Origin of the sequence: Paenarthrobacter sp. 4246 (assembly GCF_040546855.1) — a bacterium.
Taxonomy (GTDB): domain Bacteria; phylum Actinomycetota; class Actinomycetes; order Actinomycetales; family Micrococcaceae; genus Arthrobacter.
This window is the reverse complement of record NZ_JBEPOP010000013.1, coordinates 55,784-113,454: the sequence shown is the minus strand read 5'-3', so window position 1 is coordinate 113,454 and position 57,671 is coordinate 55,784. Positions and strand designations below refer to the sequence as shown.

The following is a 57,671-nucleotide window of genomic DNA, read 5'->3' as shown; positions in this document are numbered from 1 at the left end:
CTTGGCGGCAAGAACTACCAGCCAAAACCGGCTTTCACCTGCGATGGCAAGGGCGGAGACCAGCCGCCTTGGCAGTACCCGGGCCAGAAGATGGTTGTGAAGTGTTACATCGTCCAGCAGGATGTGGACAACCTCACCTTTACGTGGTGGCGGCTTGAGGATGGGTCCGCACGGAATGTGGGCCGCTACATCATCGCAGGTCACACAACGATGGGTGAGCCTGGTGCGGTTGGAGCACCAGCGTGTTGAACATGACGAAACCGCGAGGCGGGGCAGATCTCCCCATCGCGCACTCAGTGGTTAAGGCCGTAGTCTGTCAAAGCCAATGGATAGCCCGGTCTCGGGTGTCCTCGATTGGTCGTGGGGTGCGTGGGATAGTCTTAGGGACTGAAAATTCCGCCGCCGTATGGGGGTACTGCGGAATGCACGGCTGCCGGCATGTGTCGGTTGGCCCGGAAGTCGTTGGGGGGCGGCTGAACATCAAAGGAATTTTGGGGCTGTGAGAAATTTCTTCGGCAAGCTGGGGCTGACAAGGCGTCAAAACAAGAAGTTCATAGCGGGAACTGCTGCCACCGCGGCGGGCGCGTTGTTGATCACCGGGGCTGTACTTTACCCGGGCTTCAAGACCACCGAGGTGGACTTGAACGACGGCGGCGTCTGGGTTGTGAGCAAAACCAAGAACGCTGTGGGGCGGTTGAACTACCCATCGCGCGTTCTTGATGGGGCCGTGACTCCGGCGACCACCACTTTCGACGTCCTGCAGCACGACGGCAACGTCTTTGTCGACGACGAATCCGGTTCCACCATCAACCAGGTCTCTGCCGCGAACCTGAAGCTCGGCGGCGACAAGCAACTGCCGTCGTCGTCGCAAGTCAGCTATGGTTCCACTGTCCTATCGGTGACCGATCCCGCCCGTGGCAAGGTGTGGGCGCTGTCCCCCTCCACGGTCAACGGCTTCGATGAAGAAGGTACTGAGCCTGTCCTGACCGGGGACCAAGGCTTGGTCTCCGCAGTAGGTGCCGACAACCGCATCTACACAGCGGATCCGGGCAAAGGCGAGATTACCGTTACCACGGTGGACGCCAATGGCGAGCGGATAGATTCCCAGGTCACCAAGGTGGATGATCTCAAAGGCTCCGGCGACCTTCAGATTGCCGTCGTGGGGGACGATCCTGTAGTCCTTGACGCCGGTTCCGGAAACCTGTTCCTGCCCGGCGGACGCAAGCTCCAGCTGCAGGACGCACGTGAAGCCAAGCTGCAGCAGAGTGGCGAGGACAGCAGCTTTGTTGCCATCGCCACCCGTAAAGCCCTACTGAAGCAGCCCTTGGACGGTTCCACCGCGGCAACGGTCAATGCCGACGGCGAAGGCGTCCCCGCAGCACCTGTGCAGGTGAGCAAATGCGTTCACGCCGCTTGGTCCGGTGCCAACAAGTACGTCCGCGACTGCGAGAACGACGCGGACGACAAGAAGAATGACGTCCCCAAAGCCAGTGCCTCGCCCAGTTATGTCTTCCGTGTCAACCGCGACCTCGTAGTCCTCAACGACGTGAACTCGGGAAGTGTGTGGCTGGTCAACCAGAACATGCAGCTCGTCAACAACTGGGACGATGTTGTCCCGCCCAAGAACCAGTCCGATGACCAGGACCAGGAGTCCGCGGACAACAACACCATCAACGTCCTCCCGGACCGCACCAAGCCCAACCGTGCGCCTGAAACCAAACCGGACGAGTTCGGTGTCCGGCCGGGCCGGACCTCCATCCTCAGCGTCCTGGACAATGATTCAGACCCCGACGGCGATGTCCTTACCGCTGCGGTAGGCGCCAACGGGCCAAAATCCGGGGCGCTGGAGAACATCTACGGTGGCTCAGCGTTCCAGATCAAGGTCCCCGCTGACGCCAAGCCGGGAACGGAAACCTTCGACTACAACGCCTCGGACGGACGCGGCTTGTCCGCCGGTGGACAGGTCACGCTGCGCGTCGTGGCTCCGGAGGAAAACAAGCCTCCCTTCTTCAAACGCGGCGAGCCCACCACCATGCTGGTGGAGCAGGGCAAGTCCGTCAGCCAGAACATCCTGACCGACTGGATGGATCCCGACGGCGACGACCTCGTCCTCCTGGACGCCAAGACGGACAACGACCAGGACCAGGTCAAGGTCCGTCGCGACGGCCTGCTCACGTACCAGGACTCTGGTGCAGCACCGGGCAAGAAGAACGTCACCATCACCGTGTGGGACGGCCGGGCCACCACCACGGGCCGGATCGTTGTCAACGTGCAGCCCCCGGGCGCCCTGGCGCCGGTGGTCAACGCCGATCATGTCACGGCCGTGGTTGGCCAGGACCTGGTCATTGCGCCCCTCAAGAACGACGTCGACCCCAATGGCGGTGCCCTGCGGGTAGCGCACGTCGAGGCTGCTGGACCGGCAGAGCTGGGTCCAGTGACTGACGGCGGTACGTTCACCTTCCGGAGCACCACGCCGGGCCCCATTTACTTGACGTACATCGCCAGCAACGGGCCCCAAAGCAGCCAAGGCCTCATCCGGGTTGACGTGGAATCCGGCAAGGACGCTGGAGCGCCCGTTGCGGTCCACGACGTCGCACTGCTCCCTGTGGGCGGCAGCGTGCTGGTGGATCCATTGGCCAACGACTCCGATCCTTCCGGCGGCGTGCTGGTCCTCCAGTCCGTCACCGTCCCCGACGGCTCGTCCGCTTCGGTCAGCGTGATCGACCATAGCGTCCTGCGCGTTACGGACGTGCTGGGCGCTAAAGAGCCGTTCGTGTTCAGCTACACCATGTCCAACGGCCGCGGCTCGGCCACAGGCACCGTTGGCGTCGTCCCGGTGCCGGCCCCCGCCGTCGTCGAGGCCCCCCAGCCGAAACCCGACGAAGTCAACGTCCGCGTCAACGACGTCGTGACCATTCCGGTCCTGGACAACGACACACACCCGCAGGGTGAAGAACTGTCTGTTGATCCTGTGTTGGCGCAGACCATCCCTGAAGAAGACGGCAAGGCCTTCATCTCCGAGAAGACCCTGCGCTTCATCGCGGGCCCCACGCCTAAGACCGTGCGTGCCATCTACAACGCCGTGGACCCGCAGGGCCAGAAGAGCGCCGCGGCCGTCACCATCCACATCCTGCCGCTGGAAGGTGCGCAGAACTCACGTCCGCAGCCGCAGAACCTGACCGCGCGCGTGGTGGCAGGCGGCAGCGTCCGGATCCCAGTGCCCCTGGACGGCATCGACCCTGACGGCGACTCGGTCCAGTTGACCGGCATCGACAGCACGCCCACCATGGGAACCGCGACGGCGGGCAGCAGCTTTATCGATTTCGTCGCCGCTGGTGATGGCGCGGGAACCGACACGTTCCGCTACAAGGTGATTGACCGCCAAGGTGCGGTCAACACCGGAACGGTGACTGTCGGCGTCGCGCCCCGTGGTGAAGACAACCAGAAGCCTGCCCCGGTGGACGACGAAGTGCAGGTCCGTCCTGGACGTCAGATCGCGGTGGATGCCACCGCCAACGACACCGATCCTGACGGCGACATCATCCGCATCCTGACGGACAGCATCGAAGCCGACGCAGGCCTCGAAGCCCAGGTCAGCAAGACCAGCGGCCGCGTTTTGGTCACCGCTCCGGCCGCCGAGGGTACGGTCAACGTCCGTTACTCCGTGGCTGACGACAGGGACGCCGTAGGCCAGGCCAGCATCAGGGTGAACGTCAAGAACGACATTCCGCTGCAAGCTCCCATCGCCCGCGATGACCGCGTCACGTCAGCCCAAACGCTGGGCAAAACCGCCGTGGACGTTCCGGTCCTCAAGAACGACGAGGATCCGGACGGCGTTGGGGAGAACCTCAAGGTCACCACAGGCTTGGAGACGGCCCGTCCGGGTTCGGAAGGCAACGTGGTGGTAGACCTCACCGAGCAGCCGCAGCTGGTGCCTTACACCGTTGAGGATGTGGACGGCCAGAAGTCCACGGCCATCATCTGGGTTCCGGGCATCGGGCAGCAGGTTCCGACCCTCGCCAAGGATGACGTGGTGGAACTGGTTTCCGGCCAGTCCGTCACTGTGAACCTGGCCGAATGGGTCAAGGTCCGCGAGGGGAAGTCGCCGCGGCTGACCCAGGCGGACCGCATCAAACTCATCGGTGCCGACGGCAGCGACCCCGTAGCGGGCAATGGAACGGCCTTGAAGTACACGGCCGGCGCTGAATACGTTGGTCCCGGCTCCATCAGCTTTGAAGTCACTGACGGAAGCGGTCCCGACGATCCCAACGGCTTGAAATCGACCCTGAGCATCCGCACCAAGGTGCTGCCGGATCCGAACAAGAACAACCCGCCGGTGCTGCTGGGCAGCGACGTGGACGTGCCCAAGGGTGACTCGGCAAGCCTGGACCTGGAGAAGCTCGCCTCCGATCCCGATTCCGACGACGTCCAGAACATGAAGTATGAGTTGGCCGGTGCAGCACCGGGTGGATTCAAGGTAAGCATTGATGGCAAGACCCTGAAGGTCTCCGCCGAAGACTCGGTGCAAATCGGTCAAGGCGGCACGGTCCAGGTGAAAGCGAAGGATCCGCGAGGCCTTGAAGCGGTTGCGACGTACAAACTGTCATTGACGGCTTCCAACCGACCCAAACCGGTGGCTAACGACGACCTTGAACCGGATGCGGAATCGGGGAAGTCCGTCACGGTCAATGCGTTGGCGAACGACTCCAACCCGTTCCCGGATACGCCGCTGAAGATCATCTCTGCGGTCACTGAGACGGGCGAAGGCACGGCAGAGGCCAGCGGCGGAAACGTGACCGTCACGCCGTCGTCGGGTTTCACCGGGACCATGGTTGTTGCCTACGTGGTGGGCGACAAGACGGGTGAATCTTCCCGTTATGCCACGGCCCGCATCCGCCTCACCGTCAAGGACAAGCCGGCCGCGCCCACCACGCCTCTGGCTCAAAGCGTGGGTGACCAGACAGCGTTGCTGACATGGAACGCGCCGGCTGATCGTGGCTCACCCATCACCAAGTACACGGTGTACGGGGAGAACGGCTTCAAGCAGGACTGTCCCGCGAATACGTGTACGTTGACCGGGCTGACCAACAACGTGAAGTACCACTTTGCCGTCACCGCCACTAATGCGATCAATGAATCCGAGCGCTCTCCGGTCTCCGCCGAGGTCCGGCCGGATGTCAAGCCTGATACCCCGGTTGCTCCCACACTGAAGTTTGGTGACAAGCAACTGTCCGTCGCCTGGGTTGCCCCGGCCAGCAAGGGCTCGCCCATCAAGTCCTACGATCTTGAGATCTCGCCGGCTCCGGCCGGGCAGAATCCCCAGATCCAGAACCTGACGGGGAACAGCCACGTATGGTCCGGACTGACGAACGGCGTGGCCTACAAGGTCCGCGTCCTGGCCCGGAACGACGCCAAGGAACCGTCCGAGTGGAGCCCCTACTCTGCTGCGGAAACTCCCGCTGGCGTGCCGGCTACGCCTGCCGCGCCTTCGGTGTCCGGCGCTGGATCGGTTGGTGACCAGAGCCAGTTGCAGGTCAGCTGGGCCGCACCGAACAATAACGGCGACGCCGTGTCCGCTTACACGTTGACCACGTACCGGGGCGGGGCCGTAGTGACCACGCAGTCAGTGGGGGCAACCTCGCAAAACGTCACGGTTGCCAACAGTGAAGCTGATTACACCTTCACCGTTTCAGCAACCAACAAGGCCGGCGTCAGCGGGGTCAGCCAGCAGTCAGCAGCAATCCGTGCTGCGGGCAAGCCCGGCATGGTCGCTGCGCCTACGGCAGCACTGGTGGAAACCAACGCGGCCGGTGGGAAAATCCGCGTGGCCTTCAACCCGCTGTCACAGAAAGAGCGCAACGGGGCCAACGCCAACGAGATCAGCTACCGGTATGCACTGACTTCCGGCGCCAGCAGCGGAGCGATCCCCGCCGGCGGTGGCGTCATAGCGGCACCGAACGGCCAAGACACGGCTGTGGTGGTGTGGGCAGTTTCCTCGCGGAACCCCACGCCTGGCGACAGGAGTCCCGCATCAAACACCGTGAACCCCTATGGGCTTGCGGCTGCGCCGACTGTTACCGGCAGCAAGAGCAGCGGCGTCGGCGACAAGACGGTGTCCTGGACGTGGAACCAGCCCAGCGGCAACGGCAGGCCGGTTACCGGCTACCAGTACAGCTTTGAAGGCGGACCGTGGACTGACACCGGGCAGCGGAGTTTCTCCACGACCGTGGGCTTCAGCGAGACGAAAACGTTGAGAGTCCGCGCCATCAGCGGTGGCCAAGCCGGCAACATCGGAAGCGACACGTCCCGCAGCGGATCTGCGCCCCCGCCGCCGGAGCCGACGTCGCAGATACAGGTGGATGCCAGCAGCGTGCGGACCTGCCCGGGCAAGCCAGGCCAGACGGACAGCTACACACCCGGCAGCCCTGCGAAGTGTGGTGTGGGCTGGGTGGAACGCTCGTGGGGCAAGATCACCGTCAACTGCACCAAGGACATCTATGGTAACGGCACCCCGTGGTACCGGCTCCAAGGGTCGCCCAAGGACGGCTGGTTCGTGAAGTCCACCACAGTGGACCTCTACGGGCCGCGCCCCGGCGGCTGCTAGGCCCATGGCAAGAACAACGTCAAACCACTATTCATACATAAGGAACAGGATCAACCGATGACCATGACAAACGAGCAGGCCGCGTGGTTTGCAGAAACGTTCGAGAAGCTCGTGGCCAATGTGGGCAAGGCTGTCCTCGGCAAGGAACACGTCATCCGGCTGACCTTCACGGCGATGCTGGCCGAGGGCCATATCCTGTTTGAAGATGCACCGGGCACGGGTAAGACCTCGTTGGCCCGCGCCCTGGCTGCAACAGTCCAGGGTTCGCACAACCGCATCCAGTTCACGCCTGACCTTCTGCCGTCCGACGTGACAGGTGTGACCATCTACGACCAGAAGACCCAGAAGTTCGAATTCCACAAGGGCCCGGTGTTCAACAACATCGTCCTTGCTGATGAAATCAACCGTGCGTCGCCGAAGACCCAGTCCGCGCTGCTGGAAGTCATGGAAGAATCCCGGGTGACCGTGGATGGAACCACCTATGAGGCAGGCCGGCCGTTCATGGTGTTGGCAACCCAGAACCCGATCGAGCAGGCGGGAACGTACCGGCTGCCGGAAGCACAGCTGGACCGCTTCCTGATCAAGACGTCCATCGGCTACCCGGACCACGCCTCCACGGTGCGGTTGCTGGGCGGGGCCAACCTGAAGGACCGTTCCAAGGAGCTCACCCCGCTCATCACCACCCAGGCCGTGGCCGACATGGCAGACCTCGCGGCCACCACCCACGTGGACACGGCTGTGCTGGAGTACATTTCCCGCCTGTGCGAGGAGACCCGCAACGCCTCCGAGACCCGCCTTGGTGTTTCTGTGCGTGGTGCACTTGCCATGGTTCGTGCCGCCAAGGTGTGGGCCGCGGGTCAGGGCCGCAACTTCGTGCTTCCGGATGACATCAAGGAACTGGCACCCGTGGTGTGGACCCACCGTTTGGTCATGGATCCTGAGGCGGAATTCTCCGGTGCAACGCCGGACGTTGTCCTCACCCGCGTTCTGGCCGACGTCGCCGCCCCGCAGCAACGCGCCACCGCTTAGTCCGCGCAACCGCTTAGTCCGCGGCACCGCACGAGCCAGTTCGGTTCATCGCACCCCCACCTGCACCCCAGCTCAAACAAAGGCCTCCACATGTCCTCCAGCACACCCCTGACCAGGGCTGCTGACTCGTTCAAGCGCGCAACGGCCGCCGTGAGCGGCAAGATTCGCGGCGTCCGTTCATCCCGCAACCAACCGGGCAGCCGCCCTGGCCGGAACGGGAAACCGGGCAAGCCCAGTTCCCTGCACCCGGCCGCCGTGTGGGCCGAAGCCGCGGGAACAGCCGGCGAGTTCCTCTCACCTGCTTGGCGCAACGTCCGGGCAGTGTGGCTGAAGTTCGTGTGGCCGGTCCTCGCCGTGGTGAGCCTGCTGGGCTGGGTGGTCCTGACTGCTGCAATCGGGCTCTGGTGGGCGGGACAGGCTTGGGGCTGGCAGGAAGCGAAGTCCGCGGCAATGGTGGCTTTCCTGCTGTTTGTCCTGGCCATTGCGTTCATTGTGGGCCGCTCGGCGTACGGCGTGGTCCTGGATCTCGCCCGCACGCGCGTCGCTGTGGGCGACGACGCCGTGGGCAGCATCGCCGTGTCCAACGTTTCCACCAGGCCGTTGTTGCCCGCAGCGCTGGAGCTTCCGGTGGGATCCAACACCGCCGTGTTCCACCTGCCGCGCATGAAGCCGGCACAGGTGCACGAGGACCTGTTCACCATCCCCACAGCCCGGCGCGCCGTGATCGTGGTTGGTCCGGTTCGCTCGGTCCGTGCCGACCCCCTCCACCTTCTCCGCCGCCGCGTGATGTGGACGGAACCTGTGGACCTGTTTGTCCATCCCCGCACAGTGTCCTTGGGCAGCTCGGCTGCGGGCTTCATCCGCGACCTTGAAGGCATGCCCACCACTGAGCTGTCCAGCGCCGATGTCTCTTTCCATGCCCTGCGGGACTATGTCCCCGGTGATGATCGGCGCCACATCCATTGGAAGACCACAGCGCGGACCAACAAGCTCATGGTCCGCCAGTTCGAAGAAACCCGCCGTGCACACCTCGCCATTGCGCTCTCCATCAACACTGACGAATACGATTCCGAACCGGAGTTCGAAATGGCCATCTCGGTGGCGGCATCCATAGGCCGCCAGGCCATCAGCGAACAGCGCGATTTGGACGTCCTGACCCAAAAGGGACCGCTCCGCTGCGAAACCGGCCGCAACCTGCTGGACGACGCCACCCGGATTGTCGGGGCGCCGATGCGGAAGACCGCCGTCGACCTCGCCCGGAACCTGTCCGACGCTGTCCCGAACGCCTCCGTCGTGTTCTTCGTCGTGGGCAGTCACGTCACTGCAACCCAGCTCCGTACTTGTGCCGCATCGGTGCCTCCTGGGGTCCGCAGCCTGGCGGTGCGGGTCCAACCCGGTGCGGCACCGACGAGGGCCAACATCGCTGACCTGACCGTCCTCACTGTCGGCGACCTGGACGATCTGGCCATTGTTCTTCGAAAGGCGGCAGCATGAGCACCGCACCGAATCTTCGCGTGCGTCCCCGAGCAGCCAAAGGATCCAGGTCAACAGGCCGTGCCAACCGCGCCGGCGGAGGGTCGATCTTTGCCGACGGCCGCCCGCTGTGGCACTTCGCCGTGGACTGCGGCGCCTTGGTGGTGTTGTTATTCCTGGGGGTCCTCGGATTCAGCCTGAGTTTCGGGGGAGACCCCCACTATCTGATCGCCGGCCTGGGCGGTGTGCTGCTTGGACTTGGCATCGCCGTCCTGAACGCCCATCTTCGCCTGGGCCTGCTGATTACCGCCGCCGTGACCTTCGGCGCCTACATGCTGTTTGGCTCTGCCCTGGCCGTCCCTGATTCAGCGGTCTTCGGCGTCCTCCCCAGCCTCGACTCGTTGCGAACGCTGCTGCTGGGCGTGGTGTTTTCCTGGAAGGACATGCTGACGGTCGGCGTTCCTGTGGGCACGGCGAACGGCATGCTCATTGTGCCGTTCCTCAGTTCGCTGCTCACCGCCTTGGCCGCTGGCCTGCTGACCTGGCGGCTGAAGAGCCCGTACTGGCCTTTGCTGCCTGTGTTGGCGTTGTTCGTCACGGGTATCGCCTTCAGCACCAGCGCCGGATTCCTCAACGTGGAGCGCGGTGTTTCCCTCACCATTGTCTCGATCGTGTGGGCGACGTTCCGCCGCGATGTCCTTCGGCAGCGGAGCACCAGGACTGTCTCGGCCAACAGGCCGGATTCCGACGCCGGTGCAGCGCGCCGCGGACAGCTCCGCCGGTTGGGGACTGCTGCAGCCGTGATCGCCGTCGCCGTCGGCGTCACCGCCATCGCGTCGCCGATTGTCACAGCCAGCGACGACCGGAAGGTGCTGCGCAACACGATCGTCCCGCCGTTCGATCCCCGCGACTACATCACTCCGTTGGCGAGCTTCCGGAACTTCGTCAAGGACGAGAAGGACAGCACGCTGTTCACGGTTAAGGGCTTGCCCAAGGACGCTCGTGTGCGCCTGGCCGCGCTGGATGCCTTCAACGGCCTGAACTACACCATGGATCCCAACAGCTCGGGCAACTTCAGCAAGGTGGGAGACGCCCGCTCGCTCAATACGCTGGCTGACACGGGGAGCCCAGTGAAAGGTACCAACTACACGTTGGACATCACTGTTGAGGATTACCAGGGCTATTTCGTTCCGGGGGGCCGGCACACCACCGGCATGAGTTTCGCGGATACGTCCGGCGCGGCGTCGGGTCTTTACTTCAACGCCGGCACAGACACAGCGGTGACCACCAAGGGCCTGGCCAAGGGCGAGAACTACACAGTCCAGGTCTCCGACCCCGGCACCCTGGAGCACGGCCAGCTGACGCAGTACGACTTCGCGAAGCTGACGCTGCCGGAGGCGCAGGAAGTGCCGCCGATCGTTGCCTCGCAGGCCAATGAACTGTCCGCCGACGCGCCGACGGCCATTGACCGTGTGCGGCAGATTGAGGCGCATTTCCAGAAAAGCGGTGCGTTCAGCAACGGCCTGGTGACCGAGGGACAGCTTCCCAGCCTCCCCGGCCACAGCGCCGCACGTGTACGCAACATGCTCTCCGCGAAGCAGATGCTGGGCGATGACGAACAGTACGCCGTCTCCATGTCCCTCATGCTCCGGCACCTCGGCATCCCGTCGCGGGTGGTGATGGGCTTCTACCCGGATCCCAAGAGCCCCGAAAACGGTGCCGGCGATATCAAGATCACCGGCAAGGACGTCCATGCCTGGGTCGAGGTGGCCTTTGACCGCGTCGGTTGGGTTGCATTCGACCCCACCCCGCCCAAGGACAATGTGCCCATCCCGCCGGACCCGGAGAACAAGTCCAAGCCCAAGCCGCAGGTGCTGCAGCCGCCGCCCCCGCCGCAGGAACCCGCGGACCTGCCGCCGGACTCCACGCCGGATGCCCTGGACGCGGACGAGAAGAAAAACAACCCCTGGCTCTTCTGGGGACCGCTGTTGGCAGCAATCGGTGTTGCGCTGATCCCGTTAGGGATACTCGCCTTGCCGCTGCTGCTCATTCTTCTGCTGAAAGCACGACGCCGGAAGGCGCGGTTCCGTGATGGCCATCCTGCCCAGCGGGTCGGCGGTGGGTGGAACGAAGTGATAAGCCTTGCCACCGACATGGGCGCCTCGATCGATACCAAGTCCACGCGGCGTGAATCCGCCACCGTTATCGCGGAGGCGTTCCCGAACGCCGGCGGCACTACCACAATGCTTGCCCACCGCGCAGACGCCGCAGTCTTTGGCGCCGGCCAGCCGAGCGAGGACGAGGTCAAGCACTATTGGGAGATCGTCGATTCGTCCTTGACCGACATCACGGGAAGCGTCGGTTTCTGGAAGCGGCAGCAGGCCCGGTTCTCGCCGCGGTCCTTGCTGTCCGATGGGCGGGCTGCCCTCCGGCGCCGGGATCAGGCGACCACCGATCCCTCGACGCGCCGCCGCTTCACCTTGCCGTTCAAGAAGGACACTACGAATGAATAATGAGGCCGAACTTTGCCCGGCCTGCAGGCATGCGGTCCTTCCAGGGGCCACGTTCTGCACGCAATGCGGATCGCCGTTGAGCAACCGTGGAGCCCGCAAGGAAGGGAACATCAACCACGCCCAAAAGGCGGCTTTGGAGTTCGCGACCCGGCAGGGCCTGCCCGATCCCGGTAGTATCTCGGTAGTGTCGGCGCCGGTGTCGCCGACGCACCCGGCGCCTCCGGGAACCACCAGGGCGCCGGACCGTATCACTGGGCCAGGGGGAGGGACCACCATGACCACCAAGCTCCACTTGGTGCCCGCATCTGCAGGCAAGAGGCTTGGGGCTGCCGTGCTGGACTGGCTTGGTCCCGTTGCGGTCCTGGCCACCACCTTCGCCATCGGCATCGCGGGCATCACGCAAACCCGCAGGAACGGCTTCATTGTCTATGACACTGGCCTGCTGGTCCTCCTGGGCAGCATCGGCCTGGGTGTGACGGTGGTCTACATTTTTGTGCTGCTTGCACTCGAAGCCAAGTCCGGCAACACCATCGGCAACCAGCTCATGGGAATCCGCAGCTCCGATGCCGAGGGCTACGCCCCCGGTGCCGGTGCAGTCTTTGTGCGGGGCATCATCACCGGCGGCGTCCTGCTCCTCGGCGGGATCGCCTCGGTGGTTCTTTCTGCCCTTGGCCTGATCACCCTGGTGCTGTGGATCGGACTTCCCTTGATGCTCCTCGGTGTTGTGTGGGCCGTCCTCGTGGTGGTTTCCAATGCCTGGGATAAGGACGGAAAGCTGCGCGGCTGGCAGGACAAGGCCGCGAAGTCTTTGGTGTTCGACGTTCATGCAGGACGCAACCCCGTGGCCACTGGGGGCATCCAAGGTCCCTACAGTTTCGCGCCGATGGATCTTCCGCCTGTGCAGCCGGTTGCTTCTCCGGTGCCCTCCGGCGCAGCGACTGGTGCCAAGGGACCCGGTGTCACTCCGTCTGCTGCCGCTTCCCCTGCTGTCACTCCGGCCAACTTTGGGCAGTCCGCGCCCGCGCAGGTGACCCCTGTGGTGCCCGCAGCCCAGCAGCCTTCACATGACCCCAACCAGTGGCGTCCGCCGTCGGCACCGCGGCCTACGACGGCCGCACAGCAACTGCCTCCCGTAGCACCCCAGCCCCAGGTCATCCAGCAACCGGCCGCGCCGGTTACCGGCTTTGCCGGCCACCCCGACGACGACGTGGAGCGCACCCAGATGCGCCCCGGCACTGCGCGGGCACAGGCGGTCCTGCGAATCCGGATTGATGACGGCCAGGACGTCCAACTCGGCGGTTCGGTCCTGCTTGGGAGGAACCCGGCTGCACAGCCAGGGGAAGCGGTAGAGCAACTTTTGCCGGTTGCCGATCCCGGCCGGTCCATCTCCAAAACCCACCTGCATCTGAAAGTGGATGGCGACGGCGTCTGGGTCACCGACCGAAACTCCACCAACGGCAGCGCCGTCACCACGCCCGACGGTCTCCAGACACGGCTCCATCCCGGCCAGGCAGTCTTGGTCCGTCCCGGTTCCACCGTTCACTTCGGGGACCGCTCCTTCCACCTAGGACAAGCATGAATTCACAGCCGGCCACCCCTGCCAACGCCGAAGCCGACGCTCCTTCAGGCGGGTCTTCCTTTGGCCTGAGTTACGGGTACGGGACGGACCGCGGACTGCGCCGTGAACTGAACGAGGATTCGTTCATCGCTGCAGACCCCGTCTTTGCTGTAGCAGACGGCATGGGCGGACATGAGGCCGGTGAAATTGCCAGCGGCATGTGTGTCCGGGCCTTGGGTAGTGCCCCCGAACTTGCTGCTGGTGTGCGAACCGCATCTGCAGCGGACTTGCAGGCCTGCCTGTTGAGGGCTGACGCAGCCATCCGCGACGCCACGGGAGCCCGCGCGGGAACCACGCTGTCCGGCGTCGTGGTGGTGGAACAGATGGGCTTGCCCTATTGGCTGGTAATGAACATCGGCGATTCCAGGACGTACCGCCTCAGTCAAGGGGAGTTCACGCAGGTGAGCGTGGACCACTCCGAGGTCCAGGAACTGGTGGATTCCGGGGACATCACCGCGGAGCAGGCAACGGTTCATCCCCGCCGCCACGTAGTGACCCGTGCCCTGGGCACCGGCGACGAGACCGAGGCCGATTTCTGGTTGCTTCCCATCCAGGAAGGTGACCGGATCATGGTTTGCTCCGACGGCCTCAATGGTGAACTGGGCGACGACCACATGTTCCGCATCCTCAGCACCGTCGCCCATCCGCAGGATGCCGTGGACGCTCTGATCCAGGCTGCCCTGCGAAGCGGTGGCAGGGACAACGTCACCGTCATCGTGGTGGACGCCAAGAACGTCATGAACGACGCCGGTATCGCCACCACTGCGCCCCGCCCCGAGGTTGTTTCCGAGGTTGAAGAAGACACTCTTCCACGGGCCTGGGTGAACGGCGCGGACGATGTATCCGCGCCTGACCAGGAGGAAGGCGTCGATGGCAAGCAGTGACCTTTCGCTGACCCGCTACCAGCAAGGCGACTGGTTTGGCGTTGTGCGGAACGGGACCGTGGTTCTCCTTGGCCCGGATACACCGCACGCGTTGATCGACGCCGTCTGGGAATTGCTGGCATCTGCTCCCGAGGCCCACGAGGTCCTTCACGAGGTGACGGATGCCTTTGGTGTTTCGCTGAGCCGCATCCCTCCGTTCGGGATCATCGACGCCAAGGACGCGCTGCGCGTGTTCCTCCGTGGTGATCTCGAATTGCTGGTCGAGTTGGAATCGGGCGCCGAACAGCTCACCGGCCGTGACGTCACCACCTGGACGGAGCGCAGGCTCGCGGGCGCAACTTCCTACAGCCTCCGGATCGGGGGCGGTTCCGCCTCCGGCATGCCGTTGAACAGCCTGCCCCTGACGGAGGGCGTGGTGCTGTTGTCAGTACTCGAAGCTGCCCCAGGCCAACCCGGCCCCGAGGTAGGGCCCGCAATCCCTGCAGCAGCCGTTCCGTTGGCGGAGCCAGCCAACGATGGAAAGAGCAAGCACACCGTCCCGGACAAGGTTTCCGACGAAACCATGATCGGCTACACCGAGGCGGACCTTGGCCTGACCATCGCACCAGGCCACTTGGGGCTGGGGCCGGAGTCAGCTCCTGGCGATGAACCTGTCAGTGAACCTGCGGCTGTCGGGCCTGCCGGAGAACCTGCTTCCAGACACGCCTCAGCCAGCGAAACCGCCACCATCGAGCCCGCCATCGCCGAGCCCGCCGCTGGCCTGTCTTTGGAGGATGGAGCTGCTTCACCGGCAGGTGCTTCGGCGGGGGAGCCCGCTCCGGAACCAACCGCGCAGGATTCAGCCGCGGAGGATTCAAGCGAGCAGAATCCAGTGGCGACGGACGTCCTCGAAGAGGCCGGTGAGCCCGTGCACACCAGCACCACCGATCCTTTGGTCCCCACGTTGGAAAACACCACCAACTACGATCACCTATGGGATAAGACGGTGATGCGCACCATCGAAGATGCTGCCGTCCGGGTGGATGACGACTCCGACGACCACGATGCCCCGGTGTCCAAAACGCCGGGTGCTCCGGTAGCCCCTGCGCCCATCCCGGAGGCACCTGCGGCAGAACCGCAGGATCCGCCATCGTCAGTCCCGGCACAACCGAGCCCAGTACCAGCAGAGCAGCATTCAGCGGGGCAACTCCCGGCCGCCCAGGGAACGGGTCTGATCGATTCCGTACCCTGGCTGCGGACCAGCCCTGCCGCGTCGGATGCTGGCAGTGCCGCACCGGCGTTTTCGAGCATGCCCGCTGCTCCACCCATCGGGTCAGCGCCTTCGCCAGGCATGGCCCCGTCACAGCCCAATGCGGAACCTGCCCCGCAGCTTCCGGGCGGCTGGCCATCTGCACCGCCCGCAAGCGTCGTCGACGAAGATTCAGACCATGACGGCCAGACCATCATGAAGAGCAGCCTTGCTGCCGGGAACGACGACGCAGCCAGACCGGCATCGGCTGCTCCGGAAGCTGCGGTTGCCAATGGACCAAGCGTATTGGCACGGGTGTGCTCCCAAGGGCACGCGAATCCACCGACGTATCCGCAGTGTTCTGTCTGCGGCACGGCGCTGTCCGGCGATGCGGAGCAGGTCCCACGTCCCCGTCTTGGCCGCATGCGCCTTTCCACGGGAGAGCTAATCGATCTTGACCAGTCGCTGATCATTGGACGGCAACCTTCCGTCTCCCGTGTCCAAGGCGGCACCATGCCCAAGTTGGTGCAGGTGGAGAGTCCCGGAGGGGACATTTCCCGCTCCCACGTCGAGGTGAGGCTGGAGGGTTGGCACGTCATGTTGTGCGACCTGAAGGCAACCAACGGAACAGTGTTGATCAGGGAAGGACAGGCCCCCCGCCGCCTTGCCCAAAACGAAATGGCCATTCTGCTGGACGGCGATATCGCCGAGTTGGGTGACGACATTTCATTGCGTTTCGAGGAGATTCTTTGAGTTCCAAGAGGCCCCCCGCGCCGCCTCCACCCATTCCAGGATTCCAGTATGTGAGCCTGCTGGGCTCCGGTGGTTTCTCGGATGTCTACCTGTATGAGCAAGACCGGCCCCGCCGAAAAGTAGCCGTTAAAGTGCTGCTGTCAGATTTGAAGACCGAGGGCGCGCGCCGACGCTTCGAGTCCGAGGCGAACCTGATGGCGCAGTTGTCGTCGCACCCGTACATTGTGACGATCTTCGAAGCCGAGATCACGGAGAGCGGCCACTCCTACCTCGCCATGGAGTACTGCTCCAGGCCAAGCCTTGATGTCCGGTACCGCCGTCAGCGCTTCAGCGTGGACGAGGTCCTGGCCGTCGGCATCCAGGTGGCGTCCGCCGTCGAGACCGCGCACCGTGCCGGCATTGTCCACCGGGACATCAAACCGGCCAACATCCTGGTCACCGACTACAACCGGCCCGCACTGACGGACTTTGGTATCTCCGGCACCATTGGCGCCGACACCGAGGACGACGCCGGCATGTCCATTCCGTGGTCGCCGCCTGAGCAGTTCCGGGGTGGCGCGGTGGACGGGGTTCCCGTTGACATCTGGGCGTTGGGTGCCACCCTCTACACCCTTCTGGCAGGCCGTTCGCCTTTCGTCATGCCCGGGCAGGACAATTCGCAGCGCGAGCTGATTTCGCGCATCACCAACGCGCCCCTTCCCAGGCTTGGCCGGGCGGATGTTCCGGAGTCCCTGGAACTGGTCCTGGCCACGGCCATGGCGAAGTCGCCGGGGTCCCGATACTCGTCAGCGCATGCTTTTGCCTTGGCGCTCCAGCGGGTCCAAACAGAGCTGAACCTGTCCCAGACACCGTTTGAGGTGCTTGAAGAACCCGGGCACGGCGACGACAATCATCCGGACGACAACTTCGAGGAAACCCGGGTCCGGAGCATTGCTTCGATTGATCCGGACGCTTCCGGGACGGCCACCACGGGATCGGCGCCCACGTTCCCCGCCCGGACCTTTCCGTCCACGGTTCCCGGCGCCACCCAAGCTCCTGCACATCTTTCCCCGCCCCAAACGCACCCGGGCGGCGCCCAGCAAACCCCACCGCAATTCCACGCGCCCGTCCGGGACCGGAGCGTGGTGGAGGAACCCGACGTCGCCGAATCCACGGTCCTGCGGGGCTGGCAAGCTTCGCCGGCTGTAGCTGATGTTGATGCAACCGTCAGCCGGTCTGCTGCCTCCGCCGGGGCGGCGGCAATGGAAGACGATGTCCCGGCAGTTGACCACAGCAAGCGCAACCTATGGCTCGCCGCCACGGGCGCAGCGGTGCTGGTGGTCGCCGTCGTGGTTGGAATGGTCCTGGGTTCGTCGGCACAACCGAAAGTGGCCCCGACGGAAACTGCGAGCAAGGCCCCGGCCGATCCCTTGGACAGTGGCAGCGTCCCCGACGTCGAGGCACTGGCCGCGGCGCGGGATACCAAAGATCCGAACATCATCGTTTTTTCCTGGAAGAACCCGCAGCCCAAAGAGGGCGATACCTACAAGTGGCGCACCAAATCGGCTAAAGCTGACGGCGCCTATGAGACAACGCAGACGGAGAAGGCATTCGTTTCAGGCTTTGGCGAACCGCCCATTTGCGTGCAGGTCATCATTGTCAGGTCGGACGGCAGCGCATCGCCTGAGGGGCCGGGCTCCATCGCTTGCCTGGACGGGTAGCCGGCATATGACACTTACTTACCGCCGACTGAGGAGGCACAGATCATGGGGGATCTAGCAATAGATTTCTGTGGGGAATGGTACGAACCATCCGACGAAGACGTCTTTGACATTGGTCGCGAAGGTGACCTGGAGGTCGACGACAACCCGTATCTGCACCGACGCTTCCTGCAGATCGCCCGCTACGACGGCATGTGGTGGCTCAGCAACGTGGGCAGCATGTTGTCTGCCACCATCGCGGATGGTTCCGGCGGCATGCAGGCCTGGCTTGCGCCGGGTGCCAGGATCCCGTTGGTCTTCAGCCACACCAACGTGATCTTCACGGCCGGGCCCACAACGTATGAATTCGCCGTCCACTTGAAGACGCCTTCGTTCCGGCATGAGGCCCGCGAAGAGGACCAAGCGGGGGACACCACCATTGGCCCCGTGGTCTTCACGGACTCTCAGAAGGCCCTGATCGTTGCCTTGGCTGAGCCTATGCTGCGCCGCGAAGGCACTGGCTTCAGCGCCATTCCCTCCTCAGCGGAGGCTGCGAAGCGGCTGGGTTGGGCCCTGACACGGTTCAACCGCAAGCTGGACAACGTGTGCGACAAACTCGACCGCGTTGGCGTGGTTGGTTTGCGCGGTGGTGCAGGGAAACTTGCCACCAACCGCCGCGCCCGCCTGGTGGAGCACGCAGTAACCTCGCATCTGGTGACGCCGGCAGATTTGCACCTCCTTGAAAAAATGACTGGAGTCGACGAAGGATGAAGTTTCGCCTGACCTTGCGGCGCGATCCTGCGGAAGCAAAGGACCTCGCCGTGACGGTGGATGGTCGCGCCACCGTTGCTGACATTGCTACGGAACTCTGGGCTGCCGACCCCGTACGCAAGGGGACCGAACCGCCGTCGAACCTGTCCATCAGCGTGGACGAAGCGTTTGTTGGCGGTGGCCTGTCCGGACACGTGCTCCGCCCCACCGACAACTTGCTGGAGTCCGGGTTGCGCCCCGGTTCCAAGGTGTCGCTCGCGCAGGTCAGCGAACAGTTTGCCTCGAACGGCCACTCCAACGGCACCAACAGGGGACCGGCAGCAGCGACGTTGCGCGTCATGTCAGGGCCCGACGTCGGGCGCGAATTTTCGCTGCCTTTCGGCACCAGCTACATCGGCCGGGACAGGGACGCCGACATCAGGCTCTCCGACCCTCTGACGTCCAAGCGCCACGCCCGCGTCACAGTAGGCGAAACCGTGGAGATCGTGGATACGAACTCTGCCAACGGACTGCTCATGGACGGGTTGCCCGTCACGCGGGCAACACTGCAATCCTCGGACACGGTCACTTTGGGCGATACCACTGTAGGAGTGGTGGCATTGTCCAGGAACCACAGTGGTGGCCCGTCGTCGCCGTTGGTGGACTTCAACCGGTCACCGCGGGTCCTGCCGAGGTTCGAGTCACCCAAACGCGTGCCGCCGGCGGGTCCCAAGCGCCCCGAGCACCAGCCGTTCCCCTACATCATGCTGGTGGCGCCGCTGCTGATGGGCGGCGTGCTTTTTGCCGTCACCCAGAACCTGCTCTCCGTTCTCTTCATGGCCATGATGCCGCTGTTCATCGTGGGGCACTACGTAGACCACAAGATGCAGAGCAAGCGCCAGGCCAAGGAAGGCCACAAGCAGTTCAAGTCCGCCATGCTGGCTTTCCGCGAGGACATCGACCGGCAGCAGAACATTGAGCGCGCCGTCAGGCTCCAGGAAGCGCCGTCCGTCAGCGATACCGTGGACGCGATCTACAAACTTGGCCCCTTGCTGTGGACCAACCGTCCCGAGCACCAGCACTTCCTGGGCGTCCGTTTCGGGCTGGGCTCCGCGCCGTCGCGCATCCCCTTTGACGAGCCAAGCGCCAACGAAACCGAACCGCAGTACATGCGGGAAATTCAGGAATGCCTTCAGCAGGTCCGGGTGATCGAGGGCGTCCCCATTGTTTCCCAACTGCGGACCTCCGGATCGTTCGGCGTGGCGGGGGACCGCACCGTGGTGGACGATGTTGCCCGCGGGATGGTGCTCCAACTGGTAGGACTCCACTCGCCTGCAGAAGTGGTCCTGACCTCGCTGACCTCGGCCCGCTCCCGTGAACGTTGGGACTGGCTGCAATGGCTTCCGCATGTCGGTTCAGGCCACAGCCCGCTGTCCGGTGACCACCTCGCCGCAGGCCCTGGCGCCGGTGCTGCCTTGCTGTCCCGCTTGGAAAGCCTCGTGGAAGAGCGCGAGTCCATGGCCAAGGAACCAGGACCGCAGCATCGCCCTGGGCTCAAGAACGAGCACGAAGAAATCCCCGCCCCCGTTGTGCCCGCTGTCCTGGTGATCGTGGAAGACGATGCTCCCGTGGACCGCGGACGCCTCACGCGCCTGGTGGAGCGCGGCCCTGACCACGGCGTGCACATCATGTGGGTAGCGGCCAACGTGCAGTCCCTCCCTGCAGCGTGCCGCGACTTCCTCTCCGTCGACGGCGATCACGGCACCACCACAGGCCAGGTCCGCCTGGGCCGGCACACCTATCCCGTGAGCTGCGAAAGCCTCGACGCGGACCTTGCCACGCAACTGGCCCGCATGATGTCGCCGCTGGTGGACGTCGGAAACCCGCTCGACGACGACTCCGACCTCCCGCGCGCCGTTTCCTACGCCACGTTGATCGGCAAGGAACTGATGGACAACCCGCAGGCCGTGGCTGAACGCTGGCAGGAGAACAACTCTGTCCACGCCACGGCTGTGCCCAACCGCAAGGACAACGGCAGCCTCCGGGCTTTGGTTGGCTCCAAGGGCGTGGAACCGTTCTACCTCGACCTGAAGAACGAAGGTCCCCACGCACTGGTAGGCGGAACCACCGGTGCCGGCAAGTCCGAATTCCTCCAGTCCTGGGTGATGGGCATGGCCGCGGCCTACAGCCCGGACCGTGTCAGCTTCCTGTTCGTGGACTACAAGGGCGGCGCAGCATTCGCGGACTGCCTCCACCTGCCCCACACGGTGGGCCTGGTGACGGACTTGTCCCCGCACCTGGTCCGCCGTGCACTGACCTCCCTGCGCGCCGAACTGCACTACCGTGAACGGCTCCTGAACCGCAAGAAAGCCAAGGACCTGCTGGCGTTGCAACGCGAAGCCGATCCCGAGGCCCCACCGTACCTGATCATCATCGTGGACGAATTTGCGGCACTGGCTACGGAAGTTCCCGAGTTCGTGGACGGCGTGGTGGACGTTGCTGCCCGTGGCCGTTCCCTGGGGCTGCACCTGATCCTTGCCACCCAACGGCCCGCCGGCGTCATCAAGGACAACCTGCGTGCCAACACCAACCTCCGCGTGGCATTGCGCATGGCCGATGAAGTGGATGCCGTGGACATTCTTGGTGTTCCCACTGCCGCCTATTTCGATCCCTCCATTCCGGGCCGTGGCGCCGCGAAGACCGGCCCCGGGCGGATCCAGGGCTTCCAGACCGGGTATGCCGGTGGCTGGACAACCGAGAAACCACAGCGTCCGCGGATCGACATCGTGGAGATGGCCTTCGGATCCGGGCCCACCTGGGAACCGCCGTTGGTGGCCCAGGTAGAGGAAGAACCCGCGGGGCCGAACGACATCGCCCGGATGACGGAAAACATCATCCGCGCCGCGGACGTCCTCTCGATCGAGCCTCCCCGGAAACCGTGGCTCAACGAGCTTGCCACCACCTACGACTTCTCCAAGCTCCCGAATCCGCGGACGGATGAGCGGCTCCTGTTGGGCGTCGCGGACGATCCCGCCCACCAGGACCAGCCCACCGTGTTCTACGAACCGGACAAGGACGGCAACATGGCCGTCTACGGCACAGGCGGATCCGGAAAGTCGGCCGCGTTGCGCAGCATCGCCATCGCTGCCGCCGTCACACCCCGGGGTGGCCCGGTGCATGTTTACGGCATCGACTGCGGTTCTTCCGGCCTGAAGATGCTGGACGGACTCCCGCACGTTGGCGAAATCATCAATGGGGACGATGTCGAACGCGTTGGCCGCCTGCTCCGCTGGCTCAAGGAAGTAGCCGACGACCGCGCCGCCCGGTTTGCCGAAGTCAGGGCCTCCACGATCGTGGAATACCGGCAGTTGGCCAACAGGCCGGACGAGAAGCGCATTTTCATCCTGGTCGATGGCATGTCCTCCTTCCGGGAAGGATACGAGTACAGCAAGCTGTCCGCGCTCTGGGACATCTTCCTGACGCTGGCCACCGACGGACGTCCCCTGGGCATCCACCTGGTAGTCAGCGGTGACCGCACCAACTCTGTTCCGGCGTCGCTCCTTGCTTCCATCCAGAAGCGGTTGGTCCTGCGCCTCAGCTCCGAAGACGACTACATGACCCTGGACGTCCCCAAAGATGTCCTCAACGCCGCATCCCCTCCCGGGCGCGGTTTGCTGGATGGACTCGAAGTCCAGCTGGCCGTCCTGGGTGGCAACCCGAACCTGGCATTGCAAGCGCGCGAAGTGGCCAAGCTCAGCCAGGCCATGGTCCGTCAAGGACTCGAGCAGGCACCGCAAATCCAGCGCCTCCCGGAGCTGGTGGACCTGGACATCCTGCCCACCGGCGCTCCGGACAACCCCGTTATTGGTGTCGACGACGAGACATTGGGTTCGGCGGCCATCGCCGCCAAGGGCTCGCTCCTCCTCGCGGGCCCCCCGGGCGCCGGACGTACGGTGGCGCTTGTGACCCTGGCGTACGCCTTGCGCCGCTCCAACCCGCGGACAGACCTGATCTACATCGGCTCGCGCCGTTCCGCTGTTGCGTCGCTGAACATCTGGAGCCGTTCGCTGGTGGGTCCGGACGAGGTTTCCGATGTCGTGGATGACCTGATCGACAAAGCCACGGACAACCCGGGCAGCATGGCCATTTTCATCGAGGGCCTGACCGAGTTCACGGACACCCTGGCAGAGTCGGGGGTCGGCCGCCTCGTCACGGCGGCCATCAAAGCCGATCAATGGGTGGTGGGCGAGTCTGAAACGTCCACCTGGTCCCAGGCCTGGTCCTTGGCGCAGCCGTTCAAGTCCGGGCGCCGTGGACTGTTGCTCAACCCGGGAGACGTGGAAGGCGACAGCCTCCTCAACACCTCCCTGGGCAGGATCAGCACCGACTTCATTCCCGGCCGTGGATACATTGTTGGACGTGGCAAGGTGCGCAAACTGCAGATCGCCATGCCCCCGGAGAACCGAAGCTAGGATTTGCCGCAGCGCGGGGGATGTAGGAGGATTTCACAAAACACCCGAACTTCTTGAAAACCGGCGGCGCCCCAACGCCCCGGCTGAGGTTACTTTCATGCGACACTCCGTTGTCCCTGCCGTTCTTCTTACCGCTGGTCTGCTGATGGCGCCCGCTGCCGCCGTCCACGCTGCTCCCTGCGACGGGAAGCTATCCTGCGCACCCACCGAGGGAGCCGACGACCCGTCTCCGACACAGCCTGTGCTGGTCCCGGAAGCGGACAAGAAGCCCACGCCCAAGCCGGAACCGACTCGTGTCCGCGAGACACAGAAAGCTCCGGCACCTGCACCAGCTGCTCCCGAACCGCCTGTCCAGGCGCCACAGCCGGAAGTCACGCAGTTCGTTACCGTGGCACCCCGGGTGACCAGTCCGGCGTCGGGCCCGTCCGAACGTATGCCCACCCCCGAGGCGACCGTGGCGTCAGCAACGCCGTCGGCCTCGCCTTCTGCGACTCCCAGCTCAGCCAGCCCCAGCCCTTCCAAGTCGTCCAACTGGAACACCCCCGTGGACAAGGGCAAGGAGACGCAAGCCGCCGCCATGGCCAGCACGTCCATCTCCGGCCCCAACGTACTGGGCCTCGTCGGCATCCTGGGTGCCGTTCTCCTGGTGGGCCTGGGCGGCCTGGCATTCGCGCTGTGGAGCAAGAACCGGCTCTCTTCGCACTAGCCGCGCCGCAAAAATGTCGTTGGCTTGCGGCAAGATAGACGTGTGAGCACACCAGAAACTGCGAATCCGGTAGAAACCACAGGTGAACAGGCGGCTGCAGCCGTCGTGGAAGCAGAGGGGACCCCACCTTCGGAGTCTTTGCGCGATGAGTACGAGCAACTGGCCGATCTCGTCCGCAAATACCGGTATGCCTATTACCAGGAAGACTCACCCACGGTATCCGACGCCGAGTTTGATGAACTGTACCGGCGCCTGGAGGAGATGGAAGCCCTCCACCCGGAGCTTGTCTCGAACGATTCCCCCACGCAGGAAGTGGGCGGCGAGGTCTCCTCGGCATTCGCTGCCGTGGAGCACCTGCAACGGATGTACAGCCTGGACGACGTTTTCTCCCTGGACGAGCTTGAGGCCTGGGTGCGGAAGGCAGAAGCTTCAGTGGCCAAACTCGGAGACTCCGTTCCGCCCATTGCCTGGCTGACAGAGTTGAAGATCGACGGCCTCGCCGTGAACCTCCTCTACCGCGACGGCAAGCTCGTCCGTGCGGCCACGCGCGGCGATGGCACAACCGGTGAAGACATCACCCACAACGTCCTGACCATCAAGGAAATCCCACGCGAACTCACCGGATCCGGGTATCCCTCTGAGGTCGAAATCCGGGGTGAGGTATTTATCCCCTCCAAGGCCTTCGTCGAATTCAACGAGACCCTCGTGGCCGCCGGCAAAGCACCGCTCGCCAACCCGCGCAACGCAGCCGCTGGTTCGCTGCGACAAAAGGATCCCGCGGAAACCGCCAAGCGGCCCCTGAGCATGTATGTCCACGGCATCGGCGCCCGCGAAGGATTGGAAGCCAAGAGCCAGTCCGAAACGTACAAGCTTCTTGAGGCCTGGGGGCTGCCCACCAGTCCGTACCTCAAGGTTCTGGACTCGTTTGACGAGGTCCTTGAGTTCATTGGGCACTACGGCGAGCACCGGCACGACCTCGCACATGAGATCGACGGCATTGTGGTCAAGATCGACGACTTCGCCACCCAACGGGCCCTCGGCTACACCTCCCGGGTTCCGAGGTGGGCTGCTGCGTACAAATACCCGCCCGAAGAAGTCCACACCAAGCTCCTGGACATTGCCGTCAACGTAGGCCGTACCGGCCGGGTGACTCCGTTCGGGTTGATGGAACCTGTGAAGGTGGCCGGCTCCACGGTTGGCATGGCGACGCTGCACAACCAGGACGTGGTCAAGGCCAAGGGTGTCATGATCGGCGACATCGTGATCCTTCGAAAAGCCGGCGATGTCATCCCCGAAATTGTGGGCCCTGTGCTGGCCCTGCGCGACAAGCAGGATCCGCCGGTCCGGGAGTTCGTGATGCCCACCGAATGCCCGTCCTGCGGCACTCCACTGGCTCCGGCCAAGGAAAGCGACGTTGACATCCGTTGCCCCAATGCGAAGTCGTGCCCGTCGCAACTGCGAGAGCGCGTGTTCCACCTCGCGGGCCGTGGCGCGTTCGATATTGAGGCTCTGGGGTGGGAAGCTGCCATTGCCCTCACACAGCCGGCGGAACCCGAGACGCCGCCCCTGACCAGCGAAGCTGGACTGTTCAGCCTGACCCGCGAGGACCTGGCCGATGTCCTGATCCGCCGGGAGAAGCGCTCCAAGGGCGTGGGCACGGGCGAGTATGAGCTGGTTCCGTACTTCTATACCAAGGGCACAGCCAAGTCGCCCTCCAAGCCAACGGCCACCACCGAGAAACTGTTTGTGGAGTTGGAGAAAGCCAAGAAGCAGCCGCTCTGGCGTGTTTTGGTAGCGCTCTCCATCAGGCATGTGGGCCCCACCGCTTCGCGGGCTCTGGCTACCGCCTTCGGCAGCATGGACGCCATCCGGAACGCCACGGAGGAGCAAATGGCCCATGTGGACGGTGTGGGTCCCACCATTGCAGAGGCACTCCAGGAATGGTTCGCCGTGGACTGGCACAACGAGATCGTGGACAGCTGGGCAGCTGCCGGTGTGCGGATGGAGGACGAACGGGACACATCCGTGCCGAGAACCCTTGAAGGCCTCACTATCGTTGTCACCGGTACTTTGCCCAACTTCAGCCGGGACGAAGCCAAGGAAGCCATCATCATCCGTGGCGGGAAGGCCTCTGGTTCCGTTTCCAAGAAGACCAGCTACCTGGTGGCCGGCGAAAGCGCCGGCACCAAGCTGGACAAGGCGGAGCAGCTGGGTGTTCCCGTGCTGGACGAGGACGGGTTCCGGGAACTGCTGGACAATGGACCCGCGACCACCGGAGTGGACACCGAAGCCGCACCTGACGTTGACGCCGCGGAAGCAGTCTCCGAATGACGGATGTGAACGGCCTCCTGGCGGTAGCCAAACGTGGCGCTGCGGCGGGTGCTGCTGTGCTCGCGCAGCGGTCCGTCAGTGGCACTGGCGGCGATGGACTCGAAACCACCAACAAGGGTGAGGACGGCGACTGGGTCACGGCCTTTGACGTCGCGGCTGAGAATGCCGTCCGCGAAGCCATCCTTGCAGAGCGGCCCCACGACACCATCACTGGCGAGGAACATGGCACCACTAGGCCGGACACGCCTTCCGGATACCGCTGGTCCATCGACCCCCTGGACGGGACCACCAACTTCATCCGTAACATCGCCTACTACGCCACCTCCGTGGCCGTAGCCGATTCCGACGGCGTGTGGCTGGCCGGGGTGGTCCACGCGCCTGCCTTGGGTCGCGTCTACTCGGCCGCCCGTGGACAAGGAGCCTGGCTGGAGGTCGGTGGAGAGACCACCCGCTTGGCAGGTCCTGTCCAGGGACGAAGGGGACTCATCCTGGCTACGGGATTCAGCTACGATCCCGCTACCCGCGCAGACCAATCGGCCGGTCTTGCTGAGCTCATGGACGGTTTTGCTGACGTCCGGCGCCTGGGCTCTGCGGCCTTGGATCTTTGCTTGGTGGCCGACGGTACCTTTGACGCCTACGGCGAACGTGGCCTGAACGAGCACGATTTCTCCGCCGGTGCACTGATCGCCGAAGAGGCGGGATGCTGGGTGCGCAGACCACGGTTGGAGAGTCCTTTGAACGGTGGGCCGAGCACCGAAGACCGCTTAGCGGCCTGGATGTGCGCCGGCGCCTTGGAACTGTCCGGCAAGTTCCCTTTGTAGCCACCAACCCGTCCAAGCGCTGAAGGGGGACATTCGCCGGAGGTCATGCGTTGGACCAGGCTCAGAACGCCGATCCGATGGACGTGAGCTGCTGCGCGGAGGCGCCTGCGTAACGGTTCTCCGGCCGGGACAGTCCGTAGTGCCCACGCAATGTGGAGGCCGTGTACTCCGTGCGGAACAGGCCTCGTTGCTGGAGGATCGGCACCACCTGGTCTACAAAGATCTCCAAACCGGAGGGGAGGACCGGCGGCATGATGTTGAATCCATCCGCGGCGCCGGCAAAGAACCAGTCCTGGATGGCATCGGCAACCTGTTCAGGTGTTCCGGAGAAGGTGCGATGCCCGCGTCCTCCACCCAGCCGGCCGATCAGCTGGCGAACTGTGAGCTGCTCCCGGCGGGCCAGCTCCACGATCAGCGTGTAGCGGCTCTTGGCACCCTCAATGTCGTCCTCGGAGGGCAGATCGGCAGGAAGTTGACGGTCCAGGGGGAGGTCCTCAGGCTTCAGGCGCAACGTCTTGGCCAGCTGCTCACGGGCGTATTCGGGCTTGATGAGCTCGTCCAGTTCACGCTCAAGTTTCAGGGCTTCGGCCTCAGTGGAACCGATGACGGGAACGATCCCCGGCAGGATCTTGATGCCTTCCGGGTCGCGGCCCACAGCTGCGGTGCGTGACTTCAGGTCCGAGTAGAAGGCTTGGGCGTCGGCCAGGGTCTGATGGGCGGTGAAGACGGCTTCGGCGTACTGCGCTGCCAGCTTCTTGCCGTCTTCGGAAGAGCCGGCCTGCACGATCAGCGGGTGGCCCTGCGGTGAACGGGGAACATTGAGCGGGCCACGAACGCGGAAGTGTTTCCCCTCATGCTCGATGACACGGATCTTGTTGTCATCGCCCCAGGTGCCATCGGCCTTGTCCGCGAGGATGGCGTCGTCTTCCCAGCTGTCCCAAAGTTTCTGTGCCACCTCAATGAACTCAGCGGCCCGCTCGTACCGGACGGCGTGGGCCGGCTGGTCATCCACGCCGAAGTTGCGCGCGGCGTCCGGTCCCGCCGTCGTGACGACGTTCCAGCCTGCACGTCCACCACTGACCCAGTCCACCGAAGCGAAACGGCGCGCCAGGTTGAAGGGGTCGTTGTAGGTGGTGGAGGCGGTCGCGATCAAGCCGATCCTCTGCGTGGCTGCAGCGATGGCCGTCAGCAGCACGGTTGGTTCCAGCTTGCCCGCAGGACGGCGGCCCACCTCGCCAAAGAGGACGGGGGAGTCAGCGAAAAAGATGGAATCGAGCTTTCCACGTTCGGCCGTGCGGGCCAGGTGCTGGTAGTGCTCCACCTTGGTAGAGGCAAGGGGGTCGCTTTCGGGCAAACGCCATGATGCTTCGTGGTGGCCTGTGCTCATCAGGAACGCGTTGAGGTGCAATTGGCGGTCTGGCGGGGTCATGGTTTCTCCTCGGGTCAGGACGGTTTGAGGGCCGGTGTGTGGCAACTCAAGCACGGGTCCAAAGCCCTCCGCCAGCCTTTCGACATGTCCACGCAACAGCACGAAACCGGGGTTCACGGCACGCAACGCGGCTCCATCCGACGCCATGCGAGGCAACACAGAACCCAGCCCGCTTGCTCCGCAGGCGAACAGCGCGAGGCAGCCATCCGGCGTCGTGCGTTCCCAACGTGACTGATAGTTCCATCACGAAAGGCCCTTTTGGCGCTGTTGGCCATGGGAACCCGACTACCATTGGTAGGTGCTTTCGCCGATTACCGTCCGTCCCGCCCTGCCCGAAGACTACGACGCCGTTGCCCGCATTACGCAGGAGTCCTACGTCACCGCGGGGTACTACGGCGACGCCGACCACCCGTACCTGCAGAAGCTCCAGGATGTGGCAGGCCGCGCAGAGCACGCCGACATCCTTGTGGCAGAGCGCAACGGCGAGGTGATCGGTTCGGTGACTGCGGCTCCTGCCGGGGGCGGCTTCTCAGACATCGGCCTGGAGGATGAGCTGGAACTGCGGACCCTCGTGGTGGATCCGGCTGTGCAGCGCTCCGGTGCCGGCCGCGCCCTGGTGCAGGCCGTCGTCGATCAGGCCAAGGCCATGGACGGCATCAAGGCCGTGTCGCTCACCACCGGTGCGACGTGGGAAAGCGCAAACGCCCTCTACGCACGGACTGGCTTCGACCGCGCACCACACCGTGACTGGTTTGTCCCCGGTACCGACATAAAGTTGTTCGTTTACCGGCTGGACCTTCCGCAGTCATAAAGTTTCCTTCGTAAACGCCGGTCACCGGACCGTGCGAAAGCGACAGGAAGGCGCGGCATGCGCAAGACATTCGGCACGGGCTCGGTCTGGGAGCAGACCCTTGGATACTCCCGCGCAGTCCAGGTGGACAACACCCTCTTCATTTCAGCCACGGCTGCCTCCGGGCCTGACGGGATCGTGGGCGATGACTTCTACTCGCAGACCAAGTACATTCTCGAGAAACTCGGTGCCGTCCTTGAAGATGCGGGCTTCTCCTACGAGGACGTGGTGCAGTCCAAGCTGTACCTGACGGACATCAGCAAATGGGAAGACGCCGGCCGCGCTCACGGTGAGGTGTTCGGCGAGATCCGTCCCACGCTTGCCCTGGTTCACGTCTTGCCATTCCTTGACCCGGAAATGCTGGTGGAGATCGAACTCGTGGCGCAGAAGTCCGCCTAGCTACAGCCAACCAAGCCGCAGATCAGGTCGTTTCAGCGCGTTTCACAACGGCCTGATCTGTTAGCTGGTTCGGTCAGCCGGGGACGCCGTAACGGTGTTCCGGCCGGCCTGTGGTTCCATAGCGCAGCTGGATTTCGACGGCGCCATCGTCCGCGAGCGAGGACAGGTACCGTTGCGCCGTTGCCCGGGAAACGCCGACCCGTTCTGCCACCTCGGCAGCAGAATACTGCTCGCCGGGAAGCAACGATTCCAGGACGGCCGCCTCGGTTGCCGAGCGTGGTTTTGCGGCCGGGGTGACGTCACCGGGAATCAGGGAGCGCTTGGCGCGTTCAATGGTGGTCTGGTCCACGGCGGTCTGCTGGCCCAAAATCCTGCGGTACCTGGCGTAGGACCGGAGTTGTTGGGACAGGGACTCGGCGGTAAAGGGCTTGAGCATGTACCCCAGCGCGCCGCGGCGCAGGGCAACCTTGATGGACTGCGCGTCCGAAGCCGCGGTGAGCATCACGGCGTCGACGTCCAGCTGGCCCAGCAGGTCCAGTCCGGAGCCATCCGGGAGGTACACGTCCAGCAGCACCAGGTCCGGGCGGAGGCTATGGATCGCCTGCAGCGCTTGGGACACGGATCCAGCCGGCGCCAAGGCCATGAAGCCGGCCACGGAATCCACATAGGCGGCATGGAGCCTTGCCACGTGGAAATCGTCGTCAACGATTAAGACCCTCAAATCCTCAGCCACTGCTGTCCTTCCTCACCATCGAGTCGGCCCCGGTGCCCGCATGCTCTGCGGCATCCATGACGCCGGGGATGGTTGCCATGAACACCGCCCCCGGACCGCCATGGCTGCCGGGCTCCAAAACCCGGACGTCGCCGCCGCGCCTTCGCGCCAGCTGCCGCACCAACGCCAACCCCAAACCTTGTCCAGCCCCCGAGCGTACCGGTTGTTCCGACGTCGTAAATCCTTCTGCGAAGACCTCTTCGGGTTCAAGGGTCCCCAAGCCGTCGCCTGAGTCTCCCACCACGATATGCAAAGTGCCGCCCGTGGTGGTGGCGTCGTCAAGCAGTTCAACCTCCACCCAGCGGTTCGCGGCGGAGCCGGCGACGGCGGCGCTCACCGCGTTGTCGATCAGGTTGCCGAGCACTGTGGTCACGTCCTGGGGATCGGCCACGTGCCCACGGACCAGTGTTTCGGGCCCGACGCGGAGGGCCACGCCGCGCTCCGAAGCCTCCACGCCCTTGGCCCCAACGAACGCCTGCAGGTACGCGTCCTGCAGGAGTTCTGCCTGCTCCACCGGGAACTTCAACGGGCCCGTTGCGGAGATCCGGGCCAAGTATTCCTTGGCCGAGTCGTACTGGCCGATGCTCATGAAACCGGCGATCGTGTGGAGTTGGTTGGCGAACTCGTGCCGCTGGGCGCGGAGGGCCGTGGACATGGTTCCCACGGCGTCGAGTTGGCGGGTGAGTTGCTGCAATTCCGTACGGTCACGCAGCATGACCACCCAACCCAGGTCCTCCTTGCGGTGCCAGGCCTTGCGCGCACTCACCACCAGAACGCGCCCACCGGCAACAATTTCCACGGCCTCCGCGTCACGTGCTGCGGGCTGAGTGAGCTGCTTGAGTTGCTCGGGAACGGCGGCGGACGCCCAGTCCTGCCCAGTGGCATCGGGCATGTCCAGGAGCCTGGCGGCAGCGGCGTTGAACACGGAGATGCGCCCGTCCGCCGCGATGCCGATCACGCCGTCGTCCACGCCTTGGAGTACTGCTACTTGGTCATGGACGAGGGTGCTGATTTCTTCCGGCTCCAAGCCGAGGGTGAGCCGTTGCAACCTGCGCCGGAGCAGGAAGGACGCCAGGACGCCCGCAAGCAGCGCTCCGCCAGCGGTGAGGGCAATGGGTACGATGTCGCGGGCCAGGCTGTTGCTGAGAGACTCTACGGAGTAACCCACGCTGACTTCACCAACGATTACGCCGGACGTGTCCGGCGAGTACACCGGCACCTTGGCGCCGGCCGATGGTCCCAACGTTCCAGTGTTGCGGGTAGTGATTTCCGCACCGCCCAATGCCACTGAGGGGTCCGTGCTGACGCGTTCACCCAGCCGTGCGGTCTCCGGGTGGGCCAGCCTGAGGCCGGTCTCATCCGTGATGACCACGAACAAGGCGCCGGTGCGCGCCCGTACCGCCTCGGCAGCTTCTTGCAGGGGTCCGATGGCGAGCACTTCGGAGGGCGGTGTTCCTTCTTCTTTGCTGATGACTTCCACTCCGGACCTGATACTGGGATCCGCCGCGACCGTCCTGGCAAGGGTGAGCGCTTGGTTCTCGGCTTCGGTGCCGATCCGTTCGTACACCAGCCAGGCGTGGACCGTTCCGCTGAGCAGGACCACCAGCAGGACAACCCCCAGCTGGAGGAGGAGGGTCTGGGTGGAAAACCGCATGATCCATTGAATCACTGAGCACAACGCGCAAAACGTTCGCAACGAGCAGTATTCCCAACAATTCCCGGAAACCCCTCACCGTGATCGGCGCCACCCTATCGTCTGTAGTGCGCATCACACCGACGTGGCGCCATTCACAGTAGTAAGGAGCCGGCCGTGCTGGTTTTGCTTGGATTCGCAATGATTGCGGTATTCATGGTCCTGATCATGACCAAAAAGTTGACGCCAGTACTGGCGCTGATCATCGTCCCCACCGTCTTCGGCCTCTTCGCCGGGGCGGGTCTCGGCATCGGAGACATGGTGATGGACTCGATGAAGTCCATGACATCCACGGCCGCGCTCCTCATGTTCGCCATCATCTACTTCGGACTCATGATCGACGTCGGACTGTTCGACCCCCTGGTGAAGTTCATCCTGCGCAAGCTGGGCAACGACCCCGCCAAGGTTGTGCTCGGCACCGCGATCCTCGCCGCAGCAGTCTCCCTGGATGGCGACGGCTCCACCACCTTCATCCTCACCACTGCAGCCATGCTCCCGGTGTACCTGCGACTCAAGATGAGCCCCGTGGTTCTTACCTGCGTTGCGGGCCTCGCCAACGGCACCATGAACATCCTGCCGTGGGGCGGGCCCACCGCCCGTGCTGCGACCGCCCTGAACCTTGATGTCAACGACGTCTTCGTCCCCATGGTCCCGTCCCTCATCGTTGGTCTCATCGTTGTCCTGGTCTTCGCTTGGCTGCTCGGTCTGCAGGAACGCAACCGCCTCCGCGCCACTGCCCCCGAAATCTGGGGCGACGTCGCCGATCCTTCTGAGGCGTTCGACGGCGGCACCGGCGGCGGCGGTTCTGTCGCCGCAGGTTCGGGCCCGGCTTCACGCTTCGGCTTTGGTCGCAACGTTGTAACCGCAGGTAAGCCGGGAACCGGCGGAGGTGCCGGCGTCGCGGTTCTCGAAGACCCTGCCACCTTGGTGGACGATCACGACACCGCCATGGCGGACACCGCGCTGGACCCAAACCGCTCCACCCTGCGTCCCAAGCTGTTCTGGTTCAACCTGGGCCTGACCGTCGCCGTCATGGTGGTCCTGGTGGCCAACATCGTGCCGTTGCCCTTCGTGTTCATGGTGGGATCCGCGATCGCCCTGCTGGTCAACTTCCCCAAGGTCAAAGACCAAGGCGCCCAGCTGATTGCCCATGCACCGTCCATCGTCGCCGTCGTCAGCATGGTCATGGCCGCCGCAGTCCTCACAGGCGTCCTCAACGGCACCGGCATGGTCAAGGCCATGTCCGAGTGGCTCGTCCAGATCATCCCCGCCGACATGGGTCCATTCATGGCAATCATCACCGGCATCCTGAGCATCCCGATGACGTTCTTCATGAGCAACGACGCCTTCTACTTCGGCGTCCTTCCGGTGCTCAGCGAAACTGCAGCCCACTACGGAGTGGATGCAGTGGACATGGCACGTGCCTCCATCACCGGCCAGCCCTTCCACCTCCAGAGCCCCCTGGTTCCGGCCATCCTCCTGCTGGTCTCCCTGGCGAAGGTGGACTTGGGCGACCACCACAAGAAGGTCCTCTGGCGCACGGCAGTGATCTCTCTGGTGATGCTCGCTGTTGGTGTCCTGACCGGAGCCATCGGCATCGGCTAACCCGCCGAAGCACCCAAGTCCGGGTGTGCCGCCGGCGCAACCCGGCCCGAACAATCCTCCGGAGGGCGGCCTGAAACGGCCGCCCTCCGACGCAAACGGACCCAGACATCCTCCGCGTGCTGCTCCTTCGTCGCTTTGACGCACGCTTCCGGATGCCTGGGTCCTTTTGCGAGAGGGGCACCGGCTTCAGTCCGCACAACAAATGAAGCCCCGCCCCGCCCTGCGAATCAAGCCCACCCAGCCCCCGTCCCCGGCAAGCCGCCGAAAGGCGCCAAAGCCGCTGCAGCTCACGCATTCGGCGTCGGTACGGTCCCGCGCGGACAAGTAGACTGGTTCGGAAAACCATTTGAACTTTGCAGGGGAGATCCATGGCTGCGATCAACCGTGACGACGTCGCGCATCTTGCGCGTCTGGCTCACATTGAAATGAGTGCCGAAGAACTGGACAGGATGGCTGTTGAGCTTGCTGTCATTGTGGATTCGGTGAAGAGCGTGAGCGAAGCTGCGGGGGATGATGTCCCGGCGACGTCGCACCCGATTCCGTTGACCAATGTGTTCCGTGAGGACGTTGTGGGCCACACGTTCACGGCTGAGCAGGCATTGTCCGGCGCTCCGGATGCTTACGAGAACCGTTTCAAGGTCCCGGCAATCCTGGATGAGGGCTAATCACATGACTGAACTGAAGAACGAACTCATCCACCATTCCGCTGCCGATCTCGCTGAGAAGCTTGCCGCCCGTGAGGTGACCGCCGTCGAGGTGACGCAGGCGCATCTTGACCGCATTGCGGACGTCGACGGTCAGGTTAACGCGTTCCTGCACGTTAATACCGAAGAGGCTTTGGCCGTTGCAGCCGAGGTTGACGCTGCCCGCGCTGCCGGTGGTTCCGCTGCCGGGGAACTGCATGCCCTCGCTGGGGTTCCGATCGCGGTCAAGGACCTCATTGTCACGATCGGCCAGCCCACGACCGCTGGTTCCAAGATCCTCGAGGGCTGGCACAGCCCGTACGACGCCACCGTGGTGAAGAAGCTGCGCGCGGCCAAGATGCCCATCCTGGGCAAGACCAACCTGGATGAATTCGCCATGGGTTCCTCCACGGAGCACTCGGCATACGGCCCCACCCGCAACCCGTGGGACCTGGACCGCATTCCCGGCGGTTCGGGCGGTGGTTCCGCGGCCGCCGTCGCCGCATTCGAGGCGCCGCTGGCGCTCGGCACCGATACTGGTGGCTCGATCCGCCAACCAGGTGCCGTCACCGGAACTGTCGGCGTGAAGCCGACGTACGGTGCTGTTTCCCGTTATGGTGCCATTGCCATGGCGTCATCTCTGGACCAGATCGGCCCGGTTTCCCGTACGGTCCTGGACTCGGCGCTGCTGCAGGAAGTCATTGGCGGCCACGATCCCTTTGACTCCACGTCGCTGACCGATCCGTTCAACGATCTTGTTGCTGCCGCCCGGGTGGGCAACGTTGCCGGCATGAAGATCGGCATCGTCAAGGAACTTCACGGCGAGGGCTACCAAGCCGGCGTCGAGAACCGGTTCAACGAGTCCCTCCAGCTGCTGAAGGATGCCGGCGCCGAAATCGTCGAGGTGTCGTGCCCCAACCTGAAATACGCCTTGGGTGCCTACTACCTGATCATGCCGTCGGAGGTGTCCAGCAACCTTGCCAAGTTCGATGGCGTCCGCTTCGGCATGCGCGTCCTGCCCAAGGACGGTCCCATGACCATCGAGCGCGTCATGGGTGCTACCCGGGCCGCAGGCTTCGGCGACGAAGTGAAGCGCCGCATCATCCTGGGCACCTACGCACTGAGCGCGGGTTACTACGACGCTTACTACGGCTCCGCTCAGAAGGTCCGCACGCTGATCCAGCGTGACTTCGACGCAGCTTTTGCGAAGGCCGATGTCCTCATCTCGCCCACGGCGCCCACCACGGCGTTCAAGCTGGGGGAGAAGCTGGACGATCCTCTGGCGATGTATCTGAACGACGTCGCCACCATCCCCGCCAACCTCGCTGGCATTCCGGGGTTGTCACTGCCGGGTGGCCTGGCTGACGAAGACGGCCTGCCTGTTGGCATCCAGTTGCTGGCTCCTGCCCGCCAGGATGCCCGCCTGTATCGCGTTGGTGCGGTCCTCGAATCCATGCTCGAAGAGAAGTGGGGCGGTCCGATGCTTGCGCAGGCGCCGGATCTGAAAAATGCTGTCCTTGGTTCAGCTTCAACCACCGCCGGAGGTTCCAACTAATGTCCGTCGACGCAACCCTGAGCTTCGAAGAAGCTACGGAGAAGTACGATCCCGTCTTGGGGTTCGAGGTCCACGTGGAACTCAACACCAAGACCAAGATGTTCTCCTCCGCACCAAACGTCTTCGGTGACGAGCCGAACACCAACGTCAACGAGGTTGACCTGGGTATGCCCGGCGTGCTGCCGGTAGTGAACAAGACGGCTGTGGAGTCCTCCATCAAGATCGGTCTGGCCTTGAACTGCAAGATCGCCGAGTCATGCCGATTCGCCCGGAAGAACTACTTCTACCCGGACACACCCAAGAACTTCCAGACCTCGCAGTACGACGAACCGATCGCCTATGACGGTTACCTCGACATCGAGCTCGAGGACGGCACGGTCTTCCGCGTGGAAATCGAACGTGCCCACATGGAGGAAGACGCCGGCAAGCTGACACACATGGGTGGCGCTGCAGGCCGCATCCAGGGTGCCGACTACTCTCTGGTGGACTACAACCGCTCGGGTGTACCGCTGGTGGAAATCGTCACAAAGCCGATCGAGGGTGCCGGAAGCCGTGCCCCCGAGCTGGCCAAGGCGTATGTCGCTGCTGTTCGCGAGATCGTGAAGAACCTTGGTGTTTCCGATGCCAAGATGGAGCGCGGCAACGTCCGCTGCGACGCCAACGTTTCGCTGCGCCCGCACGGCCGGGAACGCTTCGGTATCCGGTCGGAAACCAAGAACGTGAACTCGCTGCGCGCCGTCGAACATGCCGTCCGCTACGAAATCCAGCGCCACGCTGCCGTTCTGGACTCCGGCGAGCCGGTCATCCAGGAGACGCGCCACTGGCATGAGGACACGCGTTCGACGACGTCCGGCCGGCCTAAGTCCGACGCCGACGATTACCGCTACTTCCCGGAGCCGGACCTGGTTCCCGTCGTCGCCTCCCGTGAGTGGGTGGAGGAACTCCGAGCCACCCTTCCCGAACCGCCGGCCGAGCGTCGCAAGCGCCTCAAGGAAGCCTGGGGTTACTCGGATCTGGAATTCCGCGATGTGGTGAACGCCGGTGTCATGGACTCCATTGAGGAAACCATCGCAGCCGGTGCATCCGCAGATGTCGCCCGCAAGTGGTGGATGGGTGAGATCGTTGGCCGCGCCAAGGTTGCCGACGTCGATCCTTCCGAGCTCGGTGTCACGCCGCAGGTCATCGTGGAGCTGAACAAGCTGGTGGAAGACGGCAAGATCAACAACAAAATGGCCACCCAGGTCCTCGACGGCGTCCTCGCCGGCGAAGGAACCCCGGCGGAGATCGTGGAGAAGCGCGGCCTTGCGGTTGTGTCTGACGACGGTCCCCTCCTGGAAGCCATCGATGCAGCCCTGGCAGCACAGCCGGATGTCGCGGAGAAGATCCGAGGCGGCAAGGTCCAGGCCATCGGCGCGATTGTTGGCGGCGTCATGAAGGCCACCCGCGGCCAGGCCGACGCTGGACGAGTCCGTGAACTCATCCTGGAGAAGCTCGGCGTCGAGGGCTGACAACCGTTTTTCCCATCAAAGTAGGCCGCAGTTTTACTGCGGCCTACTTTGCTTTTTGGGCGCACAATGGATGCATGGCCACACTCTCACCAGGCCTCCGAAAGGCCTTCCTTGCCGGCGGGATCGCCGTCGCCCTGACCGGTGGCGGGGCCGCCGCTGTCTGGGCGGGCACCCAAGCCAGCCCCTCGCCGTCGAGCGCTTCTCCGTCGCCCGGCCCGTCCGTGTCCGCGAAGGCCAAGTCCACTGAGGGCCGTGGCCAAACAATTCATGGCGAGCACGTGGTGAAGCAGCAGGACGGGACGTACCGTACGGTGGTCACACAGACCGGAACCATCGAAGCGGCCAGTGATTCAGAGGTGACCGTGAAGAGCGACGACGGCTTCACGCAGCGTTACTCGATCACGGCGGAGACGCGGATCAGCAAAGTCCCCGTGGACCTCTCGGAGCTCCGGAAGGGCAGGGGCAAACCCACATTGCCGTCCGCAACGGCTGCCGACCTTAAGGCCGGCGACAAGGTGCGCATCAGTGGCACGAAGGACGGCGGTACTGTCACGGCCACCAGGGTGGTATCCGGCGAGTTGGCTGCGGGCCTCAAGGGCCACGGACCCAAGCACGGACGCGGCCCCCGTAGTTAGAGCGCCACAGTCCTGAAGCCCAAGTTGCCGCTGGCTGAGTCCGGAGTGTTCGAGCTCCGGGCAGCCAGGCGATAACGGTTGCAGTAGGAGTCGTGGCAGAGGTACGAGCCACCGCGCATCACCCGGCCCCGGCCGATGGTGGGCCCCTGCGGATCCTCAACCGTTCCCTGCGCGAGGCAGGTTTTGTAATACTTGGGCAGGAACCAGTCGCTGCACCATTCCCACACATTTCCGCTGGTTTGGAAGAGCCCGTAGCCGTTGGGGCTGAAGGCCCTGGCGGGTGCGGTTGTGAGGTAGCCGTCGTCTTCGGTGTTGCGGGACGGGAAATCGCCTTGCCAGATGTTGCAATTGTGCGCAGCTGTGCCTGATGTGTTGTTGTGGAGCTCGTTGCCCCACGGGTAGCGCCGTCCTGGCATCCCGCCGCGGGCTGCGTATTCCCACTCGGCTTCCGTCGGTAGTCTGCGGCCGGCCCATTCGCAGTACGCGACGGCATCGTTGTGCGACACATGGGTCACCGGGTGGTCCGGGGCGTTTTCCCAGTTCGAGTGGGGTCCGGCCGGGTGAGCCCAGTCGGCTCCACGGACGTTGAGCCACCATGGGACGTTGTTGACCCGGTTGAGAATGTCATGCGGCTGGGCTTTGACAGCGAGGTGGAACACAGCTGATGTTCCAAAGATTTCCGACTCGGTACGGTAGCCGGTGGCGTCGATAAACTGCGCGAACTCCTGGTTGGTCACTGTTGTGGCGCTGATCCGGAATGGTGACACGGCGACTTCATGCAGTGGTGATTCGCCGTCGCCTTCATAGCCCTCGTTGAAGCGATCGCCCATGGTGAACGTCCCGCCGGGGATGTCGACGTCGTTGGTCTGGTTCGTCCGGATGGTCCCGGCTACGCCGTTGGCCGGGTGTCCGCCCACCGCACGCAGGGGGAGCGTCAGCCCCGGGGTTGAGTGTTCCCGTGCGCCGGCGCCTGGGCTGCAGCAATCTGCCATGTCCACCTTCTGTCTGAAAAGCAACTGCTTGTACTTTAGCGGGGTCCGGTAACCGAAGTGACGCAATGTGATTTCTGCACTCAGTTTCGATCATGATCTTGCAAAAAGAGATGCGGGTCACTTATGGTTTGTTAAACGGTTAACGAGCGTGGCTTGGATCACATTGATGGTCCCGGCTCGGCACTTGAGGAGACACCATGAACTCGACGACGGAACAGGCTCCGGCATTGCCCGAAGCCCGCCGGGTCGCGGCGCCGGCGCGGGGGACCGCCCCTGGGGCCGGGACAAAGAAGCGGAAACGGAGCAAGCCCCCGCAGCAGAGCTTCCGGTCCCGCCTGCGACGCGACAAGCAGATGCTGCTCATGATGGTCCCGGGTGTGGCCTTCCTGCTGCTCTTCTTCTACATCCCCATCCTGGGCAACGTCATCGCGTTCCAGGACTACCAGCCGTACTTGGGCATCGGCGACAGCTTGTGGGTTGGCTGGCAGAACTTCGTGGATCTGTTCGGGAATCCGGATTTCATCCATGCGTTCTGGAACACCCTGTATCTGGCCGCCTGGCAGTTGGTCTTCCTTTTCCCTGTGCCGCTGGTGCTGGCGCTGATTGTTGATTCACTCATCAGCACGCGGGTCCGTCGCATATTCCAGAGCATCGCCTACCTGCCTCACTTCCTTTCCTGGGTGCTTGTCATCGCGTTCTTCCAGCAGATGTTGGGCGGCGCTGGTTTCGTCAACAACCTGCTGAGGGACTGGGGCATGGATCCCATTCCCTTCATGACCAACCCGGAAACCTTCCCCGTAATGGTGGTCGTCCAGATGATCTGGAAAGACGCCGGCTGGGCAATGATCATCTTCCTGGCAGCCCTCGCCAGCATCGACGCTTCGCTCTACGAAGCTGCTGCTGCTGATGGTGCCGGGCGCTGGCGCCGGATGTGGCACATCACCCTTCCCGGGTTGAGGCCCGTGATCGTGCTCCTGCTGATCCTGCGCATCGGCGACATCCTCTCAGTCGGCTTTGAACAGTTCATCCTCCAGCGCGATGCTGTGGGCGCCGGGGCCGCAGAAGTGCTGGACACCTTCACCTACTACACCGGCGTAGTAGGAGGCGGCTGGAGCTCAGGTGCTGCAGCCGGCCTCGCCAAGGGCGTGGTCAGCGCACTGCTGATCTACGGCGCCAACAAACTTGCCCACCGCTTCGGCGAAGACGGAATCTTCGCAAAACAAGTGCGCTGACAGCCACGCTGACCCGCGCGCCTGCCGCACAAGGAGAACCCCATGGCAACAACACTTTTTACCAGGAAACCCCGGGAGCTTAACTACAACCCCAAGCGCCCGGTGTGGAAGGAGAAGCCTTCCGCCCTGTACCAAACGATCAAAGCGATTGTCCTGATCGTCTTCAGCTTGTCCATCCTTACGCCCATCCTGCTGGTGGTCTCAACGTCCCTGGCTGACACCGAACAACTGGTGAAGGCAGGCGGCTTCGTACTCTGGCCCGAGCGTCCCACGCTGGAGGCCTACGCCACCATCTTCAAGGGGCCCATGGTGCTTCAATCGCTCGGGGTCAGCATGCTGGTCACCGCAGTGGGCACCATTCTGGCCTTGTTTGTGACCATCACCATGGCCTACGCCACCAGCCGCACAGTGCTCTTTGGCCGTCCCGTGATTCTCGCTGTCCTGTTTACGCTCCTGTTTGCGCCTGGCCTGATCCCGTCGTTCCTGATGATCCGTCAACTCGGCCTGCTCGATTCTTTGTGGTCGCTGATCCTCCCGGGCATCTTTGGAGCCTTCAACTTTGTGGTGATGCGATCGTTCTTCATGAACATCCCGGGCGAATTGATCGAAAGTGCCAGGATCGACGGCGCCAACGACTGGCAAATTCTGTGGCGCATCGTGATGCCACTGTCCAAAGCAGTGATCGCCGTCGTCGGGCTGTTCTACGCCGTCGGGTTCTGGAACTCGTTCTTCAACGCGCTGCTCTATATCAACGACCACAGCAAATGGCCCATCCAGCTGTTGCTCCGCAACTTCGTGGTCCAAGGCAGTGGCGCGGCGGACCAACTGGGCATCACCACCACTCCGCCCCCGCAGTCCATCCAAATGGCCGTCGTTGTCGTGGCATTGGTCCCGATCCTGATGGTCTACCCGTTCCTCCAGAAGCACTTTGCCAAGGGCGTCATCACCGGCGCCGTCAAGGGCTAGCCCCCAAAGTCCGGAAAAACCCAACGCACTCAAACCTCAGAGAAATGCAAATAACCAGAAAGGGTTATGCCATGACAAGCACTACCTCTCAGGCTGGATTCAGCCGCCGCGGTTTCCTTGGCCTCGCTGGCTTGGCCGTGACCGCTGCAGGCTTGTCCGCCTGCGGTGGTGGCGGAGCCGCGAACAACGGAGGCGCCGCTGCCTCCGCGTCGGTCAAGTTGCCCACGTACAAGGAATTCACCGGCGTCACCCCGGACATCGCGGGCAACGCCAAGGGCCTCCAAGCCGGCTACTTCAAGCTGCCCACCGCTGTGCAGTCCGTGAAGACGCCGCCGCTCAAGGGCAAGGTGACCGGCCTGACCGAAACCTTCGACACCATGAGCCCGGGCCTGAAGGACAACCCCTTCTGGCAGCGGCTCAATGCCAAGCTCGGCGGGGACCTGGAGCTGCAGATCGCCGAAGACATTGGCGACGGCTATCCGGCCAAGTTCGCCACCGTCCTGGCCAGCAACGATCTCCCGGACATGATGTGGGTGCCACCGAACCAGGGCATCCCCAATGTCGGACCCATGCTTGAGGCCAAGTTCCAGGACCTGACGCCGTACCTCTCCGGTGACGCCGTGCTGGAGTACCCCAACCTGGCTGCACTGAAGCCCGATTCCTGGAAGACCGCCGTCGTGAACGGCAAGATCTGGGGAGCTCCCATCCCCAGTACCCCGTTCGGCCAGGTGTACCTGGGCAACCACGATATGTGGGCAAAAGTCGGCGGATTTGAAGCGAGCAACGCCGAGGAGTTCCTGGAGAAGGCCAAGGAACTGACCCGTCCCGGCGACCAGCAATATGCGCTGGAACCGGCCTACATCAACGCCCTCCATATGGTCACGGAATGGTTTGGCGCTCCCAACAGCTGGGCCGTCAACAAGGACCGCACCCTGACCCACCTGTATGAAACCGACGAATACCTGGCCGGTGTGGAGTTCACTGCCAAGATGTTCGCTGCGGGTGTGTTCTACCCTGACTCCAAGGCCACGGACATCCGCTCCCGCGTGGCAAACGGCAGTGTGGCCGCTCAGGTTGTGGTGGGCCCGCACGATATCCGCAGCTACCGTGCGCTTAACAAGACTGCCCAGTTTGATGTCCTCATTCCTTTCAGCGCCGACGGCAAGGTCAAGCCTGTGTACGACATGGGCTACGGCACGGTGGGTTTCACGCCTTTCAAGAAGGCCGAAGAGGGCAAGATCCGTGAACTGCTGGCTCTCATCAACTACCTGTCAGCGCCGTTTGGCACGGTGGAGTACCTGCAGAAGAACTTTGGCGAGCTCGGCGAGGACTACACCATCGACGCTTCCGGGAACCCGGCGCGCACCGAAACGGGAACTACCAACGCACCCGGCCTCGTCTCGGCGTTGAACATTATGTCCAGCCCGGAGAACGTCATCTTCAACCCGGGATTCGACGACGACACCCGGTACGTCAGCCAGCAGGAGGAAAAGCTCCTCGAATTCGCGTGGCGCAACCCCACTAACGGTTCCTACTCGGACACCAACGCCAAAGTGGGAGCGAAGATCACCAAGCAGCTTCGCGACAAGGTGGTGGACATCATCACCGGCCGCGCCAAGGTCGACGAGCTCAAGGATGCCGTCAAGCGCTGGAAGAGCGAAGGCGGCGACAAGATGCGCGATGAGTACCAGGCCGCGTTGGACCCCAACGTCCCGGTGTTCAGAAGCTAGCCTCAAACCAACAAACGAACCAACGCGCCAAGACAGAGAAGATCAGCAGGGGGAACCATGGCAAAAGCAAGCACCACCGGAGTCCGGCCCACCATCCGCATGGTGGCCGAACTGGCGGGAGTGTCCACGGCCACAGTCTCCTACGTGCTGTCCGGCCGCCGCGGTGACAGCGGACCGGGAGTCTCGGATCCGACGGCGGAGAAGGTCAAGGCGGCTGCGGAGCGGCTGGGCTACCGCCCCAACCCGGCAGCCCGTGCGATTCGCACCGGCCGGACCAATACGGTGATCCTGTCGCTGACCATGCTGTCCGATCCATGGTCCTTGTCCGTGATCGAGGCCGTGCAAAAGGCGGCCGGTCCCTTGGGGATCACGCCGATGATCCTTGGAGACGCCGACTGGGTCAAAGTGCTCGGCACGCACAACGCCGATGCAGTGTTCGTTGACGCCGTCCGTCCTGACCAGCGGGGTGCCTTGCGCAAACTGGCAGAGCACGGAACCACCATGGTGGTCTTTGACGAAGAGGTCTCGGCTGACGGCTTCGACGTTATCCGATCCATTGCGGGCCCAGGCTGTCGAATGGCCGTGGATCACCTGCTCCACGGCCATCGCAGGATTGCTTGCTTGACTCCTGCGACGGCGGCCGGCACATCCGGCGGTACCCGGTACCGGGCATATGCCGAGGCGCTGGAGCAGGCGGGCATTCCGGAACGCGAGGATTACGTGGGGTTGTTCGATGGCACCAGCGCAGGGGCATATGCTGCGGCAACCCGGGTGCTCAGCATGGCGGACCGGCCAACTGCCATCTATGCCACCACGGATTATGCAGCCGTCAGCGCCATTAATGCTGCCCAGCGTTTAGGTCTTTCCGTGGGCACCGATGTGGACATCATCGGTGTGGGCAACACGGTGGAGGGTGAGCGGATGTCGCCCTCGCTCAGCACCGTAGGTCCAGTGGATTTCTTCGACAAGCTGGCCCGGCTGCTCCTGCGGCGGGCGACAGGCCCCGCTGGCACCAGCGCGGCGGAGGATCCCGGCGTCCTCGATTTCCCGTGGCACTTGTTCGTGCGTGAATCGGCGCCGCACCGCAGCGCCGCAACCAGACTTTACTAAGGAACAGAAGAAGGAAATTGCACACCATGGAAAAGGATTTGAAGGTTGGCATCGTAGGTTTCGGCCTGCGTTCAGGGCTATGGAAACACGCCCACAAGCCAGGCCAGGGTTCTGAGGTCACAATTGTCTGCGACCTCAGCGAACGGGGCCGGGCAGATGCTGCAGAACGGATCCCAACGGCCCACGTCACCGGGGATCTGGAAGAACTGCTGAGCAGTGGGATTGATGCCGTCCTGGTCCTGACCCCCGATAACCAGCATGCCGCCGTCGCGGTCCGTACGCTCAAGGCGGGCATCCCCACTTTCTGCGAGAAGCCGCTGGACATCACGATTGAGGCTGCGGACCGGATCCTGGCGACGGCCTACGAAACCGGAACGCGCCTCTACGTCGGCCACAACATGCGGCACATGCCAGTTGTGGTACAGATGCGCCAACTCATTGAGGACGGCAGGATTGGCGAGGTCAAGGCGGTCTGGTGCCGTCACTTCGTGGGTCACGGTGGTGACTACTACTTCAAGGATTGGCATGCCCAGCGCGCCAACGTCACCTCACTTCTGCTCCAAAAAGGTGCCCACGACATCGACGTGATCCACTGGCTTGCCGGGGGCTACACCAAGCGGGTTGCCGCTGTCGGCGATCTCGCGGTGTACGGTGGCGTCGCGAACCGCAGCAACAACGCCGGAAAGCGCATGGGTGACTGGTTCTCCATGGACAACTGGCCGCCCACGGAGCAGAAGGACCTGGCGGAAGTGATCGATGTCGAGGACATCTCCATGATGAACATGGTGCTGGACAATGGTGTGCTTGCCTCCTACCAGCAGTGCCACTTCACACCTGACTACTGGCGCAACTACACCGTTATCGGCACCAAGGGCCGCATCGAGAACCTCGGTGACGGGCCGGGCGAGACCATCAATGTGTGGACCAGCCGGTCATCGGGCTACGCGGCACCGGACGAGGTCATTACCATCCAGGACGGTGAAGGAGGCCACGGTGGCGCGGATCCCCGCTTGATCGAGGAGTTCCTGCGGTTCGCCTCGTCCGGCGGGGTGACCCAGACCAGTCCCATTGCAGCCCGGCAGGCAGTCGTGGCCGGCATCCTTGCCGCGGAATCACTCCGCGGTGACGGCTCTGCGCGCGAGGTCCCGGAGCTCCCTGCCGAACTGGTGGAGTACTTCGACGCAGGCCAGCCCGCCCTGGTCCGCGACTGACTGCGCACGTTTAGCGGGGGCCGGACAGCTCCACAAGCTCGGTCATGACGGTTTGAAGTGACTCGCAAACCGTCATGACCGATTTCCGTTTGAGCGTCTCCGGCCGGGCCAGGATGTCGATCTTACGCACCGAGTTCACGCCGGACAGCGGACGCAGCACCACTCCGGCATCCAACACACGGCGCGCTGTGAACCGCGGCAACAGCCCGATCGCCCCGCCCGCGGAGACCAGCGCCGCAACGGTCGAATAGTCGTTGATCCGGTGCAGCACCTCGGCCGGTCTGCCGCTCACGGCAACGACGGCGGCCAGCACGTCCGCGGGGGAGTAACCATCGCGGCTTGTCACCCAGGATTCACCCACGACGTCGGATGGCTTCAGTTCCGGCCGGGCCGCCAGGGGGTGGTCCGCCGGGAGAGCGATGTCCAGGGGCTCGTCTGCGAGTGGAATCACCGCTACTTTGTCCTCCGGCCACTGCGGGCTGTTGTCCATCCGGTGTGCCAAAACGAGGTCGTACCGTGCGGCCAACCCCGGAAAATCTTCCTGGGCTACATCCTCGTCGGACAGTCGCAGGCGGGGCGACTTCCCGCCGTCGGATGCTGTTCCGGATGCCAGCAGCGCCGCCAATGGCGCGAACAGTGCCTGCCCCGCGCTGTGGAACGCACTCACGCTTACCGGCGCGTCCGGAGCATCGTGATAGGCGCCGATTGCTGCCCGCGCATCTGCCATGGCGTTCACGACGGCGGCACCCGCCTCGGCGAGGACGCGGCCGGCGTCAGTGAGCACCAAGGCCCTGCCTTCTTTGCGCGTCAACGGCACATCCACCGATTTCTGCAGCAGTGCGAGCTGCTGGGAAACAGCCGATGGAGTGACCATGAGCGTCTCGGCAACCGCTTTCACACTGCCGAGGTCGCCGAGCTCACGAAGCATCTGCAACTGATGTATTTCCATTAGCAAATCCTAAATCGTTGATTGAGAAGAATCTAGTTGTGCTAAATCGTTGACGGGGCTCTAATGGACTCAGCAGCAGCGAAGCAGCCCTGGCAGTGAGGAATCCCATGAAGGCTCTCTATAAATCCGGACCCCATGAAGGGTTCGAACTCGTCGAACGTCCTGAGCCCGAAGCTGGCCCCAGTGACGTCAAGATCCGCGTGATGACCACCGGTATCTGCGGCACCGACCTGCACATCCAGAGCTGGGACGCCTGGGCTCAGAGCATCATTGAAACGCCGCTGATTGCTGGCCACGAGTTCTATGGCGAAGTAGTGGAGATCGGCGAAGACGTCCGCGACGTCAAGGTAGGGGACCGCGTCTCCGGCGAGGGCCATGTGGTCTGCGGAATCTGCCGCAACTGCCGCGCCGGCCGCCGCCAGATGTGCATCCACACCGTCTCCGTCGGCGTGCAGCGCGATGGAGCTTTTGCTGAATACGTCGTCATCCCCGAAACCAACGTCTGGGTGCACCACGATGAATCCGTCACCCCGGAACTCGGTGCCATCTTCGATCCCTTCGGCAACGCCGTCCACACCGCGCTGAGCTTCCCGCTGGTCGGCGAAGACGTGCTGATCACCGGTGCCGGTCCCATTGGGCTCATGGCCATCGCCGTCGCCCGCCATGCCGGCGCCCGCAAGATCGCCATCACGGACGTCTCTGCTCCGCGACTGGAACTGGCCCGCCAGATGGGCGTTGACCTGGCCGTCGACGTCTCCAAGATGCGCGTCCGCGACGCCCAGCAGGAACTGGGTATGCGCGAAGGGTTCGATATCGGCCTGGAAATGTCGGGACACCCCACCGCACTGCCTGAGATGATCGACAACATGAACCACGGCGGCCGCATCGCCATGCTCGGTCTTCCCAGCCAATCCATCGACATCGACTGGGGCAAGGTCGTCACGCACATGCTCACGCTCAAGGGCATTTACGGCCGCGAGATGTTTGAGACCTGGTACGCCATGAGCGCCATGCTGTCCTCCAACCCCGTGCTGCACCGCAACATCTCCGCGGTAGTCACCGACAAGCTCTCTGCCAAGGACTGGGAGAAGGGCTTCGAGATCGCCCGCAACGGCACCGGCGGCAAAGTGGTCCTCGACTGGACTGAATTGTAGCTGGCATCCCACGGCACCCGGACCCAACAAAACTTTAGGAGCATCATGTATTCAGCCATCAAAGACCAGCTGCAAGGCGAATTGGACGAGATCCGCAGCGCTGGCCTCTTCAAGACCGAACGCCACATCGACTCCCCGCAGGCCAGCCACATCGCAGCAGGCCAGCTCGGCCAGCCTGCCAACAAAGTCCTGAACTTCTGCGCCAACAACTACCTTGGCCTGGCAGACCACCCGGAGATCATCGCAGCCGCCAAGTCCGCCATGGACGAGCGCGGTTTCGGCATGGCGTCCGTTCGCTTCATCTGCGGCACCCAGGACCTGCACCTGGAACTCGAGACCCGCGTCTCCGCTTTCCTTGGCACGGAGGACACCATCCTGTTCTCGAGCTGCTTCGATGCCAACGGCGGCGTGTTCGAGTCACTCTTTGGCCCCGAAGACGCCATCATCTCGGACTCCCTGAACCACGCGTCCATCATTGACGGCATCCGCCTGAGCAAGGCCAAACGCTTCCGCTACGCCAACCAGGACATGGCGGACCTTGAGGCAAAGCTTGTGGAGGCCGAGGGGTCCCGGCGGAAGATCATCGTCACCGACGGCGTGTTCTCCATGGACGGGTACCTCGCGCCGCTCGAGGCTATTTGCGACCTCGCCGAGAAGCATGACGCCTTGGTCATGGTGGACGACTCCCACGCCGTCGGCTTCATGGGACCCACCGGCGCCGGCACTCCGGAGCACGCCGGCGTCTCCGAGCGTGTGGACATCTACACCGGTACGTTCGGTAAAGCCCTCGGCGGCGCTTCGGGCGGTTACGTTTCCGGCCGCGGCGAGATTGTGGCGATGCTCCGCCAGAAGGCGCGCCCGTACTTGTTCTCCAACTCCCTCGCCCCGGCCATCGTTGCGGCCACCATCAAGGCGATCGAACTCGTCCAGGAATCCGGCGAACTCCGTACCCGACTCTTCGAGAACGCGGCGCTGTTCCGCCGCCGCATGAGCGAGGAAGGCTTCGAGCTCCTGGACGGCGAGCACGCCATCATCCCCGTCATGTTCGGTGACGCCGTGGTTGCTGCCAAGGTAGCCGACGAGATGCTCAACAACGGCGTTTTCGTCACGGCCTTCAGCTTCCCCGTAGTACCGAAGGGCGTGGCCCGGATCCGCGTTCAGCTGTCCGCTGCGCACAGCGCGGACGACGTCGAAGCGTGCGTCCAGGCCTTCGTCAAGAGTCGCGCCGCGGTCGCCTAAGACCGACGCTCTCTCATCTCCCTCGGGTTTCGGGCCGACGCTCTCTCACGTCCCGCGGGTTTCGGGCCGACGCTCTCTCACTTTCGTCACGAAAGTGCGAGAGCGTCGGCCTATAGGTGCCGAAGGTATCTTTCCGGGGCGTCCAAGAATGATCGCCAGTTGGTGATCAGGTCCAAGTCGGCCCATTGCCTTGGACGTAAGCCCCACTGCCCGACTTCAAGTATTTGGGCGCCCGGAAGGGCGGCAAGCAGGGGCGAGTGCGTAGACATAATGACTTGGGACTTGCCTCCAACCAACAACTCCTTGAGAACTGACAGCAGGCTGAGGCAACCATTGAAGGACAAAGCTGACTCCGGCTCATCCAGTACCCATAGTCCGGGCCCGCGGAACCGGTCAACAGCGAGCTCAAGGAACGATTCGCCATGTGACATGTCGTGGAAGGGCAAGTCGCCGAACGTGCTGGGGTTCTTCTCCAGATAGGTGAAAAAACCATGCATGGTCTCAGCACGGAGGAAGTAACCACGCCTGCTGCTGCCGGCGTTGCGGATGAGTTGCAGGTGGTTTCCCAGTTCGGATTCCGTGGACCTTGTGGTGTGACGGGCTCCCGTTGATCCGCCCTCCGGGGACAAACCGTAGGCCAAGGCGATGGCCTCCACAACTGTTGACTTACCAGAACCGTTTTCGCCCACGAGGATGGTTGCAGGAGGCAGATCCAGACCTTGTTCCAGAAGCTGGGTTACCGGAGGCAGGCTGGCTGGCCACTTGTGGCGGTCCAGTGCATTGGCGGGATCTTCCATCACCCGCCTTATGGGATGGTTGCGGTGCATGCCGTTATTGTTGCAGTCCTGGCAGACGTTAAGGCCACAAGTACCGGCGCGCATCACAAACGCGGGATGTGAGAGAGGGTTGCGTTGAAGGGCGCGGGATGTGAGAGAGGGTTGCGTTGAAGGGCGCGGGATGTGAGAGAGGGTTGTATTGAAGGGCGCGGGATGTGAGAGAGGGTTGCGTTGAAGGGCGCGGGATGTGAGAGAGCATCGGTTCTGACAGGATGGAGCCATGGCTTCGAATTATGACGTGGTGATCGTAGGCGGCGGCATCGGGGGACTGTCCTTGGCGGCGGCTCTCGCCGGCAAGTGCACGGTTGCACTTGTTGAGGCCGAGCAGTCCTTGGCCTTTCACACGTCGTCACGTTCCGCCCGGCAGCTTATCCCCAGCTACGGTCCGCCGGTGGTGCAGGATCTGACGATTCGAACCCTGGAAATGTTGGCGGCGCGCGATGCCCAGGCGGACGAACCCATCCTTACGCCACGCGGTTTCATGCTGGTAGGCGACGAAGAAACAGTTCGCGCCGAGGCCAGCGGCAATATGCATGCCATCACCCACCACGAGGCAATGCGTCTGTGCCCGGCCCTTAAACCCGAGTCGTTCACAGCCGCAGGGCTGGATAGCGGTTCCTTCGGTTGCAACGCTCCGCTGTTGCTTGAGGAACATCGCCGCACAGCAGAAGCTGCCGGCGTGGACATCATTACCGGGGCCAAGGTCCACTCCGCCCAGCGCCTGGGGAGTGGCTGGCAAGTGGGCGCGGGAACCGAAGGGTTCCAGTCCGGCGTCGTGGTTAATGCCGCCGGTGCTTGGGCGGATGAGCTGGCCGTCATCAGCGGGGTGGAGAAGCTGGGACTGCAGCCGTACCGACGGACGGCTGCCATCGTAAATGTCGACAGCCCCCTGACGCCGGAAACACCCATGGTATGTGCCGCCGATGACACGTTCTATTTCCGCGCCGAAGGCAACCAGGTGCTGATTTCGCCGTCGGAATCCGTGCCAAGCGGAGCAGGGGACGCCAAGCCCTACGCCGGTGATGTGGAGGCCTTGATCAGCAAACTCAACACCGTGACGTCCTTGGGAATCCATTCAGTGGACCGGGCATGGACTGGCCTCCGGACAGAAGCTGCAGACGGGATTCCGGTGGTGGGATTCGACGCCGAAGCACCGGGCTTCTTCTGGCTCGCAGGCCAAGGCGGTTATGGCTTTCAGACATCGTCCGCGATCGCGGAGCTGGCCACAGCACTCATCCTCGGCAACGTACAGGACGACAGTCCGGAATCCCGGACAGCGGAGCAGCTGGCGGCCGTGCGCTGGTCCATCCGGCGCTGAACAATAGGGTCATGAGCGGAATCAGGAACGGGAACAGCGGCAGCACAGTCATCACCAACATCGGCGAATTGATGACCCAGGACCTGGAACACCGGGTCGTGAAGGACGCCGCGATGGTGATCGAAGGAGAACGGATTTCCTGGATCGGCGCTGCCAACGCCGCTCCGGCTGCTGATGAAATGATCGACGCCGAAGGCCGCGCCGTCCTGCCGGGCTGGGTGGATTCGCATTCCCATCTTGTTTTCGCAGGGGACCGCACTGCCGAGTTCGAAGCCCGCATGGCCGGCGAAAGCTACAGCGCAGGCGGGATCGCGGTTACCACGGGGGCCACGCGCAGCGTCAGCGACGACGAACTCACCCGCCTCGTAAGGGATCGCGTGGCCGAGGCAGTCTCGCAGGGGACAACCTACCTGGAGAGCAAGACCGGCTACGGCCTGGACGTCGAGAACGAGGCCCGCAGCGCCCGCATCGCCGCAGCCGAAGTGGACGAGGTCACCTACCTGGGCGCCCATTTGGTCCCGCAAGGCTCCGATCCCGAGGAGTACACGGACCTGGTTTGCGGGCCCATGCTCGATGCCGTCCTTCCGCACGTTCGCTGGGCTGACGTCTTCTGCGAGCGGGGCGCGTTCACGGAGGACCAGTCCCGTCGGGTCCTGACCGCCGCGCGTGACGCCGGCCTGGGCCTGAGGGTCCACGGCAACCAATTGGGCGAGGGCCCAGGTGTTGCCCTGGCCGTAGAGTTCGCCGCAGCGAGCGTCGACCATGTTAACTACTTGTCGGACACGGACATCCGGACCCTCGCGGGAACCTGGGCGGGCTGGGACCCGGCAACCGGAACGGGCACCAGGGGCACCGTGGCAACCTGCCTTCCCGCCTGCGACCTGTCCACCCGCCAGCCCTTGGCACCCGGCCGTGAACTGATCGACGCCGGCGTTCAGATCGCGCTGGCCGCCAACTGCAACCCGGGTACCTCGTACACCAGTTCCATGGCCTTCTGCGTCACCACTGCTGTGCTGCAGATGCATTTGAGTGTGCACGAGGCCGTCCGCGCGGCGACGTACGGCGGCGCTTTGGCGTTGGGCCGGGAGTCAGGGAACGACGTCGACGGCGAACGGGCGGTGGGTTCGCTCGCCGTCGGACACCGGGCCGACCTGCACATGCTCAAGGCACCGTCGGCCACGCACCTGGCTTATCGACCGGGGATCCCGCTGACTCATTCTGTGTGGCGGGCCGGCGTACGGGCCGTCTAAGCAACGCACAGAGGGGCGGTGTTCCGGTGGGAACACCGCCCCTCTGCGGGTGTGGGATGAAAAGACCTATGCGCAGCTGAACTTCGCGTCGGCCCAGTCGCCCCAGTCATCGCCAGCGTCGTCGCCGTTCTTGTCAGCGATCAGCTCGACGTTGCGGACACCGGTGATGTCCACGGTGAGGGGGAGCGCGGCGGAGTCCGCGCTCAGCACGGGGGTCCGCAGCAGTTCGCGTCCATCGCCCTTGACAATAAACACCACGGAACCGTGCAGGCCCTTGTTCAGCTTGGCGTCGTCAACTCCCACCACGGCAGTAAAATCGCGGCACTTGGCCTCGGTGGCGATGCTGATCTTCGAATCGGCATGGACGCCGATGCCCTTGGAGTACACGACGCCATCCAGCCGCAGTGCGGGCCCGTCGCCGGCGTTCTGCTCGCCGTTGGCCCGGTCCCGTTCTGCAGGTCCCCAGCCGTTGGTGCTGCCGATCCAGGGCAGGTCGGAGGCGAAGACCGTGCCCGACAGCACGGGTGCCGGGGGCTCCTGTGAGGTGGAGGAACAGGCGAACTTGGCATCTGCCCAGTCAGCGTGGTCGTTGCCGTTGGAATCGCCGGCGTCGTTGGCCACCAGCTCCACATACTGGGCACCGGTGACGTCCACAGTCAGCGGCAGGGGAGCGCTCGCAGCGCCCAGAACCGGTGATGTCACCTTGGTGTTCCCATCGGCCACCACGGAGAACTTCACGCTTCCCCGCGTGGGTTGGGCGTCATCGATGCCCACGGTCGCGGTGAAGGCAGTGCAGTACCCGCCCAGGTAGTAGCGGACGGTACCGTTGGCGTGGGCTCCCAAGCCTTTGGCATAGACCGTCCCGTTCAGGGTCAGCGGAGTGCCGTCACCAGCTCCGGTCCCACCATTGGACTGATCCTTTTCCACGGGACCCCAGCCATTGGTGGCGCTGACCCACGGGTGGTCGCTGGCGAACACGGTGGCCTGCGGAGGCTTGGGAAGCGTTCGAACGGTCGTGGTGGTGCTGATGGTGCGGCTGCCTGCGGGCTGCGAGGTCGTGCTGTAGTTGGCCCTCGCTGTGATGGGGTAGTCGCCGTCAGCCGAAGCCGGCGCGGTGACCTTCCACGTGGTGGTCCAGGTGCCCCCGGCGGGCAGAGCCGAGGCCGTTGCGGGCGTGGATGGTGCTGCCGTCCACCCCTCGGGCAGTTCCAGTGACACGGCCAGGTCATTGATGGCTGCCGGTTCATCGGAAACAAACGTGGTGACGAAGTCCTGGGCCTTGCCCTGCTGGACCACATCGCCTTGAAGCGTCGCCGAGAGCTGCGCGCAGGCCGGGACGGATTCGGACGCGCCGAGATCCTCCACCAGGAAGTTGTCCAGGGTGAAGTCCGAACCATTCGAGCTGCCCGTGCGCTGCAGCCCCACAAAGTAGTCTCCGCAGAATCCGGTATCCAGGGTCTGCTCGAACCGTGTGGTGGACGTTTTCGCATCGATTGCCTGGCTGCCCGTCACTGCGGGTCCGGCCTGGGAGTCGTAGCCGGAGACCCAGGCGTATTGGCCGTCCTTGGAGTTCTGGTAGTCGAAGGAAATCTTGTACTTGTGGCCCGCCTGGAAGGGAACTGTTGCCTCGGTGGTCCTGTACACCATGCCCGGTCCGCCGTCGGGTGCGCGGTTTTCGTCGTGCGCGATCAGCGACCACGTTCCGTCAAGTACTTCGTCGATCACGTTGGTGTGCCAGCCCTTTTGGGTGAAGGGTTCGTTACGTTCGGTGATGTGCGTGCGCGGGTCCGTGGAGCCGCCTGCATTGCCCTTCACAAAGGGTCCCCAGCCTTGGTCCACGGTTTCAAAGTCCTCGCTGAGGACGCCGGTGGTGGCCACCCGGGCGGTTTTCACCGCCCGGAAGTCGTCGACGCGCACTGTTGCGTCGCCGTCGGCCGCTGTGACGGTGACCTTGGCCTTGGTGTTCTTGTGGGGAACGTCCACCACAACGCGGATGCGCTGGAAGGCTGTCCCGTGTTTCTCGTCGCCGGCCACGAAATTCTCTGCGTTGGAAGAATCAATGGTGACGCTTTCGGTCTTGCCGCTGATGTCCACGGAGAGCGTGGTGGGACGGGTCTTGCCGGGCTGGATTTCCACCCAGGCGCTCACTGATTGGGTTCCGGCGTCCAGCTTCACTTCCTGGCTGATGGACGACGGCGTTGCCCCCAATTCGGCGAAGCGCCGGCCCTTGTCATCGCGGACCTGCGTGACGGTACCGGCGGGGTTCCATGGGGAGAGGTCTGTGCTGTTGAAGCCGGGATCGTTGAAGGCCGTTCCTTCGCCGAAGATGGCCTTCTTGGGCAGCTCAGCCTTGTTGTTCTTTGGAGCCAGGACATAGGGCTGTTTGGCGTCGGCCGTCAGGGCAACCTGTCCGTTGACCACGGGGACGTCGGCGACCTTCACTCGGCCGTTGTCCGTCAGTTTGAAGAGCTCCAAGGAGCCGGCCTTGGCGAACTCCTGGGTGAGCGTCCACGTGGTGGCGCCACCGGCAGGGTTGTAGTGGTAGAGCTTATCCGCCCTGCCGTTTTCCTTGGAGGACCACGGGAGCAAATAGGTTCCACCTTGCAGGACGGAGGCGCCGCCTACGGTGATGTTGCGTTCTGCAGCCGTGTTTCCGGTGACGGACACCCCATCGGCGAGGTCGATCCGGTCAGCCGTCCACTTGGTGATCTGGTGGTGCTGCAGGAATTTGGCAGGCACGTTGGCCGTCCACACGTTCTCGCTGAAAGCATTGAAGTCGTTCTGCCCGGTCCAGCCTTCGAACTCCACAATATGGCTCACACCGAGCTTGGGATCGGGGTTCCAGACGTCAGACTGGGTGTTGTTGATGAAACGCAGGATCTGCGAGTTGATGCCCTTGTTGGTGGAGCCGCCGTACTTCTCGTCGTTGGCCCAGTGGGACCACGTGTTGTTCCGGGAAAGGTGGTCCGCCCATTCGGAGCCCACCCGGAAGCCGTTCTTGACCAGTTCCTGCTGCAGGCGCTCGGCGAGCCAGCCGAACTCGTAGTAGACATCTACGTACACGAAGTCCAGGTTCTGGTCCGTGGCTTCGCGTAGTTCCTTGATGCGCTGGGCGAGCTTGCCGGAATTAATGTCCTCGCGCTGGTTCATATAGTAGGACTGGTCCAGCCAGTTCCACCCAAGTCCCTTGTCCGCGCGCAACAGGTCCTCGCTGAAGGACTTGGCTTCCGGATAGATCTCGGTGGCATTGATGTGGACGCCGAAGCTGGCGTTCCAATCCTTGCCTTCCTTGACCAGCTTATTGAGGTCCTCCAGTCCGCCTGCACGGGTGTTGAAGTTGTTGCCGTAGTCCGTGTTGGCGGAGTCGTGACCCTCGCTGGTGTAGCCCTTGAGCATGGCCACCTGCCCCAGCCCGTCGGTGGCCAGGGCGATGCGCTTGACGTCATCCAGGGTCCTCAGGAACGGGTGGGTTGCCTGTGAAGCAAAGTTGAAAGGGATGTGCGTGATCACGTTGTCCGGCGTTTGTTCGGCCTTGTTGGGGCTGACCTGGATGGACCTCATGGCGATCGCCGCGTCCTGCCAGTCCACACCGCCGTCGGCATTGGCATCGCTGGTGATGGCCACGCGCGTCCATGGAAGTTCCTCGGTGGTTGCGGAGCCTTCAGCGCGGTAGAGCCACTGGCCGCTGGCGATACCCATGGAAACGCCACCGGCACCATCGCTGACTGCCTGGCGCCAGAAACGGCCGCGGTCCTTCGCTCCCGGGCCTGACGACGTGTCGTACAAGGCATTGGATTCGACGGCGGCACCCAAGGTTGCCGTGTTGGCCAGTGCGTAAGCCGAACTCTTGGCGGTGGCATCCAGGGGAGTCGCGGTGGTGATGGGCGTGAATTCGTCACCGGTGACGCTGCGGTCCACGGACAGGTTCGCCGCGGAGACCTGCGCCCCGGGCTGGGCGGACCCGACGGTCACCAGGTTCAGCCGGGGCAGTTGCAAGGTTTTGACCTGATGATCAGCGGAGTCCTTGATCTCCGTGACATTGAAGGAGACCACGTTCTTCTTGACCGAGAGCCGGGCCTTGATGACGGTGTTGCCGAATTCCGGAACGGTCAGCACGTACTCACGGGCGTCCTCTCCGGACCCGGTGGAGGAACCGGTCACCTTGTATTCCACGCCATTGAGGGTGATGGTGCTGAGCCGGGTGACTGTGCCGTCCAAACGCGCATTGGTGGCGGCATCGATGTAGCCGAGGACTTGCGGGAAGGTGGTGGAGACCTCCACTCCGAGTTGGCCGGAGGTGATGACGGCCGCATCGGTAGCACTGACGATGTCTGCTTGCGGGGCGAACGGACCGAAAGGGGAGGATGGGGCTGCGGTGGCCGGTTGAAGTGCCAACAGTCCGAGCGAGGATGAGGCGACGACGCAGGCCAAACTCAGCGCTGCTAGACGTCTTGGGGATGACAAGCCGGGCATTGTGCTCCTTCTTGATTTTTCCGAGCGAGTAACGATCATGTTCTTGCGGACTGTCTAAGACTGCTGCACAGGACAGAAGTTGACAAGAGTTAACAGGCAGTTAACTTAAAAGCACATCACGGCACACGCTTTCCGTAGTCCGCCACCCATTCCGGCCGTGCGCAGTTAATGAGCAGACTTCCCCTGCGGATGATCCTTGTGAGATCGAAAATGATCGTTTAGTGTTTCTATAGATCAGAAAACGTCATTAAGCTGAGCGGGAGCGGAACACACGATGAGCGAGAACACACTGGGCGCCTTCATGGAGGAAGAGCTGGTTTCCCAGCCCGACGTATGGCAGCGGGCGGTACAGCAAGCTCGTGCCGAGGATTTGCTTCCGGCTGACGGAAAGCGCATTGCCGTGATCGGTTGCGGGACCTCCTGGTTCATGGCGCAGAGCTACGCCGCCGCACGCGAATCCGCCGGGAAGGGCGTCACTGATGCCTTCGCCGCGTCCGAAGCTTTCCTTAACAGCAACAGCGCCGATCGCCAGTACGATGCCGTCGTGGCCATTACGCGGTCAGGCACCACCACTGAGGTGCTTGAGATCCTGGCTGAGCTTCAGGGGATCGTCCCCACCGTGGCAATCATCGGCGACACCACATCCCCGATCATCGAACTGGCAGATGCCGTGATTGGACTGCAGTACGCCGATGAGCGTTCGGTGGTGCAGACCCGTTTTGCCACCACAGCGCTGGTTTACATGCTGTCCAGCCTTGGCATTGACGTGCAGCAGGCCATCGATGATGCCCGCGACGCCGTGAGCGCGCCGGTCCCGCAGGAACTCCTGGACGCAGAGCAGTTCACGTTCCTGGGCACTGGGTGGACTGTTGGGCTGGCCCACGAGGCGGGCCTGAAAATGCGGGAGGCTGTGCAGGGCTGGACTGAATCCTACCCCGCCATGGAGTACCGGCACGGGCCCATCTCGATCGCAGCTCCGGGCCGCGTCACCTGGTTGTTCGGCGCACAGCCTGAAGGGCTGGACGGCGACATGGCCGTCACCGGTGCCCTCTACATCCACACCGACAAGCACCCGTTGGCTGAACTGGCCAGGGTTCACAAGGTCACCCTGGAACGTGCGCGCGTCCGGGGCCTGAATCCGGATCTGCCCCGCAACCTGACGCGCTCCGTCATTCTCGACGCCTCCGCCTAGGCTTCCGTCATGGTTCTCGGAGCCGCAGC

Annotated in this window: 39 protein-coding genes (2 of these 39 running past the window's edge); 32 read left to right on the top strand and 7 right to left on the bottom strand. The window is 63.7% G+C overall.

Features of this window, described 5'->3' with window-relative positions; translation table 11 throughout:
* The 14 genes from ABIE35_RS20290 to ABIE35_RS20225 form a co-directional block, all read left to right on the top strand.
* On the top strand, positions 1–249 hold the 3' end of the coding sequence (locus ABIE35_RS20290; protein ID WP_354517697.1) for an Ig-like domain-containing protein. The gene continues 5,865 nt to the left of window position 1, outside the view; only the last 249 of its 6,114 coding nucleotides appear in the window; its start codon lies off the left edge, out of view; its stop codon occupies positions 247–249.
* A gap of 250 nt (positions 250–499) precedes the next feature.
* Positions 500–6,604 carry an Ig-like domain-containing protein gene (locus ABIE35_RS20285; protein WP_502921402.1) on the top strand — a complete coding sequence of 2,035 codons (6,105 nt, stop codon included), beginning with the start codon at positions 500–502 and terminating at the stop codon, positions 6,602–6,604.
* A gap of 57 nt (positions 6,605–6,661) precedes the next feature.
* Positions 6,662–7,633: an AAA family ATPase gene (locus ABIE35_RS20280; protein WP_354517695.1), complete on the top strand. Its 972-nt coding sequence runs from the start codon at positions 6,662–6,664 to the stop codon at positions 7,631–7,633.
* Between the two features lie 90 nt (positions 7,634–7,723).
* Positions 7,724–9,127 carry a DUF58 domain-containing protein gene (locus ABIE35_RS20275; RefSeq protein WP_354517694.1) on the top strand — a complete coding sequence of 468 codons (1,404 nt, stop codon included), beginning with the start codon at positions 7,724–7,726 and terminating at the stop codon, positions 9,125–9,127.
* The gene (locus ABIE35_RS20270; protein ID WP_354517692.1) at positions 9,124–11,619 is read left to right on the top strand and encodes a transglutaminase TgpA family protein; all 2,496 of its coding nucleotides are present in this window, start codon (positions 9,124–9,126) and stop codon (positions 11,617–11,619) included. Before ABIE35_RS20275 ends, ABIE35_RS20270 begins: the two co-directional genes overlap by 4 nt.
* Positions 11,612–13,198, top strand: coding sequence for an RDD family protein (locus ABIE35_RS20265; protein ID WP_354517690.1), 1,587 nt, complete (start codon positions 11,612–11,614; stop codon positions 13,196–13,198). The genes ABIE35_RS20270 and ABIE35_RS20265 overlap by 8 nt, the downstream gene beginning before the upstream one ends.
* Complete coding sequence (locus ABIE35_RS20260) at positions 13,195–14,121, top strand: PP2C family protein-serine/threonine phosphatase (protein WP_354517688.1); 927 nt, start codon at positions 13,195–13,197, stop codon at positions 14,119–14,121. The genes ABIE35_RS20265 and ABIE35_RS20260 overlap by 4 nt, the downstream gene beginning before the upstream one ends.
* The gene (locus ABIE35_RS20255) at positions 14,108–16,102 is read left to right on the top strand and encodes an FHA domain-containing protein (protein WP_354517687.1); all 1,995 of its coding nucleotides are present in this window, start codon (positions 14,108–14,110) and stop codon (positions 16,100–16,102) included. The genes ABIE35_RS20260 and ABIE35_RS20255 overlap by 14 nt, the downstream gene beginning before the upstream one ends.
* Entirely contained in the window at positions 16,099–17,802 is a 1,704-nt protein-coding gene (locus ABIE35_RS20250; RefSeq protein ID WP_354517685.1) for a serine/threonine protein kinase, read from the top strand. The genes ABIE35_RS20255 and ABIE35_RS20250 overlap by 4 nt, the downstream gene beginning before the upstream one ends.
* A 45-nt stretch (positions 17,803–17,847) precedes the next feature.
* On the top strand, positions 17,848–18,552 hold the full coding sequence (locus ABIE35_RS20245; protein ID WP_026541428.1) for a hypothetical protein: 705 nt from the start codon (positions 17,848–17,850) through the stop codon (positions 18,550–18,552).
* A complete protein-coding gene (locus ABIE35_RS20240; protein WP_354517683.1) occupies positions 18,549–23,003 on the top strand; it encodes a type VII secretion EssC family protein in 4,455 nt (1,484 codons plus the stop codon). Before ABIE35_RS20245 ends, ABIE35_RS20240 begins: the two co-directional genes overlap by 4 nt.
* 97 nt (positions 23,004–23,100) lie before the next feature.
* Positions 23,101–23,709 carry a hypothetical protein gene (locus tag ABIE35_RS20235; protein ID WP_354517681.1) on the top strand — a complete coding sequence of 203 codons (609 nt, stop codon included), beginning with the start codon at positions 23,101–23,103 and terminating at the stop codon, positions 23,707–23,709.
* A 42-nt stretch (positions 23,710–23,751) separates the two neighbouring features.
* Positions 23,752–26,040, top strand: coding sequence for an NAD-dependent DNA ligase LigA (gene ligA, locus ABIE35_RS20230; RefSeq protein ID WP_354517679.1), 2,289 nt, complete (start codon positions 23,752–23,754; stop codon positions 26,038–26,040).
* The gene (locus ABIE35_RS20225; RefSeq protein WP_354517678.1) at positions 26,037–26,861 is read left to right on the top strand and encodes an inositol monophosphatase family protein; all 825 of its coding nucleotides are present in this window, start codon (positions 26,037–26,039) and stop codon (positions 26,859–26,861) included. Before ligA ends, ABIE35_RS20225 begins: the two co-directional genes overlap by 4 nt.
* A gap of 61 nt (positions 26,862–26,922) precedes the next feature.
* Here the strand turns inward: ABIE35_RS20225 and ABIE35_RS20220 are convergent, their stop codons facing one another.
* Positions 26,923–28,290 carry an LLM class flavin-dependent oxidoreductase gene (locus ABIE35_RS20220; protein ID WP_354517676.1) on the bottom strand — a complete coding sequence of 456 codons (1,368 nt, stop codon included), beginning with the start codon at positions 28,288–28,290 and terminating at the stop codon, positions 26,923–26,925.
* A 298-nt stretch (positions 28,291–28,588) separates the two neighbouring features.
* Between ABIE35_RS20220 and ABIE35_RS20215 the strand changes: the two genes are divergently transcribed.
* Positions 28,589–29,101, top strand: coding sequence for a GNAT family N-acetyltransferase (locus ABIE35_RS20215; RefSeq protein WP_354517674.1), 513 nt, complete (start codon positions 28,589–28,591; stop codon positions 29,099–29,101).
* Positions 29,102–29,158: 57 nt separating this feature from the next.
* Complete coding sequence (locus ABIE35_RS20210) at positions 29,159–29,539, top strand: RidA family protein (protein WP_144652068.1); 381 nt, start codon at positions 29,159–29,161, stop codon at positions 29,537–29,539.
* Positions 29,540–29,612: 73 nt separating this feature from the next.
* Here the strand turns inward: ABIE35_RS20210 and ABIE35_RS20205 are convergent, their stop codons facing one another.
* Both ABIE35_RS20205 and ABIE35_RS20200 read right to left on the bottom strand, forming a co-directional pair.
* Complete coding sequence (locus tag ABIE35_RS20205; RefSeq protein ID WP_354517673.1) at positions 29,613–30,272, bottom strand: response regulator; 660 nt, start codon at positions 30,270–30,272, stop codon at positions 29,613–29,615.
* Positions 30,265–31,965 carry a sensor histidine kinase gene (locus tag ABIE35_RS20200; RefSeq protein ID WP_354517671.1) on the bottom strand — a complete coding sequence of 567 codons (1,701 nt, stop codon included), beginning with the start codon at positions 31,963–31,965 and terminating at the stop codon, positions 30,265–30,267. Before ABIE35_RS20200 ends, ABIE35_RS20205 begins: the two co-directional genes overlap by 8 nt.
* A gap of 156 nt (positions 31,966–32,121) precedes the next feature.
* On the opposite strand from ABIE35_RS20200, the gene ABIE35_RS20195 reads away from it, so the two are divergent.
* The 5 genes from ABIE35_RS20195 to ABIE35_RS20175 all read left to right on the top strand — a co-directional run bounded on the left by ABIE35_RS20195 (position 32,122) and on the right by ABIE35_RS20175 (position 37,990).
* Positions 32,122–33,609 (top strand): CitMHS family transporter, encoded by a 1,488-nt coding sequence (locus tag ABIE35_RS20195; protein WP_354517669.1) that lies wholly within the window; start codon positions 32,122–32,124, stop codon positions 33,607–33,609.
* 368 nt (positions 33,610–33,977) lie between these two features.
* Positions 33,978–34,274 (top strand): Asp-tRNA(Asn)/Glu-tRNA(Gln) amidotransferase subunit GatC, encoded by a 297-nt coding sequence (gene gatC, locus ABIE35_RS20190; RefSeq protein ID WP_089594284.1) that lies wholly within the window; start codon positions 33,978–33,980, stop codon positions 34,272–34,274.
* A gap of 4 nt (positions 34,275–34,278) precedes the next feature.
* The gene (gene gatA, locus ABIE35_RS20185; RefSeq protein WP_354517667.1) at positions 34,279–35,847 is read left to right on the top strand and encodes an Asp-tRNA(Asn)/Glu-tRNA(Gln) amidotransferase subunit GatA; all 1,569 of its coding nucleotides are present in this window, start codon (positions 34,279–34,281) and stop codon (positions 35,845–35,847) included.
* Positions 35,847–37,355, top strand: coding sequence for an Asp-tRNA(Asn)/Glu-tRNA(Gln) amidotransferase subunit GatB (gene gatB, locus ABIE35_RS20180; RefSeq protein WP_354517665.1), 1,509 nt, complete (start codon positions 35,847–35,849; stop codon positions 37,353–37,355). Before gatA ends, gatB begins: the two co-directional genes overlap by 1 nt.
* A gap of 74 nt (positions 37,356–37,429) precedes the next feature.
* Positions 37,430–37,990 (top strand): DUF5666 domain-containing protein, encoded by a 561-nt coding sequence (locus ABIE35_RS20175; RefSeq protein ID WP_354517664.1) that lies wholly within the window; start codon positions 37,430–37,432, stop codon positions 37,988–37,990.
* Here the strand turns inward: ABIE35_RS20175 and ABIE35_RS20170 are convergent.
* Positions 37,987–38,982 carry a formylglycine-generating enzyme family protein gene (locus tag ABIE35_RS20170; protein ID WP_354517662.1) on the bottom strand — a complete coding sequence of 332 codons (996 nt, stop codon included), beginning with the start codon at positions 38,980–38,982 and terminating at the stop codon, positions 37,987–37,989. The genes ABIE35_RS20175 and ABIE35_RS20170 overlap by 4 nt on opposite strands.
* A gap of 197 nt (positions 38,983–39,179) precedes the next feature.
* Here ABIE35_RS20170 and ABIE35_RS20165 point away from each other — a divergent pair, with 197 nt between their 5' ends.
* The 5 genes from ABIE35_RS20165 (at position 39,180) to ABIE35_RS20145 (ending at position 45,231) form a co-directional block, all read left to right on the top strand.
* Entirely contained in the window at positions 39,180–40,214 is a 1,035-nt protein-coding gene (locus ABIE35_RS20165; protein ID WP_354517660.1) for an ABC transporter permease, read from the top strand.
* 42 nt (positions 40,215–40,256) lie between these two features.
* Positions 40,257–41,180 carry a carbohydrate ABC transporter permease gene (locus ABIE35_RS20160; RefSeq protein ID WP_354517658.1) on the top strand — a complete coding sequence of 308 codons (924 nt, stop codon included), beginning with the start codon at positions 40,257–40,259 and terminating at the stop codon, positions 41,178–41,180.
* Between the two features lie 71 nt (positions 41,181–41,251).
* A complete protein-coding gene (locus tag ABIE35_RS20155; protein WP_354517656.1) occupies positions 41,252–42,910 on the top strand; it encodes a type 2 periplasmic-binding domain-containing protein in 1,659 nt (552 codons plus the stop codon).
* Between the two features lie 57 nt (positions 42,911–42,967).
* Positions 42,968–44,020 carry a LacI family DNA-binding transcriptional regulator gene (locus ABIE35_RS20150; RefSeq protein ID WP_354517655.1) on the top strand — a complete coding sequence of 351 codons (1,053 nt, stop codon included), beginning with the start codon at positions 42,968–42,970 and terminating at the stop codon, positions 44,018–44,020.
* Positions 44,021–44,037: 17 nt separating this feature from the next.
* On the top strand, positions 44,038–45,231 hold the full coding sequence (locus tag ABIE35_RS20145) for a Gfo/Idh/MocA family protein (RefSeq protein WP_354517653.1): 1,194 nt from the start codon (positions 44,038–44,040) through the stop codon (positions 45,229–45,231).
* 10 nt (positions 45,232–45,241) lie between these two features.
* Here the strand turns inward: ABIE35_RS20145 and ABIE35_RS20140 are convergent, their stop codons facing one another.
* On the bottom strand, positions 45,242–46,180 hold the full coding sequence (locus ABIE35_RS20140) for a LysR family transcriptional regulator (RefSeq protein ID WP_354517651.1): 939 nt from the start codon (positions 46,178–46,180) through the stop codon (positions 45,242–45,244).
* A 107-nt stretch (positions 46,181–46,287) separates the two neighbouring features.
* Here ABIE35_RS20140 and tdh point away from each other — a divergent pair, with 107 nt between their 5' ends.
* Both tdh and ABIE35_RS20130 read left to right on the top strand, forming a co-directional pair.
* Positions 46,288–47,334, top strand: coding sequence for an L-threonine 3-dehydrogenase (gene tdh, locus ABIE35_RS20135; protein ID WP_354517650.1), 1,047 nt, complete (start codon positions 46,288–46,290; stop codon positions 47,332–47,334).
* A gap of 45 nt (positions 47,335–47,379) precedes the next feature.
* Complete coding sequence (locus ABIE35_RS20130; RefSeq protein WP_354517648.1) at positions 47,380–48,573, top strand: glycine C-acetyltransferase; 1,194 nt, start codon at positions 47,380–47,382, stop codon at positions 48,571–48,573.
* Positions 48,574–48,683: 110 nt separating this feature from the next.
* Here the strand turns inward: ABIE35_RS20130 and ABIE35_RS20125 are convergent, their stop codons facing one another.
* Positions 48,684–49,370, bottom strand: a complete 687-nt coding sequence (locus ABIE35_RS20125; protein ID WP_354517647.1) for an AAA family ATPase — start codon at positions 49,368–49,370, stop codon at positions 48,684–48,686.
* Positions 49,371–49,629: 259 nt separating this feature from the next.
* On the opposite strand from ABIE35_RS20125, the gene ABIE35_RS20120 reads away from it, so the two are divergent.
* Positions 49,630–50,727 carry an NAD(P)/FAD-dependent oxidoreductase gene (locus tag ABIE35_RS20120; protein ID WP_354517645.1) on the top strand — a complete coding sequence of 366 codons (1,098 nt, stop codon included), beginning with the start codon at positions 49,630–49,632 and terminating at the stop codon, positions 50,725–50,727.
* A gap of 11 nt (positions 50,728–50,738) precedes the next feature.
* Positions 50,739–51,977 carry an imidazolonepropionase gene (gene hutI / locus ABIE35_RS20115; protein WP_502921401.1) on the top strand — a complete coding sequence of 413 codons (1,239 nt, stop codon included), beginning with the start codon at positions 50,739–50,741 and terminating at the stop codon, positions 51,975–51,977.
* A gap of 66 nt (positions 51,978–52,043) precedes the next feature.
* On the opposite strand, the gene ABIE35_RS20110 is transcribed toward hutI, so the two are convergent.
* Positions 52,044–56,450: an endo-alpha-N-acetylgalactosaminidase family protein gene (locus ABIE35_RS20110; protein ID WP_354517644.1), complete on the bottom strand. Its 4,407-nt coding sequence runs from the start codon at positions 56,448–56,450 to the stop codon at positions 52,044–52,046.
* A gap of 274 nt (positions 56,451–56,724) precedes the next feature.
* On the opposite strand from ABIE35_RS20110, the gene ABIE35_RS20105 reads away from it, so the two are divergent.
* Both ABIE35_RS20105 and ABIE35_RS20100 read left to right on the top strand, forming a co-directional pair.
* A complete protein-coding gene (locus tag ABIE35_RS20105) occupies positions 56,725–57,642 on the top strand; it encodes an SIS domain-containing protein (RefSeq protein WP_354517643.1) in 918 nt (305 codons plus the stop codon).
* Positions 57,643–57,651: 9 nt separating this feature from the next.
* Positions 57,652–57,671, top strand: partial view of an ROK family protein gene (locus ABIE35_RS20100; protein ID WP_354517641.1) — the beginning only. It continues 907 nt past the right edge of the window; the window shows 20 of its 927 coding nt (coding positions 1–20); it begins with the start codon at positions 57,652–57,654; its stop codon lies off the right edge, out of view.

Bases quoted from the DNA above. Each gene is read 5' to 3' on its own strand.
- ABIE35_RS20220 (WP_354517676.1), bottom strand. From the start codon at position 28,290: ATGACCCCGCCAGACCGCCAATTGCACCTCAACGCGTTCCTGATGAGC.
- ABIE35_RS20120 (WP_354517645.1), top strand. From the start codon at position 49,630: ATGGCTTCGAATTATGACGTGGTGATCGTAGGCGGCGGCATCGGGGGA.
- ABIE35_RS20160 (WP_354517658.1), top strand. From the start codon at position 40,257: ATGGCAACAACACTTTTTACCAGGAAACCCCGGGAGCTTAACTACAAC.
- ABIE35_RS20280 (WP_354517695.1), top strand. From the start codon at position 6,662: ATGACCATGACAAACGAGCAGGCCGCGTGGTTTGCAGAAACGTTCGAG.
- ABIE35_RS20225 (WP_354517678.1), top strand. From the start codon at position 26,037: ATGACGGATGTGAACGGCCTCCTGGCGGTAGCCAAACGTGGCGCTGCG.
- ABIE35_RS20150 (WP_354517655.1), top strand. From the start codon at position 42,968: ATGGCAAAAGCAAGCACCACCGGAGTCCGGCCCACCATCCGCATGGTG.
- ABIE35_RS20255 (WP_354517687.1), top strand. From the start codon at position 14,108: ATGGCAAGCAGTGACCTTTCGCTGACCCGCTACCAGCAAGGCGACTGG.
- ABIE35_RS20155 (WP_354517656.1), top strand. From the start codon at position 41,252: ATGACAAGCACTACCTCTCAGGCTGGATTCAGCCGCCGCGGTTTCCTT.
- ABIE35_RS20170 (WP_354517662.1), bottom strand. From the start codon at position 38,982: ATGGCAGATTGCTGCAGCCCAGGCGCCGGCGCACGGGAACACTCAACC.
- hutI (WP_502921401.1), top strand. From the start codon at position 50,739: ATGAGCGGAATCAGGAACGGGAACAGCGGCAGCACAGTCATCACCAAC.
- ABIE35_RS20245 (WP_026541428.1), top strand. From the start codon at position 17,848: ATGGGGGATCTAGCAATAGATTTCTGTGGGGAATGGTACGAACCATCC.
- gatC (WP_089594284.1), top strand. From the start codon at position 33,978: ATGGCTGCGATCAACCGTGACGACGTCGCGCATCTTGCGCGTCTGGCT.
- ABIE35_RS20175 (WP_354517664.1), top strand. From the start codon at position 37,430: ATGGCCACACTCTCACCAGGCCTCCGAAAGGCCTTCCTTGCCGGCGGG.
- ABIE35_RS20110 (WP_354517644.1), bottom strand. From the start codon at position 56,450: ATGCCCGGCTTGTCATCCCCAAGACGTCTAGCAGCGCTGAGTTTGGCC.
- gatA (WP_354517667.1), top strand. From the start codon at position 34,279: ATGACTGAACTGAAGAACGAACTCATCCACCATTCCGCTGCCGATCTC.
- ABIE35_RS20270 (WP_354517692.1), top strand. From the start codon at position 9,124: ATGAGCACCGCACCGAATCTTCGCGTGCGTCCCCGAGCAGCCAAAGGA.
- ABIE35_RS20165 (WP_354517660.1), top strand. From the start codon at position 39,180: ATGAACTCGACGACGGAACAGGCTCCGGCATTGCCCGAAGCCCGCCGG.
- ABIE35_RS20125 (WP_354517647.1), bottom strand. From the start codon at position 49,370: ATGGAAGATCCCGCCAATGCACTGGACCGCCACAAGTGGCCAGCCAGC.
- tdh (WP_354517650.1), top strand. From the start codon at position 46,288: ATGAAGGCTCTCTATAAATCCGGACCCCATGAAGGGTTCGAACTCGTC.
- ABIE35_RS20140 (WP_354517651.1), bottom strand. From the start codon at position 46,180: ATGGAAATACATCAGTTGCAGATGCTTCGTGAGCTCGGCGACCTCGGC.
- gatB (WP_354517665.1), top strand. From the start codon at position 35,847: ATGTCCGTCGACGCAACCCTGAGCTTCGAAGAAGCTACGGAGAAGTAC.
- ABIE35_RS20275 (WP_354517694.1), top strand. From the start codon at position 7,724: ATGTCCTCCAGCACACCCCTGACCAGGGCTGCTGACTCGTTCAAGCGC.
- ABIE35_RS20200 (WP_354517671.1), bottom strand. From the start codon at position 31,965: ATGCGGTTTTCCACCCAGACCCTCCTCCTCCAGCTGGGGGTTGTCCTG.
- ABIE35_RS20260 (WP_354517688.1), top strand. From the start codon at position 13,195: ATGAATTCACAGCCGGCCACCCCTGCCAACGCCGAAGCCGACGCTCCT.
- ABIE35_RS20240 (WP_354517683.1), top strand. From the start codon at position 18,549: ATGAAGTTTCGCCTGACCTTGCGGCGCGATCCTGCGGAAGCAAAGGAC.
- ABIE35_RS20210 (WP_144652068.1), top strand. From the start codon at position 29,159: ATGCGCAAGACATTCGGCACGGGCTCGGTCTGGGAGCAGACCCTTGGA.
- ABIE35_RS20130 (WP_354517648.1), top strand. From the start codon at position 47,380: ATGTATTCAGCCATCAAAGACCAGCTGCAAGGCGAATTGGACGAGATC.
- ABIE35_RS20265 (WP_354517690.1), top strand. From the start codon at position 11,612: ATGAATAATGAGGCCGAACTTTGCCCGGCCTGCAGGCATGCGGTCCTT.
- ABIE35_RS20235 (WP_354517681.1), top strand. From the start codon at position 23,101: ATGCGACACTCCGTTGTCCCTGCCGTTCTTCTTACCGCTGGTCTGCTG.
- ABIE35_RS20105 (WP_354517643.1), top strand. From the start codon at position 56,725: ATGAGCGAGAACACACTGGGCGCCTTCATGGAGGAAGAGCTGGTTTCC.